This window comes from Cyanobium sp. FACHB-13342 (assembly GCF_014697415.1).
Taxonomy (GTDB): domain Bacteria; phylum Cyanobacteriota; class Cyanobacteriia; order PCC-6307; family Cyanobiaceae; genus Cyanobium_A.
On record NZ_JACJRT010000001.1, the window covers coordinates 107,503 to 162,995 of the forward strand.

The 55,493-nt window shown below is 68.3% G+C and carries 57 protein-coding genes (1 of these 57 running past the window's edge); 27 read left to right on the forward strand and 30 right to left on the reverse strand.

Going from position 1 to position 55,493, the window contains the following annotated elements:
- The 3 genes in view from H6G16_RS00635 to H6G16_RS00645 are tightly spaced (at most 59 nt apart) and all read right to left on the reverse strand, a layout consistent with a single transcriptional unit that may run on beyond the window.
- Nucleotides 1–823 carry the 5' portion of a long-chain acyl-[acyl-carrier-protein] reductase gene (locus tag H6G16_RS00635; protein ID WP_190388392.1) on the reverse strand. It extends 248 nt beyond the left edge of the window, so the window shows 823 of its 1,071 coding nt (coding positions 1–823); it begins with the start codon at nt 821–823; its stop codon lies off the left edge, out of view.
- A 59-nt stretch (nt 824–882) separates the two neighbouring features.
- Nucleotides 883–1,602, reverse strand: coding sequence for an aldehyde oxygenase (deformylating) (locus H6G16_RS00640; RefSeq protein WP_190388393.1), 720 nt, complete (start codon nt 1,600–1,602; stop codon nt 883–885).
- A gap of 43 nt (nt 1,603–1,645) precedes the next feature.
- Nucleotides 1,646–2,464 (reverse strand): creatininase family protein, encoded by an 819-nt coding sequence (locus H6G16_RS00645; protein WP_190388394.1) that lies wholly within the window; start codon nt 2,462–2,464, stop codon nt 1,646–1,648.
- A gap of 49 nt (nt 2,465–2,513) precedes the next feature.
- On the opposite strand from H6G16_RS00645, the gene H6G16_RS00650 reads away from it, so the two are divergent.
- The 4 genes from H6G16_RS00650 to H6G16_RS00665 all read left to right on the forward strand — a co-directional run bounded on the left by H6G16_RS00650 (nt 2,514) and on the right by H6G16_RS00665 (nt 6,057).
- Nucleotides 2,514–3,794 carry a S1 RNA-binding domain-containing protein gene (locus H6G16_RS00650; protein ID WP_190388395.1) on the forward strand — a complete coding sequence of 427 codons (1,281 nt, stop codon included), beginning with the start codon at nt 2,514–2,516 and terminating at the stop codon, nt 3,792–3,794.
- Complete coding sequence (locus H6G16_RS00655) at nt 3,791–4,702, forward strand: Tab2 family RNA-binding protein (RefSeq protein WP_190388396.1); 912 nt, start codon at nt 3,791–3,793, stop codon at nt 4,700–4,702. Before H6G16_RS00650 ends, H6G16_RS00655 begins: the two co-directional genes overlap by 4 nt.
- 27 nt (nt 4,703–4,729) lie before the next feature.
- Nucleotides 4,730–5,545, forward strand: coding sequence for a peptidoglycan editing factor PgeF (gene pgeF / locus H6G16_RS00660; RefSeq protein WP_190388397.1), 816 nt, complete (start codon nt 4,730–4,732; stop codon nt 5,543–5,545).
- Between the two features lie 149 nt (nt 5,546–5,694).
- Nucleotides 5,695–6,057, forward strand: a complete 363-nt coding sequence (locus tag H6G16_RS00665) for an AbrB family transcriptional regulator (RefSeq protein WP_190388398.1) — start codon at nt 5,695–5,697, stop codon at nt 6,055–6,057.
- Here the strand turns inward: H6G16_RS00665 and H6G16_RS00670 are convergent.
- Nucleotides 5,996–7,699, reverse strand: a complete 1,704-nt coding sequence (locus H6G16_RS00670) for an FAD-dependent oxidoreductase (RefSeq protein ID WP_190388399.1) — start codon at nt 7,697–7,699, stop codon at nt 5,996–5,998. The two genes, H6G16_RS00665 and H6G16_RS00670, sit on opposite strands and share 62 nt — an antisense overlap.
- A 251-nt stretch (nt 7,700–7,950) precedes the next feature.
- On the opposite strand from H6G16_RS00670, the gene H6G16_RS00675 reads away from it, so the two are divergent.
- Nucleotides 7,951–9,015 carry a metallophosphoesterase gene (locus H6G16_RS00675; protein ID WP_190388400.1) on the forward strand — a complete coding sequence of 355 codons (1,065 nt, stop codon included), beginning with the start codon at nt 7,951–7,953 and terminating at the stop codon, nt 9,013–9,015.
- Here H6G16_RS00675 and ppsA read toward each other — a convergent pair.
- Nucleotides 9,012–11,462 carry a phosphoenolpyruvate synthase gene (ppsA, locus tag H6G16_RS00680; protein ID WP_190388401.1) on the reverse strand — a complete coding sequence of 817 codons (2,451 nt, stop codon included), beginning with the start codon at nt 11,460–11,462 and terminating at the stop codon, nt 9,012–9,014. The genes H6G16_RS00675 and ppsA overlap by 4 nt on opposite strands.
- A 146-nt stretch (nt 11,463–11,608) precedes the next feature.
- On the opposite strand from ppsA, the gene H6G16_RS00685 reads away from it, so the two are divergent.
- Entirely contained in the window at nt 11,609–12,049 is a 441-nt protein-coding gene (locus H6G16_RS00685) for a hypothetical protein (RefSeq protein ID WP_190388402.1), read from the forward strand.
- A 64-nt stretch (nt 12,050–12,113) separates the two neighbouring features.
- On the opposite strand, the gene H6G16_RS00690 is transcribed toward H6G16_RS00685, so the two are convergent.
- The 5 genes from H6G16_RS00690 to hemH form a co-directional block, all read right to left on the reverse strand.
- Entirely contained in the window at nt 12,114–12,320 is a 207-nt protein-coding gene (locus H6G16_RS00690) for a GIVxVP protein (protein WP_190388403.1), read from the reverse strand.
- Between the two features lie 22 nt (nt 12,321–12,342).
- Nucleotides 12,343–12,711, reverse strand: a complete 369-nt coding sequence (locus H6G16_RS00695) for a hypothetical protein (protein WP_190388404.1) — start codon at nt 12,709–12,711, stop codon at nt 12,343–12,345.
- Nucleotides 12,708–14,501 carry a biosynthetic-type acetolactate synthase large subunit gene (gene ilvB / locus H6G16_RS00700; RefSeq protein WP_347238745.1) on the reverse strand — a complete coding sequence of 598 codons (1,794 nt, stop codon included), beginning with the start codon at nt 14,499–14,501 and terminating at the stop codon, nt 12,708–12,710. The genes H6G16_RS00695 and ilvB overlap by 4 nt, the downstream gene beginning before the upstream one ends.
- A 122-nt stretch (nt 14,502–14,623) precedes the next feature.
- On the reverse strand, nt 14,624–15,166 hold the full coding sequence (locus tag H6G16_RS00705; RefSeq protein ID WP_242036064.1) for a M23 family metallopeptidase: 543 nt from the start codon (nt 15,164–15,166) through the stop codon (nt 14,624–14,626).
- Between the two features lie 28 nt (nt 15,167–15,194).
- The gene (gene hemH, locus H6G16_RS00710; RefSeq protein WP_190388406.1) at nt 15,195–16,370 is read right to left on the reverse strand and encodes a ferrochelatase; all 1,176 of its coding nucleotides are present in this window, start codon (nt 16,368–16,370) and stop codon (nt 15,195–15,197) included.
- 140 nt (nt 16,371–16,510) lie between these two features.
- Here hemH and H6G16_RS00715 point away from each other — a divergent pair, with 140 nt between their 5' ends.
- Entirely contained in the window at nt 16,511–17,722 is a 1,212-nt protein-coding gene (locus H6G16_RS00715; protein WP_190388465.1) for a site-specific integrase, read from the forward strand.
- Entirely contained in the window at nt 17,719–18,420 is a 702-nt protein-coding gene (gene cobO, locus H6G16_RS00720) for a cob(I)yrinic acid a,c-diamide adenosyltransferase (RefSeq protein WP_190388407.1), read from the forward strand. Before H6G16_RS00715 ends, cobO begins: the two co-directional genes overlap by 4 nt.
- Nucleotides 18,421–18,427: 7 nt before the next feature.
- Here the strand turns inward: cobO and H6G16_RS00725 are convergent, their stop codons facing one another.
- Entirely contained in the window at nt 18,428–18,616 is a 189-nt protein-coding gene (locus H6G16_RS00725; protein ID WP_190388408.1) for a hypothetical protein, read from the reverse strand.
- A gap of 83 nt (nt 18,617–18,699) precedes the next feature.
- On the opposite strand from H6G16_RS00725, the gene pyrH reads away from it, so the two are divergent.
- From pyrH to H6G16_RS00740, 3 genes are read left to right on the forward strand one after another with little or no spacing between them, the layout of a single operon-like run.
- Nucleotides 18,700–19,407, forward strand: a complete 708-nt coding sequence (pyrH, locus tag H6G16_RS00730) for a UMP kinase (protein ID WP_190388409.1) — start codon at nt 18,700–18,702, stop codon at nt 19,405–19,407.
- 7 nt (nt 19,408–19,414) lie between these two features.
- Nucleotides 19,415–19,954 (forward strand): ribosome recycling factor, encoded by a 540-nt coding sequence (gene frr, locus H6G16_RS00735; protein ID WP_190388410.1) that lies wholly within the window; start codon nt 19,415–19,417, stop codon nt 19,952–19,954.
- Nucleotides 19,951–21,117 (forward strand): geranylgeranyl reductase family protein, encoded by a 1,167-nt coding sequence (locus H6G16_RS00740; protein WP_190388411.1) that lies wholly within the window; start codon nt 19,951–19,953, stop codon nt 21,115–21,117. The genes frr and H6G16_RS00740 overlap by 4 nt, the downstream gene beginning before the upstream one ends.
- On the opposite strand, the gene H6G16_RS00745 is transcribed toward H6G16_RS00740, so the two are convergent.
- The 5 genes from H6G16_RS00745 to H6G16_RS00765 form a co-directional block, all read right to left on the reverse strand.
- Complete coding sequence (locus tag H6G16_RS00745) at nt 21,118–21,495, reverse strand: cyclic nucleotide-binding domain-containing protein (RefSeq protein WP_190388412.1); 378 nt, start codon at nt 21,493–21,495, stop codon at nt 21,118–21,120. It abuts the gene before it with no gap.
- 47 nt (nt 21,496–21,542) lie between these two features.
- Nucleotides 21,543–22,724 (reverse strand): transaldolase, encoded by a 1,182-nt coding sequence (locus H6G16_RS00750; RefSeq protein WP_190388413.1) that lies wholly within the window; start codon nt 22,722–22,724, stop codon nt 21,543–21,545.
- 144 nt (nt 22,725–22,868) lie between these two features.
- Nucleotides 22,869–24,686 (reverse strand): penicillin-binding protein 2, encoded by a 1,818-nt coding sequence (locus tag H6G16_RS00755; protein ID WP_190388414.1) that lies wholly within the window; start codon nt 24,684–24,686, stop codon nt 22,869–22,871.
- Nucleotides 24,686–25,135: a hypothetical protein gene (locus H6G16_RS00760; protein WP_190388415.1), complete on the reverse strand. Its 450-nt coding sequence runs from the start codon at nt 25,133–25,135 to the stop codon at nt 24,686–24,688. The genes H6G16_RS00755 and H6G16_RS00760 overlap by 1 nt, the downstream gene beginning before the upstream one ends.
- A gap of 139 nt (nt 25,136–25,274) precedes the next feature.
- Entirely contained in the window at nt 25,275–26,684 is a 1,410-nt protein-coding gene (locus tag H6G16_RS00765; protein ID WP_190388416.1) for a CPBP family intramembrane glutamic endopeptidase, read from the reverse strand.
- A gap of 77 nt (nt 26,685–26,761) precedes the next feature.
- Here H6G16_RS00765 and H6G16_RS00770 point away from each other — a divergent pair, with 77 nt between their 5' ends.
- Both H6G16_RS00770 and H6G16_RS00775 read left to right on the forward strand, forming a co-directional pair.
- Nucleotides 26,762–28,096: a histidine phosphatase family protein gene (locus H6G16_RS00770; protein WP_347238739.1), complete on the forward strand. Its 1,335-nt coding sequence runs from the start codon at nt 26,762–26,764 to the stop codon at nt 28,094–28,096.
- Entirely contained in the window at nt 28,086–29,372 is a 1,287-nt protein-coding gene (locus H6G16_RS00775; RefSeq protein ID WP_347238740.1) for a dihydroorotase, read from the forward strand. Before H6G16_RS00770 ends, H6G16_RS00775 begins: the two co-directional genes overlap by 11 nt.
- Here the strand turns inward: H6G16_RS00775 and lepB are convergent.
- Complete coding sequence (lepB, locus tag H6G16_RS00780) at nt 29,335–29,979, reverse strand: signal peptidase I (protein WP_190388467.1); 645 nt, start codon at nt 29,977–29,979, stop codon at nt 29,335–29,337. The two genes, H6G16_RS00775 and lepB, sit on opposite strands and share 38 nt — an antisense overlap.
- 198 nt (nt 29,980–30,177) lie before the next feature.
- On the opposite strand from lepB, the gene H6G16_RS00785 reads away from it, so the two are divergent.
- On the forward strand, nt 30,178–31,722 hold the full coding sequence (locus H6G16_RS00785) for a hypothetical protein (protein WP_190388418.1): 1,545 nt from the start codon (nt 30,178–30,180) through the stop codon (nt 31,720–31,722).
- Here the strand turns inward: H6G16_RS00785 and H6G16_RS00790 are convergent.
- Both H6G16_RS00790 and H6G16_RS00795 read right to left on the reverse strand, forming a co-directional pair.
- Complete coding sequence (locus H6G16_RS00790; protein WP_190388419.1) at nt 31,688–32,032, reverse strand: Spx/MgsR family RNA polymerase-binding regulatory protein; 345 nt, start codon at nt 32,030–32,032, stop codon at nt 31,688–31,690. The genes H6G16_RS00785 and H6G16_RS00790 overlap by 35 nt on opposite strands.
- A gap of 10 nt (nt 32,033–32,042) precedes the next feature.
- Nucleotides 32,043–32,405, reverse strand: a complete 363-nt coding sequence (locus tag H6G16_RS00795; RefSeq protein ID WP_190388420.1) for a 2Fe-2S iron-sulfur cluster-binding protein — start codon at nt 32,403–32,405, stop codon at nt 32,043–32,045.
- An 82-nt stretch (nt 32,406–32,487) separates the two neighbouring features.
- On the opposite strand from H6G16_RS00795, the gene H6G16_RS00800 reads away from it, so the two are divergent.
- Nucleotides 32,488–33,150 carry a class I SAM-dependent methyltransferase gene (locus H6G16_RS00800; RefSeq protein WP_190388421.1) on the forward strand — a complete coding sequence of 221 codons (663 nt, stop codon included), beginning with the start codon at nt 32,488–32,490 and terminating at the stop codon, nt 33,148–33,150.
- A 46-nt stretch (nt 33,151–33,196) separates the two neighbouring features.
- Here H6G16_RS00800 and H6G16_RS00805 read toward each other — a convergent pair whose 3' ends face one another.
- Together H6G16_RS00805 and H6G16_RS00810 are read right to left on the reverse strand one after the other, a co-directional pair.
- A complete protein-coding gene (locus H6G16_RS00805; RefSeq protein ID WP_190388422.1) occupies nt 33,197–33,712 on the reverse strand; it encodes an inorganic diphosphatase in 516 nt (171 codons plus the stop codon).
- A 370-nt stretch (nt 33,713–34,082) separates the two neighbouring features.
- Complete coding sequence (locus H6G16_RS00810) at nt 34,083–34,541, reverse strand: hypothetical protein (protein ID WP_242036065.1); 459 nt, start codon at nt 34,539–34,541, stop codon at nt 34,083–34,085.
- 189 nt (nt 34,542–34,730) lie between these two features.
- On the opposite strand from H6G16_RS00810, the gene H6G16_RS00815 reads away from it, so the two are divergent.
- The 4 genes from H6G16_RS00815 (at nt 34,731) to H6G16_RS00830 (ending at nt 39,452) form a co-directional block, all read left to right on the forward strand.
- Nucleotides 34,731–36,557 (forward strand): proline--tRNA ligase, encoded by a 1,827-nt coding sequence (locus tag H6G16_RS00815; RefSeq protein WP_190388423.1) that lies wholly within the window; start codon nt 34,731–34,733, stop codon nt 36,555–36,557.
- 56 nt (nt 36,558–36,613) lie between these two features.
- On the forward strand, nt 36,614–37,045 hold the full coding sequence (psb27, locus tag H6G16_RS00820; RefSeq protein ID WP_190388424.1) for a photosystem II protein Psb27: 432 nt from the start codon (nt 36,614–36,616) through the stop codon (nt 37,043–37,045).
- Between the two features lie 98 nt (nt 37,046–37,143).
- Complete coding sequence (locus H6G16_RS00825) at nt 37,144–38,463, forward strand: adenylosuccinate synthase (protein ID WP_190388425.1); 1,320 nt, start codon at nt 37,144–37,146, stop codon at nt 38,461–38,463.
- Nucleotides 38,463–39,452: an adenosine kinase gene (locus tag H6G16_RS00830; RefSeq protein ID WP_190388426.1), complete on the forward strand. Its 990-nt coding sequence runs from the start codon at nt 38,463–38,465 to the stop codon at nt 39,450–39,452. Before H6G16_RS00825 ends, H6G16_RS00830 begins: the two co-directional genes overlap by 1 nt.
- Here H6G16_RS00830 and cutA read toward each other — a convergent pair.
- Both cutA and H6G16_RS00840 read right to left on the reverse strand, forming a co-directional pair.
- The gene (cutA, locus tag H6G16_RS00835; protein ID WP_190388427.1) at nt 39,421–39,774 is read right to left on the reverse strand and encodes a divalent-cation tolerance protein CutA; all 354 of its coding nucleotides are present in this window, start codon (nt 39,772–39,774) and stop codon (nt 39,421–39,423) included. The two genes, H6G16_RS00830 and cutA, sit on opposite strands and share 32 nt — an antisense overlap.
- Nucleotides 39,775–39,805: 31 nt before the next feature.
- Nucleotides 39,806–40,597 carry a precorrin-6A/cobalt-precorrin-6A reductase gene (locus H6G16_RS00840; protein ID WP_190388428.1) on the reverse strand — a complete coding sequence of 264 codons (792 nt, stop codon included), beginning with the start codon at nt 40,595–40,597 and terminating at the stop codon, nt 39,806–39,808.
- A 47-nt stretch (nt 40,598–40,644) separates the two neighbouring features.
- Here H6G16_RS00840 and H6G16_RS00845 point away from each other — a divergent pair, with 47 nt between their 5' ends.
- A complete protein-coding gene (locus H6G16_RS00845; protein WP_190388429.1) occupies nt 40,645–41,154 on the forward strand; it encodes a single-stranded DNA-binding protein in 510 nt (169 codons plus the stop codon).
- Nucleotides 41,155–41,179: 25 nt separating this feature from the next.
- Here the strand turns inward: H6G16_RS00845 and H6G16_RS00850 are convergent, their stop codons facing one another.
- Entirely contained in the window at nt 41,180–41,410 is a 231-nt protein-coding gene (locus H6G16_RS00850) for a hypothetical protein (RefSeq protein ID WP_242036066.1), read from the reverse strand.
- A gap of 22 nt (nt 41,411–41,432) precedes the next feature.
- Here H6G16_RS00850 and H6G16_RS00855 point away from each other — a divergent pair, with 22 nt between their 5' ends.
- The 3 genes from H6G16_RS00855 to H6G16_RS00865 all read left to right on the forward strand — a co-directional run bounded on the left by H6G16_RS00855 (nt 41,433) and on the right by H6G16_RS00865 (nt 44,039).
- On the forward strand, nt 41,433–41,981 hold the full coding sequence (locus H6G16_RS00855) for a DUF2854 domain-containing protein (RefSeq protein WP_190388430.1): 549 nt from the start codon (nt 41,433–41,435) through the stop codon (nt 41,979–41,981).
- A 68-nt stretch (nt 41,982–42,049) separates the two neighbouring features.
- Entirely contained in the window at nt 42,050–42,928 is an 879-nt protein-coding gene (gene argB / locus H6G16_RS00860) for an acetylglutamate kinase (RefSeq protein ID WP_190388470.1), read from the forward strand.
- Nucleotides 42,921–44,039 carry a DUF3153 domain-containing protein gene (locus H6G16_RS00865; RefSeq protein ID WP_190388431.1) on the forward strand — a complete coding sequence of 373 codons (1,119 nt, stop codon included), beginning with the start codon at nt 42,921–42,923 and terminating at the stop codon, nt 44,037–44,039. The genes argB and H6G16_RS00865 overlap by 8 nt, the downstream gene beginning before the upstream one ends.
- 12 nt (nt 44,040–44,051) lie before the next feature.
- Here the strand turns inward: H6G16_RS00865 and priA are convergent, their stop codons facing one another.
- Nucleotides 44,052–46,283 (reverse strand): primosomal protein N', encoded by a 2,232-nt coding sequence (priA, locus tag H6G16_RS00870; RefSeq protein ID WP_199289045.1) that lies wholly within the window; start codon nt 46,281–46,283, stop codon nt 44,052–44,054.
- Between the two features lie 468 nt (nt 46,284–46,751).
- Between priA and rpoD the strand changes: the two genes are divergently transcribed.
- The 4 genes from rpoD to H6G16_RS00890 all read left to right on the forward strand — a co-directional run bounded on the left by rpoD (nt 46,752) and on the right by H6G16_RS00890 (nt 51,507).
- Nucleotides 46,752–48,101 (forward strand): RNA polymerase sigma factor RpoD, encoded by a 1,350-nt coding sequence (rpoD, locus tag H6G16_RS00875; protein ID WP_190388433.1) that lies wholly within the window; start codon nt 46,752–46,754, stop codon nt 48,099–48,101.
- Nucleotides 48,102–48,497, forward strand: a complete 396-nt coding sequence (locus H6G16_RS00880) for a DUF1824 family protein (RefSeq protein ID WP_190388434.1) — start codon at nt 48,102–48,104, stop codon at nt 48,495–48,497.
- A 72-nt stretch (nt 48,498–48,569) separates the two neighbouring features.
- On the forward strand, nt 48,570–49,520 hold the full coding sequence (gene hemC, locus H6G16_RS00885) for a hydroxymethylbilane synthase (protein ID WP_190388435.1): 951 nt from the start codon (nt 48,570–48,572) through the stop codon (nt 49,518–49,520).
- The gene (locus H6G16_RS00890) at nt 49,495–51,507 is read left to right on the forward strand and encodes a chloride channel protein (protein ID WP_242036067.1); all 2,013 of its coding nucleotides are present in this window, start codon (nt 49,495–49,497) and stop codon (nt 51,505–51,507) included. Before hemC ends, H6G16_RS00890 begins: the two co-directional genes overlap by 26 nt.
- Here H6G16_RS00890 and H6G16_RS00895 read toward each other — a convergent pair.
- The 5 genes from H6G16_RS00895 to H6G16_RS00915 form a co-directional block, all read right to left on the reverse strand.
- On the reverse strand, nt 51,492–51,665 hold the full coding sequence (locus H6G16_RS00895; RefSeq protein ID WP_190388436.1) for a hypothetical protein: 174 nt from the start codon (nt 51,663–51,665) through the stop codon (nt 51,492–51,494). The genes H6G16_RS00890 and H6G16_RS00895 overlap by 16 nt on opposite strands.
- Nucleotides 51,666–51,797: 132 nt before the next feature.
- Nucleotides 51,798–52,352: a L,D-transpeptidase gene (locus H6G16_RS00900; RefSeq protein ID WP_347238741.1), complete on the reverse strand. Its 555-nt coding sequence runs from the start codon at nt 52,350–52,352 to the stop codon at nt 51,798–51,800.
- Nucleotides 52,353–52,366: 14 nt separating this feature from the next.
- Complete coding sequence (locus H6G16_RS00905) at nt 52,367–52,954, reverse strand: inorganic diphosphatase (protein ID WP_190388437.1); 588 nt, start codon at nt 52,952–52,954, stop codon at nt 52,367–52,369.
- A 33-nt stretch (nt 52,955–52,987) separates the two neighbouring features.
- Nucleotides 52,988–54,520, reverse strand: coding sequence for a carboxypeptidase M32 (locus H6G16_RS00910; RefSeq protein ID WP_190388438.1), 1,533 nt, complete (start codon nt 54,518–54,520; stop codon nt 52,988–52,990).
- A 552-nt stretch (nt 54,521–55,072) separates the two neighbouring features.
- Nucleotides 55,073–55,411 (reverse strand): metalloregulator ArsR/SmtB family transcription factor, encoded by a 339-nt coding sequence (locus H6G16_RS00915; protein ID WP_190388439.1) that lies wholly within the window; start codon nt 55,409–55,411, stop codon nt 55,073–55,075.
- Between the last annotated feature and the right edge of the window lie 82 nt (nt 55,412–55,493).

Genomic DNA, 55,493 nt, shown 5'->3' on the forward strand with positions numbered 1-55,493 from the left:
GCCAGGTGATGTCGCTGAAGAATTCAACGATTCCTCCTTTCAGCACATGGATTCCCTCCCCATTGGCCTTGCTGTCGAGGTTTTTGGGATAGCCGCCATCAATCATCAGGCAGGGCGACTTGAGGTTCGCGGCATCGATGGTCAGGGTCTGGGGCAGGCTGGCCACCCAGACCACCACGTCGGCTTCCGGCAGGGCTTCGTCCAGGCTCAGGATGCGACCACCGCCCAACTCCTGCTGCAGATCCAGGAGTGGTTGGGGCTGGCGAGCCACCAACAACAGCTCCTTCACGCCGGTGCGCTGACTCAACCAGCGGCACACCGCACTGCCAATGTCTCCGGTTGCTCCCACCACCGCCACCCGGGCCTGGGCCAGGTCGATGCCGAGCAGGGGCGCATTGGTTTCCACTTGCCGACAGATCACCCAGGCGGTGTGGGTGTTGCCGGTGGTGAACCGCTCCCATTGGAGGGTTGTGGAGCGGATTTGCTGCTCTTTGAGCAGGTTGAAGTTTTCAAAAATGATCGAGGTGAAGCCCCCTAGAGCCGTGATGTCGATGCCATTTTTCTGGGCCAGCTCCATGGCGCTGAGCACTTTGCGCCGGGCCGTTTTGAACCGGCTGAGCATCTCCGGCACAAAACAGGAATCGATGTAGGCCCCTTCGATCGTCTTGCCCGTGGCGCTCGTCACCTGCAGACGCTCCACCAACTGGGGAGGGGCACTGCACCACACATCGAGGTCGCCGTCAGCAAACTCCTCGAACCCGAGGGTGCGGGCCTTGGCGCGGGCCTCCTCAAAGCTTGTGGAGTGACCGATCAGGCCGAACATGGGCAACCCCAGAGGATGTCGCGGACGCTACATCCTGCCACGTCTGGTCTGGCCAATCCTCAACCAACCAGGGCGGCTGCCGCCATCTTGGCAATCTCCCGGGAGGTGAGTCCCACTTCCATCAGGGCTTCCTGGTACGAGGTGAGGAAATCGGCCATCAGGTCCTCTTCGTCCATGTGCAGCACGGCCGCATCGCCGGCCACCTGCTCGAGCATCTTGCGCACCAGGGGCAGGTTGTCGCGGTTGGCCTGCTCGAGCTCCTCACGGCAGGTGTCCAGGTTGGCCTTGAGCCACTCCTGGCCGTAGTTGAGGTGGGTGTACTCGTCCTTGACCACTCCCTCGGTGATCTTGCGGGCGAAGGGATCGGCGACAGGGATATAGATGTGGTAGGCCGAAATCGCAAAGGCCTCAATCAGAATGGCCTGAATCAACAGGCAGGTGGTCACCTTGCCCTCCGCCAGAGCCTTCTGGAAGTTGCCGTGCAGGGGGGCGAAGAATTCCTTGGCGAAGGGCATGTCGGCGGTGACACCGAGGTTGTTGGCGCAAGCCGTGAAGCCCTTCATGTGCTTCAGCTCCATGCGGGCCAACTTGGCGAGCTCCTCGGCTTGGTCCGGAATCAGGGTGCCGATGGAGATGTAGTTGTCGTGCGCTTCCTGCTCGCCCTCGATCACGATGGCGTTGATGCGGCTGTAGGCGTCCTTGTAGGCGTCGGTGCTGAAGTCGGGCAGCTGGTCGGCGGCAAAGGCCTCGGACACTGCTGGGGAAGCAAGGGTTGCCATGGCTACCGCGCGGTTGGATCAGATCAGACGACTGTAACCACCCTCAGCTGGGATCTGGCCCCTGGCCGGACACCAGGTCAGAAGCCGGCCACGAACTGCGCAGCAGGGCATCCAGCCGCTGCCGCCAACCCTCCACCAACCGCTCAAACAACTGGGCCCCGAGGGCAGCAGAGGCGCCTCCGGCATCGCCGATCACCCCAGAGCGGCTGAGGTCCTGGGTGAGCCAGGCCAGAGGGGCTTGGCCCTCCAGGCTCCACCCCTGGGGAATGGGGGCGCCCAGATGGCCATCGCGGGGACGCTCTGGGCCCACCAGTTCAGGGGCCAGATGCAGCATCAGGCTCGTTTCCGCCAAACCGGCATGGAGCCCAGCGGAACGCTCCGGCTCAGGGATCAGGGCGGCGACGCCCTCAGGGCCACTCCAGAGGAAGCAGGGCAGCACGGCCAGCTCCGGGCGCTCGGAGCGGAGTTGGCGTGCCGCGGTCTGCAACAGCGCGATCTGGCCCCCATGGGCGTTGAACAGCACGAGACGCTGGAAACCGGCGGCAGCCAGCTCATGGCCGACGCCCACCAGCTGGTTGATCAGCAGCTCGGGGGGAAGGCTGAGGGTGCCGCTGAAGCCGCGGTGTTCGGGAGAGAAGCCGATGCTCTGAAGCGGCAGCCGCAACACCGGCAACGCGGCATCCAGCCGGGCCAACACCGCATCCAGCACCCGCTCGGCAAAGAGCGCGTCGGTGCCCAGCGGCAGGTGGGGCCCGTGCTGCTCCACCGCCCCCCAGGGCCAAACCACCGTGCTGCCAGGTCGGGCCGCGAGCTGCTCGACCTGGGGCCAGGCCAGCTGCTGCAAGTGGCGCGAGTGCTCCATCACGTCAGAACTGATCCCTACAGTGTGGAGCTCTCAGCCCCCAGTGGAGATGGCCGGTACCGGCAGCCAACCGCCTTCGTCTGCGTCCTCCCGGCCCGTGCCCCCCGGTGCCGCCAGACCCCAGCCGGTGGCGCCCCTGCGCAAGCCTCCCCAGGTGCTGATGATCCGCAAGGACGAGCCCACCCCGGCTCCTCCTGTCGAGTCGGCCGAGCCCCCCGTGGCGGCCTCGGCCCCCCAGGCGCCCAGCCCGGCGGCGGCAGCCCCGGTTCCCACGCCTGCACGCACCCCTGAGCGCAGCGACGACGAGCTCTTTGAGATGGGGTCCATGGAGGGCCTCACCATGGCCGACCTGCTGGGCCCGGACCCGGGCCGCCAGCGTCCGGCCAAGGCCGTCACTCCCGCCGCGTCCCAAGCCGTTGCGGCCCCGGCACGCAGCGTTGACGATTTCGATTTCGACGAAGAGGCTTTCCTGGCTGCCCTGGACGACCACGAACCCCATGGCACCACCGGGGAAGTGGTGCGGGGCACGGTGATTGGCCTGGAGAGCGACGGCATCTATGTCGACATCGGCGGCAAGGCCCCCGGCTTCATGCCCAAAAAGGAATGCGGCCTCGGGGTGATCACCAACCTCAAAGAGCGCTTCCCCAAGGGCCTCGAGGTGGAAGTGCTGGTGACCCGGGAGCAGAACGCCGACGGCATGGTCACCATCAGCGCCCGCGCCCTCGCCCTGCGCCAAAGCTGGGAGAAGGTGCGGCAGCTGGAGAAGGAGGGCAAGGTGGTGCAGGTGAAAGTGAATGGCTTCAACCGCGGCGGCATCACCTGCGATCTGGAAGGGCTGCGCGGCTTCATTCCCCGCTCCCAGCTCCAGGAGGGAGACAACCACGAGGCCCTGGTGGGCAAAACCCTTGGCGCAGCCTTCCTGGAGGTGAATCCCGAAACCAGAAAGCTGGTGCTCTCCGAGAAGAAAGCCGCCACCGCGGCCCTGTTCCAAAACCTGGAGGTGGGCCAGCTGGTGGAGGGGCAGGTGGTGTCGATCAAGCCCTATGGCCTGTTCATCGATCTGGGCGGCGTCAGCGGCCTGCTCCACCAGTCCGCGATTACCGGCGGCCAACTGCGCGATCTGCGCGAGGTGTTCGGCCAGGGCGACCGGGTGCAGGCGCTGATCACCGAGCTGGATCCGGGCCGGGGGCGCATTGCCCTCAACACGGCCCTGCTGGAGGGCCAGCCCGGCGAACTGCTGATCGATCGCGACAAGGTGATGGCCGAAGCCGCCGACCGGGCCAACCGGGCCCGCTCCGTGCTGCGTCAACAGGAGCAACAGGCCGGATGAGCGAGGCCCCTGCTGCCGCGGTGAGCCTCACCACCCCACCGGACTGGGAGCTCGACTACTACTCCCGGCCGATTCTCGAGCCCGACGGCAAGAAGCGTTGGGAACTGCTGATCTGCTCCACCCCGCAGGTCCCGGCCCATGGGGAGGAGCCAGTCCCCTCCTTTCGCTGGGTGATGCCCTGCCCGGCCTCAAGCGTCAATTCCATCTGGCTGCGGGAGGCCCTGGAGCAAGCCCTGGAGGCCGCCGCTGGACAGGGCTTCGGCCCTCCACGGCGGCTGCGCTGCTGGCGCGCCTCGATGCGCACCATGGTGCAGCGGGCGGCGGAGGGGCTGGGCCTGGAACTGGTTCCCAGCCGCCGCACCTACGCCCTGGTGAGCTGGCTGCAGGAGCGGGAGCGGGAGGTGTACCCCCAGGAGCCTGGCTACCTGGCCGGCCCCCTGGCTCCCCCGCCCCAGCCGATCCGCCCCATCGCCGTGCCCCTGCCGGAGGCGGCCCGGGGCGACAGTTGGGCCTGGGCCACCCTGCCCCTCGAGGCCCTGGCAGGGGCTCCGGAGTGGGAGCTGGGCTTTGCCGGCCTGGTGCCCCTGCCGCCGGGTCTGCCCCCCCAGGTGCCGGTGCCGGGGATTCGTCTGTTCAGCTCCGCCCGGGCCCTGGCCCTGGCGGGCTGGCTGGCCGGTCTCGAGCCCGTGCGCCTGGAGATCAGCGGCCAACAGCTGGTGCTGGAAGCCGGCCTCGAAGACCGCTGGCTACTGAGCGATCTGCCCGCCGATGAGGCCGGTGCCGCGGCGGCGGCCTTCGCCGCAGCCCGCGATCAGGCTGGAGGCCTGCAATTCCTGGCGGTCCAAGCCCGCGAAGACGACCAGCGCTTCGAGGGGTTCTGGCTGCTGCGCGACCTCCCTGACGCCTGAACCCAGCCAGCCCCTGGCTCCCCACCCATGGCCGAAGCGCTCGATCCGCCCTTTGACCGGCCCGACCGGGACTTCAACAGCCTGCCGGGCTGGACCTGGGTGGGCACCTACGGCGGCTACTACCTGCAGTGCGATCTGCTGCAGGGGTTTGAGCACGGGTTTTTCACCCGCCAATGGCAGGGGCGGGGGCCGGACGTGCTGGCGGGCTACGTGAGCGCGGGGATCAGCGTCCACCGGCTGCGCCAGGTGCACAGTGCCCAGGTCCTGCCAGCCAGCCAGGCCACGGCCGACCCCTGGCCAGAGGCGGACGGCCTGGTGAGCGATGCGGGGGGCCAAAGCCTCTGGGCCTGCGGAGCCGACTGCACCCCGGTACTGGTCGCCGATCCGGTGTACGGCCGCGTGGCGGCCTGCCATGCGGGCTGGCGCGGGGTGGCCGGCGGCATTCTGGGCGCGGCCATTCAACAGCTGGAAGCCGGGGGCAGTCACCGGAGCGACCTGCTTGTGGCCCTCGGCCCAGCCATTGGTGGATCCCGCTACCAGGTGGAGCGTGCTGTGAGCGAGCAGGTGGCACGCTCCCTGGCGCCCAGTGCCGATCCGGGTCAACTGCCCGCCCTGCTGGAGGACCTTCGCCAGTGTGGGGCTCTGCTGGATGATCCGGATCCCGCTCGGGACCGCCTGGACATCCGGGCCGCGGCCAGGCGCCAACTGGAGGTCCTGGGGCTCCAGACGGATCGCATCGCGACCTGTCCGCTCTGCACGGCCGAGGAGTCGCTGCTGTTTCACTCCTGGCGACGCGATCAGGTGAAGGCCGTGCAATGGAGCGGCATCGTGTCCCAGGCTTGATTATTGGGCCGTCCGTTGGCCTTGATGGGCCGCACGCGAGAGGGGGGATTTGACTGAAAACGCAATTCATCCCGCATCCGATTCCCGACCCTTGCTTGCAGCGGCACCCATCACTGAGCGATAATGCGAATGTTGCATAAATCTCATCCATGCTCACAGGCGCTGACCTCCTCGCAAAGGTCAAAGAACTCGGGGATGTGAGCAAGTCCGATCTCGTGCGAGCTTGCGGATACGTCTCACACAAAAAAGATGGCTCAGAGCGCCTCAACTTCACGGCCTTCTATGAAGCCCTGCTGAATGCCAAAGGTGTGGATTTCGGCAGCACGGCCAAAACGGGCAAAGGCGGCCGCAAGCTCAGCTTCAACACCAAGGTGCAATTCAACGGCAACCTGATGGTGGGCAAGGCCTACACCGCCATGCTCGACCTCAAGCCCGGTGATGAGTTTGAGATCAAGCTGGGGCGCAAGCAGATCCGCCTGGTTCCCCTGGGGGCTGAGGACGAGGAGGAGTGATCGCCAGAGCTACCTGCTCGGCGACCTTGATGCCATCAATCGCCGCCGAGAGGATCCCTCCCGCATAACCGGCCCCCTCCCCAGCCGGATACAACCCTGGTGTGTTGCAGCACTCCAGGGTTGTGCCGTCTCTGGGCAAGCGCACGGGCGATGAGGTGCGGGTCTCGACGCCAGTGAGCAAGGCGTCATCCATCAGAAACCCGGGGATGCGACGGGCGAAAGCCGGCAACGCTTCGCGGATGGCCGTCAGCGCAAACTCCGGCAAGCAGTCGTCCAATGCCCCGAACTGCACCCCTGGCTGGTATGAAGGCTCCACGCCCTGGACCGCCCCGATGCTGGGCCGGTGGGCCAGGAAATCCCCTACCCGTTGGGCCGGCGCCCGATAGCTGGATCCACCGGCGGCAAAGGCCCGCGCTTCCCAATGGCGCTGGAAGGCCACGCCGGCCAGCGGGTCCTCCGGTCCCTCGCCGTAGGGCAGCAGGTCGGCCAGTTCCACGGTGACGACGATGCCGCTGTTGGCGTTGCGCTCATTGCGGGTGTGCTGACTCATGCCATTGGTCACCACATGTCCCTCCTCGGAGGTGGCTCCCACCACCAGCCCTCCAGGACACATGCAGAAGCTGTACACGCTGCGCCCCGCGCTGGCCGGCTCTTTGCAGTGGTGCACCAGCTTGTACTCGGCCGGACCCAGGCGGGGATGGCCGGCGGCCCCTCCCCAGCGGGCCCGGTCAATCAGGTTCTGGGGGTGTTCGATGCGCAGACCCACCGCAAAGGGCTTGGGCTGCATCGCCACACCGCTGGCCTTGAGCATGGCGAAGCTGTCGCGGGCGCTGTGGCCCAGGGCCAGCACCACCTGACGGGCGGCAATCCTCTCCCCCCCAGCCAGCCACAGGCCCTGCACGGAGCGATCCTCCCCCGCCAGCTCCAGGCCCTCCACCCTGGCGCCAAACCGCACCTCCCCGCCGAGAGCTTCGATGCGCCGGCGCAGGCCGCGCACCACCGTGGCCAACTTGTAGGTGCCGATGTGGGGATGGTGCAGGGTGAGGATCTCGGGATTGGCCCCCGCCGCCACCAACTCCTCCAGCACCTTGCGCACGTAGGGCTTGGCCTCGCTCACCTGGCTATAGAGCTTGCCGTCAGAGAAGGTGCCGGCTCCGCCCTCGCCGAACTGGGCATTGGATTCGGGATCGAAAGCCCGGGTGCCCTTCCAGAAACCGAAGGTGTCGGCGGTGCGCTCCCGGATGGCCTTGCCGCGCTCCAACAACAGGGGGCGGAAGCCCATCTGGGCCAGGAGCAGGGCGGCAAAGTAGCCACAGGGTCCAGCCCCCACCACCACTGGACGCTGAACAGGACCCGAGGCGATGGCGACCGGGTGGTAGGTGGTATCGGGGCTCGGTCGCAGATGGGGATCGCCGGCGAAGCGTTTGAGTAGGCGTGCCTCAGCCCGGGCATCCAGGGCCAGGTCCAGATCCAGGCTGTAGACCAGCGCAATTGCCTGGGGCTTGCGGGCATCGACACTGCGTTTGACCAGCCGCAGGCCCTGCAGCTGCTGGGGCTCCAGCCGTAGTCGCCGGCACACCGCAGCCTTGAGATCGGCGTCGCTGTGGTCGAGGGGCAGCTTCAGTTCGCTCAGCCGCAGCACAGCCCACTCCTGCCGGAGCCCTTGCGGCGATGGATCCAATTCATGGCGTTATTCCAGCAGTCGCTGGGCCAGCCAACCGGAAATCGCCAGAGACTGCCAGGGTGGATGCTGCTGCACTGCCGGTTCGATGGGGATCAGCCACTGCCCCCTCTGCGTTGCCCTGGCGGTGATGTGTGTGCTGCGGGCCACGGCCCATGGCACCCTGCTGTGGAAACTGGCCCGTTAGGCGGCCTCGCCCGCGCCACCCTGCCATGGATCCGAGGTTCGGAGTCACCCTCAGCCGCCGGGGCTTTCTCAGCCTGGCCGGCCTGGCCCTGGGAACCTGGGCCCTCACCCCGGGGCCATCCCGCGCCTCCGGCATCAAGCTGCCCCGCCGCGGCGACCTGCGCCTAGTGGCCATCAGCGATCTCAACAGCAGCTACGGCTCCACCAGCTACCTGCCGGAGGTGCTGCGGGCGGTGGAACTGATCCCCAGCTGGAAACCCGACCTGGTGCTCTGCGGCGGCGACATGGTGGCGGGCCAGAAGCTGGGACTGAGCCGGGTGCACCTCAGTGCGATGTGGGCCTCCTTCCACCGCCAGCTGCTCGCCCCCCTGGAGCGGGCCGGGCTGCCGGTGGCCATCACCATGGGCAACCACGACGCCTCATCGGCCCGCTCCGGCGGGCGCTACACCTTCGAGCTCGACCGCCAGGAGGCGGAGCGTTACTGGCGCGGGCAGCAGGACGCCCTGGGGCTGCAGTTCGTGGATGCCACCGGGTTCCCCTTCGCCTACAGCGTGCGCCAGCACGACCTGTTCCTGCTGGTGTGGGATGCCTCCTCCGCCACGGTGCCCGCCGAGCAGGTGGCCTGGGCGGAACAGCAACTGCGCAGTCCGCAGGCCCGCTCCGCCCGGATGCGGCTGGTCTTGGGCCACCTGCCCCTGCTGGCGGTGGGCCAGGGCCGGGACACCCCTGGCAACGTGTTGCAACACAGCGAAGCCCTGCGCCAGCTGCTGGAGCGCACCGGGGCCCACGCGTACATCAGTGGCCATCACCACGCCTACTTCCCCGGTCGGGTGGGGCAACTGGATCTGTTGAACCTCGGGGCCCTGGGCAGTGGCCCCCGCCGCCGCCTGCAGGACAGCACCCCACCGGTGCAGACCCTCACCCTGATCGACGCCTTCTGGCCCCAGGGCGAGGGGGCCACCGAGGGCAGCTCGGCGGGCCGCACGGTGTACACGACTTACAACATGACCAGCTTGCAGCCGATCAGCAGCCAGCAGTTGCCAGCCCAGATCCGCCCCAGCCAGGGCCCCCCGCTGCGCCGGATCGGTTAAGGGAGCAACCCAGGCGCGCAGCCCAGACTGGCTTCGATCCGGGCCACCTCCAGGCGGGTGGCGATCAGGGCATCGGGGTTGAGGCTGATCGAATCGATGCCCTCCTCCACCAGAAAGCGGGCGAAATCGGGATAGTCGCTGGGGGCCTGGCCACAGATGCCGATCTTGCGGCCGCAGCGGTGGGCCGTCTGGATCGCCAGCCGGATCATGGCCTTCACGGTGGGATGGCGCTCGTCGAACAGGTCGGCCACCAACGCGGAATCCCGATCCAGGCCCAGGGTGAGCTGGGTGAGGTCGTTGGAGCCGATCGAAAAGCCATCGAAGCGCTCGGCAAACGCCTCGGCCCCGACCACATTGCTGGGCAGCTCGCACATCACATACACCTCCAAGCCGTTCTCGCCGCGCACCAGGCCGGATCGGGCCATTTCCGCCAGCACCCGGTCCCCCTCCTCCGGGGTGCGGCAGAAGGGCACCATCGGGATCACGTTGGTGAGGCCCATCCGGTCGCGCACCCGCCGGAACGCGTGGCATTCCAGGGCAAAGGCCTCGCGGAAATCGGGGGCGTAGTACCGCGATGCCCCCCGCCAGCCAATCATCGGGTTTTCCTCGCTGGGCTCGAAGGCGCCACCGCCGAGCAGGCGGGCATATTCGTTGCTCTTGAAATCCGAGAAGCGCAGGATCACCGGCCTGGGATAAAAGGCCGCCGCAATGCGGGCCATGCCCTGGGCCAACAGGTCCACGTAGTACTCCGCCGGACTGGCATGGCCCGCTGTCAGCCGATTGATCTCCTGGCGTTGTCCGGGGTCGGCGACCCGCTCCGGCCGGAGCAGGGCCATGGGATGCACCTTGATGTGGTTGGCGATGATGAACTCCAGCCGGGCCAGTCCCACCCCGTCGCAGGGGATGGCGGCCAGCTTGAAGGCCTCCTCCGGATTGCCCACATTCATCAGGATCCGGGTGCGGGTGGTGGGCAGGTCGCCGATGGCCTGCTCCGTCACCGAAAACGGCAACGTGCCCCGGTAGACCCGGCCCACATCGCCCTCGCAGCAGCTGATCGTGATGGCATCGCCGTCCTGGATGCGGCGGGTGGCCTCCCCGGTGCCGACGATGGCGGTGAGGCCCATCTCCCGGGCAATGATCGCCGCGTGGCAGGTCCGCCCCCCCTGGTCGGTCACCACACCGCTGGCCCGCTTGAGGATCGGCTCCCAATCGGGATCGGTGCGCTCGGTGATCAGCAGATCGCCACTCTCGAACCGCTCGATTTCGTCGGGATGGCGAATCACCCGGGCCACGCCACTGCTCACGGAGGCGCCGATGGCGCGGCCACTCACCAGGAGCTCCGCCTGGTTGGGCTCCAGGTGCCAGCTGCGCAGCATGGCCTGCTGCTGCCGCGACTGCACCGTTTCGGGGCGGGCCTGGAGGATGAACAGCTCGCCGCTGAGGCCGTCCTTGGCCCACTCGATGTCCATCGGCGTGGGCTGGCCTCGCCGGGCGCTGTAGTGGCGCTCGATCCGGCAGGCCCAGCGCGCCAGGGTGAGGCAGTCGTCGTCGCTGAGGGCAAAGCGCTCGCGCTCGGCCTGGGGCACCGGCTCGTTGTGCACCGGAGCGCCGCCAGCCCCCTCCCCACCTGAAGGCCCAGCTCCGTAAACCATCCGGATCGCCTTGCTGCCCAGCCGCTTGCTGAGGATCGGCGCGAAGCCCTGCTCCAAGGTGGGCTTGAAGATCAGCACCTCATCGGGATTGACCGCCCCCTGCACCACGTTCTCGCCCAGGCCGTAGGCGGCGGTGAGCAGCACCGCATCCCGGAAGCCGGTTTCGGTGTCGATGCTGAACATCACGCCGGCGCAGGCTCGATCCGAGCGCACCATGCGCTGCACCCCGATCGAGAGGGCCACCTCGAGGTGATCGAAACCGTTCAGTTGGCGGTAGGAGATGGCCCGGTCGGTGAACAGGGAGGCGTAGCAGCGCCGGCAGGCCTCCAGCAGGGCCTCCTCCCCCTCGATGTGCAGGAAGGTTTCCTGCTGGCCGGCAAAGCTGGCATCGGGGAGGTCTTCAGCGGTGGCGCTGGAGCGCACGGCAACGGCCGGCAACGTGCCGTCGGGGGCGGCGAGCTGCCGATAGGCCGCCAGGATCGCCTCGGTGAGATCGAGGGGAAGGGTCGCCTCCAGCACCAGCGTGCGGGCGGCCTTCCCGGCGGCCTGCAGGGCAACGAGATCGTCCGCATCCAAGGCCCCCAGCAGCGCCCGGAGAGGGCCGATCAAGCCATTGGTGTGCAGCAGGTGGCGGTAGGCGGCGGCGGTGGTGGCAAAGCCGCCCGGTACCCGCACGCCCTCGCTGGCGAGCTCGCGAATCATCTCGCCGAGGGAGGCGTTCTTCCCGCCCACATCGGCGATCGCCTCGATGCCCACCGCAGCGAAGGGCACCACCAGGGTTTCCGCAGACAGCATCGGACCAGGGCAGCCAACTTGACTTTGGCCCCGTTCGGCGCCGTTGGGGCAACTGTGAAGCCAGCGCAGCCGGCCGCTCACCCCCTGTCGCGGGCCCGGCTCGGGTGCCACAGTGGGGCGAGCCTTTTCGTCGTCGAACGGTTTCCGTGTCTCGTTCTCCCCTGGCCTGGATCGCAGCCTCCGCCCTTGGCACGACAGCCCTGTTGCTGGGTGCTCCAGCCCTGGCCCAGTCCGGAGCCGCTGCCGCAGCGGCGGCCAAGCCCGCCTCCCTCGAGACGATGAATGACATGGCCCTGGCCGCCGCCGTCAGCGTCTGTGAGCTGGCGGTGGAGCAAAAGGTGCCGGTCCAGAACGCGGTCATCTCCAATGCCAAGGCCATCACCTATGTGGTGACCGCAGCCCACGGGGGGCAGATTGCCGGAGCCGGAAAACTGGAAGCCTCCCAGATCGTCAACGGCACGATTGTGCAGATTGTGGGCCGGGTGAAGCAGGGTTGCTATCCCAAAATCACGGCAGCCGACAAGAAATTCGTCGACGAGGTGATCGCCCAGTTCACCGCCCAGGCCAAACAACAGCAGAAGAAGTAACCCCATCGATCCAATCAGCGGTCGACAGGGAGGTTCGGCCCACTCCAAGCCAAGCCAATCGCGATCAGTCCTGATCCGGGTTCTCCGGGACGCTCTCGGGGAGCAACTGGGCCAGCAGGCCTGCGGCCATCAGCACGCCCCCCAGGGTCAGGGCCAATCCCTTGTTGCTGGCAGCGGGTCCGTCACTCCAGACACCGGCCGCCAGGAAGGCTCCCCCCAGCAACAGGGATGGCACCAGCACGATGCCCTTGGCAGTGCGGTTCAGGCTCACGGGCTCTCAGACAACAGGGGGATCAGGCGCCGACCCTGGCACAGTCGCCGGGGGCGGTGAGGTCAGTTTGGGCCAGACCAGCGGCGATCAGGCCGGCGCCCAGGTCGTCAGCCGCGCCAATCTTTTGAACCCGCGCCAACAGCACCCCCTGGTTCTGGCCCATGGGACGCAGGTTGACCCGGCTGTGGCGCGGCACCGCCTGACGCAACCAGGCCAGGGCCTGATCCTGCTGGGCCTCCGGCACGGCAATACAGGCCAGTTCGACGGTGTAGCTGCGGTTCTGATCCCCCAGCTGGAGCAGGGTGGCACCGCGCACCTGCAGCACTTCAGCGGCAGCCGCGACGCCGGGGCACCACAGCAGAACGGCCAGGACAGCCGCGAACCACCTCAAAGCTTGGCGCCACAGCTGGGGCAGAAGAGGTGGGCGCTTTCGGTGGTGCTGCCGCAGGCGTGGCAATGGCGACTGGTGTCGATGGCCAGTTCAGGGTGGCTGGGCAGGCCCACCATCTGGGCATTGCTGGCACCCGGCGGCACCATCGGGTAGCAGTTTTCGTTGCGGCGCACCTTCACATCAATGAAGGCGGGTCCGGGATGGTCGAGGGCCTCCTGAAGCTGCTGGCGCAGGGTGGATCGCTCTTCGATGCACACCCCCCGAACCCCAAACGCCTCGGCCAGGGCAGCGAAATCAGGCATGCCGCCCGTCATCTCCGAGGCGGAATAGCGCTCGCCGTAGAAACTTTCCTGCCACTGGCGCACCATGCCCTGCCAGCCGTTGTTGAGCACCACCACCTTCACCGGCAGGTTGTACTGGCTGAGGGTGCCCAGCTCCTGGATGTTCATCAGGATGCTGGCGTCGCCGGCGACGCAGATCACCTGTTCGCCAGGGAAGGCGGTCTGCACGCCCATGGCGGCGGGCATGCCGAAGCCCATCGTGCCCAGGCCAGCCGAACTGATCCAGCGGCGGGGGCCGTTGTGGAGGAACTGGGCCGCCCACATCTGATGCTGCCCCACATCGGTGGTGTAGAAGGCATCGGGAGCCAGCTCCCGCAGGGCCACAACCACCTCCTGGGGGGCGATTTCCCCTTCCGGTGCCGGCACCACCAGGGGATAGTGCTGCTTCCAGGTGTCGATGCGCTGCAACCAGGCCTCGGTGCGACCCTCCGAGTTGTCCTGGGCCGACGCGGCCAGCAGGGCCTCGAGGGCAGCCTGCACATCGGCCACGAGCGCCACATCCGGCAGGCGCGTCTTGCCCATCTCGGCCGCATCGATGTCGATGTGGATCACCTGGGCCCGGGGGGCGAAGCCATCCAGGCGGCCCGTGACCCGGTCGTCGAAGCGGGCACCGGCGGCGATCAGCAGATCGCATTCGGTGACGGCGAAATTGGCATAGGCGGTGCCGTGCATGCCGAGCATGCCCACCGACTGGGGATGTTTCTCATCGAAGGCCCCTTTGCCCATCAAGGTGGTGGTGACAGGCAGCCGGAAGCGCTCCGCCAATTGCTTCACCGCGGCGTGGGCCCCGCTGCTGATGGCACCACCGCCCACGTAGAGGAGCGGACGCCGCGCCTGACGGATCAGGGCCAGGGCAGCCGCCACCGCAGCGGGATCCGGACTGACCGGCAGCTTGAAACCGGCAGGGATGGCCGTGCCTGGGGCCACCGGGGTGTAGTCAAATTCCTCCAGCCCCACATCCTTGGGCACGTCGATCAACACCGGGCCCGGGCGGCCACTGGCGGCAATCAGGAAGGCCTCGGCCACGATCCGACCGATGTCGCGGGGATCGCGCACCACCCAGGAGTGTTTCACGATCGGCAGGGTGATGCCGAAGATGTCGGTTTCCTGGAAGGCGTCGGTGCCGATCGCCGCCCGGGGCACCTGACCGGTGATCACCACCATGGGCACCGAATCCATCTGGGCGGTGGCGATGCCGGTCACCAGGTTGGTGGCGCCGGGGCCGGAGGTGCCGAAGCACACGCCCACCTGGCCGGTGGCCCGGGCGTAGGCATCGGCCGCATGGGTGCCGCCCTGCTCGTGGCGCACCAGGATGTGCTTGAGCCAGCCGCGGGACTCCGCCTTGTGCAGCTCGTCGTAAATGGGCAGGATCGCCCCGCCGGGGTAGCCAAAAATGTGCTTCACCCCATGGCGGTGGAGCGCGTCCATCAGGGCGTATCCACCGTTCACCCGTTGGGGTGCGGTGCCGTCAGCGGCGGAGCCGGCGCCACTCGAGGTGGCCGGGGCGGACAGGGCCGCAGGTGTGAGGGGCGTCAGCGTCACGGCTGCGACAGGCCAATCACCTTGGCTGGTTAACGGACTACGGCAACCCTAGGTGCCGGTGGGGCTTTTGGCGCGGTGCCGCGGGCCGCTTGTTGGCGCCGGCCGGCGGCCATGGCCCGCAGAATCTGGGCCGGATCCAGCCAGCGGCCGCCATGGCGCATGCCCCAGTGCAGATGGGGCCCGGTGGTGCGGCCGCTCATGCCCACATGGCCGATCAGTTGGCCGGTCCGCAGGCGCTGGCCCTGGCGCAGCAGCACCGGGCCACTGCTGTAGATCCCTCCGGCTGCAGAGCCCGAGAGGTGGCAATAGATGTGCTCGTAGTTGCCGGAGCGGATCACCAGACCGACGCCACAGGCGCCGTCATGGATCACGTCCTGCACCACCCCGGCCCACCAGTTCCGGATGGGCGAGCCCATGGGGGCGGCGATGTCGAGACCGTAGTGGGGCTCCACCCGTCCCCAGGGCCCGGTGCGGGTGCCGAAGTGGCTGGTGTAGGCCTGAAAGGTCGTCACCGGGAAGACCCCCATCTGCCAGCGGCTCTGGGCGACCGCCGAGGAGCTGGACAGCTGCAAGGCCGCCAGTCCAGCCAGCCCCCAGCGTTTAAAGCAGGCCCAGCGCATGGAGCGGTCCCCGTCCGCTGATCAGCTCCAGCAGGAAAGCGGAAAAACCCACCATCGCCAAGCGCCCGTTCCAAACCTCGGAGCTGTTGTTCCAGCCCCAGGCCCACTTGTCCTGGGGATAGAGCTTCACCTTGGTGGGCAACTCCGCCGCCTGATCGAGGTTCACCTCCGGTCCCTCCAGGGCATGCTGCACCAGGTCGGCCAGGCCGTGGATGAAGGCGGGGGTGGTGTCCAGAGCCGGAACCCGGCGGAAATTGATGATGCCAGCTTCGGTGGCAATTTCCCGGTATTCGATGTCGATTTCTTCGAGCGTTTCGATGTGCTCGCTGACGAAACTGATCGGCACCACCACCAGATCGGTCACGCCCGCCGCCCCCAGCTCCTGCAGGGCGTCGTCGGTGTAGGGCTTGAGCCACTCCACCGGCCCCACCCGACTCTGGTAGGCCAGGGTGAAGGGGTTGGGATGGCCGAGATCGCGCTCCAGCCGCTCCATGATCAGGCGCGCGCAGGCTTCGATCTCCTGCTGATAGGGATCACCGGCCTCCTCCACATAGCTCTTGGGCACGCCATGGGCGCTGAAGAACACATGGGCCGTGGCCGGTTCAGGACAAGCCTGGATCTCCTTGGCGATCAGGCCGGCCATGGCGCCGATGTAGCCGGGATCGTCGTAGTAACTGCGGATGCAGCGGATCGGCAAGCGTGAAAAGCCGGTGTCGGCCTGACGCAGGCGCTGCAGCTCGCGGAAGCTCGAACCGCTGGTGCTGATCGAGAAGTGGGGATAGAGGGGCAGCACCACCACCGCATCCACCCCGTCGGCCTTGATGTCGGCCACGGCCGATTCGGTGAACGGATGCCAGTAGCGCATGGCCACGTAGCTGGTGGCCTCGATCCCCCGGGACCGCAGTTCGCTCTGCAGTTCACGGGCCTGCTGCTCGGTGATCCGGCGCAGCGGCGAACCACCGCCAATCGAGCGATAGGCCTCCTGGGATTTTCCGGCCCGCAGGCTGCTGATCAGCCAGGCCAGGGGCTTCTGCAGGGCCGGATTGGGCAGCCGGATGATCTCCGGATCGGAAAACAGGTTGTAGAGAAACGGACCGACGTCCTGGATCCGCTCGGGCCCCCCGAGGTTCAGCAGCAGCACGCCAACCTTGGCCATGCCTTCGTTCCGTGCAGCTCAGGGAGAGCAGGAGCGTAACGCTGCCACCTCGCCTCTAGCGGCATCGGCCCAGGATCGATAAGGTCGGGCCCTGTGCAAAGCCCATGGCAAGCGGAGCTGGGGAGCCCGATCTGGAGGGAATGGCGGAGCCGGTCAGCCCGCAGACCATCCAGGCCCGCCTGGCCCAGGAGAACGGCCAACTGGCGGCGGCTGGAATTGCGCTGCGGCTGGAGCTACGCGGCCAGCGGCTGGGGCTGCGCGGCCCCCTGCCCTGCCGGCGGGGATCCGGGGGCCATCGGGTCCAACGCATCAGCCTGGGGCTGAATGCCGATGGGGCCGGGGTGGACCGGGCCAGGGAGCGGCTCAAGGAGGTGGTGCGCCAGTTGCAGCAGGGACGGTTCGACTGGTCGGAGTGGGGCCGCCGCAGCCCGGCCGTTCCCCGGCGGATGGCCAGCCCCCCCGCGGATCCCCTGGGGTTGGCGAGCTTCCAAACCGCCTTCTTCGCCGACCCCCGTCGGCGCCGCAACCCAGCCGGCTGCCGCACCACCTGGACCGGCGCCTACCGCCCCTACCTGCGGCGGCTGGCGGCGATGGCCCAGGAGCGGGGGCAACCGATGGGGCTCCCCCTGCTGGACGCTGTGTTGGAGAGCTACCCCCCCACCAGCCGCGGGCGCCAGCAATGCGGCATCGCCCTGGCCGCCCTGGCCCGCCACTTGGGTGAACCCCTCCCCGACGACTGGAGCGTTCGGGCGGCGGGCTACGGCCTGCACGCCGCCCAGTTCAGGCGCCTGCCCGGCGATCCCCAGATCCTCGCCCTGGTGGAGCAGATCCCCAACCCGGCCTGGCGGCTGGCCTACGGCCTGATGGCCACCTACGGCCTGCGCAACCACGAGGTGTTTTTCTGCGACCTGTCCGCCCTGGCCCCCGGCGGCGACCGGGTGATCCGGGTGCTGCCCACCAGCAAGACGGGCGAACACCAGGTGTGGCCCTTCCAGCCGGAATGGGTGGACCACTTTGGCCTGGAGCAGCTGGGTGCCCTCCAGCCCCCCCTGCCGCCGGTGACCACCGACCTGCGCCGCACCACCCTGCAGCAGGTGGGCCGGCGGGTGGCCGAGCAGTTTCGCCGCTACGCCCTGCCGATCACGCCCTACGACCTGCGCCATGCCTGGGCCGTGCGCACCATTCACATCGGGCTGCCCGACACGGTGGCGGCGCGGATGATGGGCCACTCAGTGGCGATCCACACCCGCACCTACCACCACTGGATCACCCGCCGGGACCAGCAACAGGCCGTGGATGCGGCCCTCTCGCGCCGCCGCCAGAGTGGGGACCCTGCCCTAGCCGTCCCGTGAGCCAGCCCCCAGCCGATCCCTCCGAAGCCCCAGCGGCGGCCACAGCCCTGGATGCGGTGGCCGCCGAACTCGGCCCCGGCGGTGACCTGGCCCCGGAGGGGGATGCCGATGGCTACCGCCGCCGCATGGCCCGGCGCAAGGAGGTCCAGCAGCAGCGGGTGGGCGAACGCAATCTGGAAAAGGGCCTGGTGCTGGTGTTCACCGGCGACGGCAAGGGCAAAACCACCGCCGCCCTCGGGCTGGTGCTGCGCACCCTGGGCCACGGCGACGCGGTGGCGGTGGTGCAGTTCATCAAGGGGGGCTGGCAGCCCGGCGAAGCCAAGGCCCTAGACCTCTTTGGCGATGCCCTGGCGTGGCATGCCCTCGGCGAAGGCTTCACCTGGGAAACCCAGGACCGGGAGCGGGATCGGGCCCTGGTCCAGGCCGCCTGGGAGCAATCCTGTCGCTATCTGGCGGACCCTAGCCGCAAGCTGGTGGTGCTTGACGAGGTGAACGTGGCCCTCAAGCTCGGCTATCTCGCCCTGGAGCAGGTGCTCGAGGGCCTGGCCCTGCGTCCCGAGCTCACCCATGTGGCCCTCACCGGCCGCGGGGCACCGCCGGGCCTGGTGGAGCGGGCCGACCTGGTGACCGAGATGAAACTGGTGCGCCACCCCTTCCGGGAACAGGGGGTGAAGGCCCAGCGGGGCATCGAGTTCTAGGCCCCGTTCAGCCCAGGTCGTCCTGGAGCTGGGCCAGGGCGCTCACCAGCACGGTGAGACCCGTCACCAGCACCGCCCGGTGCACATCGGGTTGGCGCCAGATGGCCGGATCCTGGCTGGCCCTCTCCAGGGCCGAGAGCGTCAGCCGGGCCATGACGCTGGTCGGCCTGGGGGTGCCGGAGGGGAGCTGGGGCATGGCACGCTCGCTTTGGGGCAGTGAAGCGGCGGGGAAGGCAGGACGCAAGGCCGTTGCTACGGTGCGGCAAATCAATGGGGTCGATGGGTTACAAGCGCGTGCTCCTCAAGCTCAGCGGCGAAGCGCTGATGGGTGAGCAGGGCTATGGCATCGATCCGGCGATCGTGCAGTCGATTGCCGCTGACGTGGCGGCCTGCGTCGCGGCCGGCACCGAAATGGCGATCGTGGTGGGCGGCGGCAACATCTTCCGGGGCCTCAAGGGCTCGGCCGCCGGGATGGACCGGGCCACGGCCGACTACGTCGGCATGCTCGCCACCGTGATGAACGCCATCACCCTCCAGGACGGCCTCGAACGGGCCGGGGTGCCCACCCGGGTGCAGAGCGCCATCTCCATGCAGGAGGTGGCTGAGCCCTACATCCGCCGCCGGGCCATCCGCCACATGGAGAAGGGACGGGTGGTGATCTTTGCCGCCGGCACGGGCAACCCCTTCTTCACCACCGACACCACGGCCGCCCTGCGGGCGGCGGAGATCGGCGCCGACGTGGTGCTCAAGGCCACCAAGGTGGACGGGGTGTACGACAAGGACCCCAACAAAGACCCCAGCGCCGTGCGCTACGACAGCCTCTCCTTCCTGGAGGTGCTGAGTTCGGAGCTTGAGGTGATGGACGGCACGGCCATTGCCCTCTGCAAGGACAACGCCATTCCGATCGTGGTGTTTGATCTGTTCGGCGCCGGCAACATCGGCCGTGCCGTGGCCGGCCAGCCCATCGGTACCCGCATTCACCCCTGACCCCGCCATGGATTTGGACGCCAGCATGCGCAAGTCGTTGGACGCAACCCAGCGCACCTTCAACACCATCCGCACGGGTCGGGCCAACCCCTCCCTGCTCGACAAGCTGACGGTGGAGTACTACGGCGCCGACACCCCGCTCAAGTCGCTGGCCACCCTCTCCGTTCCCGACTCCCAGACCATTCAGATCCAGCCCTTCGACACCGGTTCGATGGCCTTGATCGAGAAGGCCATCGCCATGAGCGACCTGGGCCTCACACCGAACAACGACGGCAAGGTGATCCGGATCAACATCCCACCCCTCACCGAAGATCGGCGCAAGGAGCTCTGCAAACTCGCCGCCAAGTACGCCGAGGAAGGCAAGGTGGCCCTGCGCAACGTGCGGCGCGACGCCATCGACCGGGTGAAGAAGCAGGAAAAGGACGGCGAGCTCTCGGAGGACCAGAGCCGCGATGAGCAGGACAAGGTGCAGAAGCTGACGGACAAGTACATCGCCGAACTCGAGAAGCTTCTGGCCGAGAAGGAAGCCGACATCCTCAAGGTGTGAGCCACTCCGCCAGCGGGCACCCCGATGTGATCGTCGTGGGGGCCGGCGCGGCCGGCGCCACCGCCACCTTCCATCTGGCCCATCAGGGCCGCAGCGTGCTGCTGCTCGATCAGGGCCCCTTCCCCCGGGCCAAACCCTGTGGGGGGGGGATGGCCGCCTCCATGCAGGCCCTGTTTCCCTTCGATCTGAGCCCGGCCGTGGATGCGGTGATCGAGCGGGTGCGGTTCACCTGGTGCCTGGGCGATCCGGTCACGGCCGAGCTGCCGGGGGATGCACCGTTCTGGATCGTGCGCCGTTCCGTGCTCGATGCCTACCTGGTGGAGCAGGCCAGGGCAGCCGGTGCCGACGTCCAGGTGGGGGTGTGCGTGCAGGCGCTGCGCCGCAGCGGCGATCGCTGGCAGCTGCTCTGCCGCGGTTCGGGTGGCGAGACCCTGGACTTTGAGGCGCGGGCCGTGGTGGTGGCCGATGGCTCCGGCTCCGAGCTGGCCGGCCGCCATGGCCTGGGGCCTGCCCGCCCCCGCTTCGCCGACACGGTGTCGGTGGAAGTGGACTGTGGGGTAGCGGAGCCCAGCACCGCCCGCTTTGAATTCGGCCTGGTGCGCCATGGCTTCTGCTGGGCCTTTCCCCGCCAGGGGGGCTACAGCATCGGCGTGGGCACCTTCATCGGCCGCGATCCGGCTGATGCCGACGCGGTGCTGACCCAACTGCTGCCCAGCCTGGGCCTGCCGCCGGATGCGGGCGACCGGCGCAGCGGCCAACTGCGCATCTGGGATGGCCACCATCCCCTCCATGGCCAGGGAGACAACAACGGCCTGGTGGTCGTGGGGGATGCGGCCTCCCTGTGCGATCCCTTCCTGGCCGAGGGGATCCGGCCCGCCCTGATCAGCGGCTGCCGGGCCGCCGAGGCCCTGGGGCCCTGGCTGGACGGGGATCCCACGGCCCTGGCGACCTATTCGCGTCGCATGCGGCAGGACTGGGGCGAGTCGATGGCCTGGGGCAAACGGATGGCCCAGGTGTTCTACCGGGTGCCCCGGGTGGGCTACCAACTCGGCATCAAACGCCCCACTGCGCCCCAGCGAATCGCCCAGATCCTCTCGGGGGAGATGGGCTACGGCGACATCGCCCAGCGGGTGATCCGACGGCTGCTGTTCCAGCGCCGCTAGCTAACTCCTGGTGCAGTCCTTGAGCTGGCGCAGCCGCTGATCAATCGATCCCAGCAGCTCAATGGCAAACATCGGCGACTCCTGCACCGCAAAGAGGAATTTCTCGCGGTTCATCACCAGCAGCTTGCAGGGGGTCAGGGCCCGGGCGTTGCCGTAGCGGCGGTGCTCGTTGGTGACCAGCGCCCCGGCCCCAAAGACATCACCCGCATTGATCTGCTCATGGCCCTGGTCTCCGTTCCAGCTGAGCTGAACGGACCCCTCCAACAGGCCGAACATGCAATCCCCCGACTCCCCCGAAGAAAAAATGAGCGCACCGGGTTCAACCGTCACCACCTCCCCTTTGCTGGCCAGGGCGCGCATGGTGTCGAGGGCGTTCACGGGGCGACAGTTGGGGGGTCAGATGCCGCCAGTGTGCCTGAAGCCGGTTAAGGCTGGCCCGTGCCCGCACCCACCAAGGCGGCACCCAGACCACCCTTGATGTCCTCAGGGGCCAGGCGGCCATCCTTGTCGGTGTCGAGGGCATCGAACACCGCATCGCTGCCAAGCCACTCCTCACGGGTGATGCAGCCGTCGCCATCGAGGTCGTTGAGCAGGAAGATTTCGTGCACGGCATGGCTGAAGGCGGCACCGCCCTCGAGCTCGGCGAGGCGATGGGCCAACTGGGCTTCGAGGGTTTCGATCGCCTTGCAAAAACCCCGGATGCCCTCGTCGAGCTTTTCGGTGGCCATGGGGTCGGAGGCCAGCATCTGGCGGAAGTGGGCCTCGTCGAGATGGATCTGGGCTTCCGTGGGAGCGGGATCGAAGGCATTCAGCTTGCGCTCCAGTTCCCCTTCGGTGTGGCGCAACTGATCCAAGAGGGCCGGGGAAATGGTGAGCAGGTCGCAGCCCGCCAACTCGATGATCTCCTCGATGTTGCGGAAGCTGGCCCCCATCACCTCGGTCTTGTAGCCGTAGGTCTTGAAGTAATTGAAGATCTGGGTCACCGAAATCACGCCGGGATCCTCGGGTCCGGGATAGGCGTCACGGCCGGTGCTCTTTTTGTACCAATCGAGAATGCGCCCCACAAACGGGGAAATCAGCGTGACCCCCGCTTCGGCACAGGCCACCGCCTGGGCAAAGCCAAACAACAGGGTGAGGTTGCAGTGGATGCCTTCGCGCTCCAGCTGCTCGGCGGCCCGGATGCCTTCCCAGGTGGAAGCCACCTTGATCAGCACCCGGTCGTTGCTGATGCCGGCCTGGTTGTAGAGCCCGATCAGCTTGCGGGCCTTGCTGATGGTGGCCTCGGTGTCGTAGCTCAGCCGCGCATCGACTTCCGTGGACACCCGCCCCGGCACGATCTTGAGAATCTCCTTGCCGAAGGTGACGCAGATCTCATCGAGGGCTTCCCGCACCACCGCATCGGCACCGGCATCCACGCCCATCACCTGACGCGACTCCTGCAGGGAGCGATCGATCAGGTTTTGGTACGCGGGAATTTGGGCCGCCGCCAGGATCAGCGACGGGTTCGTGGTGGCATCGCGGGGCGTGAACTGCTTGATCGCATCAATGTCACCGGTGTCGGACACCACCACGGTCATGGCGGCGAGTTGATCGAGCAGGTTGGCCATGGGCAGGAGGCGGGCGGCAGGAGGGTCGGGATGGCTGACGCACAGCCCTGATTGGCGTCACGCTAGCCAGCGTTTCCGGGCTCACCTAGAGGGAAATGGCGATCCTTGAGGGAACGGCAACAGGCAGGAGCCCGCAGGCCGAACTCAGGCCGGGGGCTTGGCGACCGGTTTCGGGGCGGCCGTGGGTCCGGAGGGAGGAATGCGCTCGAGCACCAGCAGGGCATCGATGATCTGCCTGGCCACGGGGGCGGCCACCGTGGAGCCGTAGGTGTTGCCCCCCTTGGGCTCATCCACCACCACCAGCACCACATAGCGGGGGTCGTCGATGGGCAAGTGGCCCACAAAACTCGTGATCAGCGCTCCTGGGATGTACACACCGCGCTCGGCCTTCTGGGCGGTGCCGGTCTTGCCCCCGATGCGGTAGCCGGGAATCTTCATGCCCAGGCCGCTGCTGTTCTCCACCACCGACTCCATCCAGCCCATCACCGTGCGGGTGACGGTGGGGTCCAGCAGCCGCAAGCCTCCGCGGGCCGGGGAGCTGGCCAGGGCATCGCCCGAGCGCAGGCCCCGGGTGATGTGGGGACTCACCAACCAGCCCCCATTGGCCAGCATGGCGTGCAGCTGCAGCAGCTTCAGGGGAGTGAGGGAGAACCCCTGGCCGAAGGCGGCCACGGCCGGTTCGATGGCCTGGCTGGTGAAGGCTTTGCGGGACTTGAGTTCCCCGGCCACCGCTCCAGGCAGATCGGTGTCGGGGGTGCCATCGATGCCCAGGGTGTGCAACCAGTGCCAGAAGCGATCCCGCTTCACCTGGGACATGGCCTGCACCATGCCGACGTTGCTCGACACCTGCAGCACGGTGGGGAAATCAATCAGACCGTTGGCCCGCTTGTCATGGTTGAAGATCGGCCAGCCGCCGATGGTGAGCTGGCCGGTATCGGACACCCGGCCATTGGCCTGAATGGCCTTTTCCTGCAGGGCCAGGGCCAGGTTGATCGGCTTGAAGGTCGAGCCCGGCTCGTAGAGGTCCTGCACCGACCATTCCCGGAACAGCCCGGGATTGAACTTCCAGAATTGGTTGGGGTCGTAGGTGGGGGTGGAGGCAAGCGCCAGCATCTCGCCGTTGCGCACATCCATCACCAGGGCCGCGCCGCGCTTGGCGTTCCACGTCTTCACCTGCTTCACCAGGGCCTGCTGGGCCACCTGCTGCAGGCGGGCATCCAGCGTCAGCTGCAGACGCAGGTCGTCGCCATAGAGCGAACCGGCCGTCAGGCCGGCAGGCAGGGGGGTGCCATCGGCGCCCCGACGCATCTGCAGGGCCGTTTCCTGGCGCTTGAGGTCGCTATCGCGGCTCTGCTCCAGGCCGGCCTGGGGCACGCGCTCCAGGTTGAGGAAGCCCACCACGTTGGCGAACAGCGGGCCCTGGGGATAGATCCGGTGGGGATAGGCCTCCAGGTCGAGGCCGCTGATGCCGAGCTGACGAACCCGTTCAGCCGTTTCAGGATCGAGATCGGTGCGCAGCTTCACGCCGCTGCGACGGCCCGCCATGGTCTGGAGCAGCACCGGCTTGGGCAGCGCCAGCACGGCCGCTAACTTGCCGGCCACCTCATCGGCACTGCGGACCTTCTGGGGGTCATCGCCCGGGAAGTTGAAGTAGCGGGGGTGGGCCCAGAGGGTGAAGCGCTGCTCGTCGAGGGCCACCAGGCGGCCATTGCGATCAACGATCGTGCGGCGCTTGCCGATCGGCTTGGTGGTCTGGGTCTGGATGGCGTGGGCCCGGTTCTGGAGATTGGTGGCATCCACCACCTGCAGCCAGGCCAACCGACAGGCCAACCCCACCAAGCCCGCACAGAGCAGGCCGTACACCGCCAGCAGCCTCCCAGTCGGCACCGGCTGGATCGCCACCACCCGTTGCTGGCTCTCTTTCCGGCCGCGTGTCGGTCCCCGTTGACGGCTCGGCGTCATCAGTAGCCCGAGCGGATCTGGCGCAACTGGATGCTGCCCAGCAAGGGCAGGCCAGACGCCGTGGCAGCGGACCTGGGGCTGGGGAGATAGATCAGCTTTTCGCTGCTGGTGGGTACCAACCAACCCGGCCGCTTCACCGCCCCCAGGTGGTGTTGCTCCAGCAAGGCCGACGATTCCTGCAACTTGTGCTCGAGCACCTGGGCGGCCTCCATCTGCTGGTAGCTCACCCCCCACTGGTTTTGCCAGTGGAGGGTGAGCGCACTCAGGGCCAGCATGCACACACCAAGTCCGGCCAGGGTTCCGTCAGTGGCGCGGTGCAGGCTGGTGATCCAGGGGGCGCGGCGCTCCAACTTGCGTCCCGAAAGGGAGCCTTGGATCAATTCCAGGGTGCGTCGCTGAACGCGCTTGCCGGCAGGCCCTGCCCCGCTGGCCATGGGGGACCTGGTCATGCCCCAGCGGGGGCGAGGCGCCGCAGGAAGGGGACCGCCGGGAGCCTGCCGTGGAGATGGGGAGGCAACCAAGGGGAGGGGCCGAGCACTGCGCGATTGAACCACCCCCGGTGCGGCCCAGCAAGGGTGCTGGGCCCTCTCAACCGGCCAGGAGCAACAGGTTGGCGAAGGTGAGACCGTTCCAGAGACCGTGCATCAGCACGCTGGCGCCAAGGCGCCCGCTCTGCAGCCGCAGCCAACCCAGGCCCAGGCCCAGAACGAACAGGGGTGGCAACTCCCCCAGGCTGAGGTGGGCGATGCCGAACACCAGGGCACTGATCGTCACGGCGGCCACACCGCCCCAACGCTGGGCGAGCACGGGCAGCAACACGCCGCGGAACAGGGTTTCCTCAAACAGGGGCGCCAGCACCACAGCCGTAACGGCAAAACACAGCAGGGCGAGGGGGTTGGCACTGGTGAGCACAAGCTCCAGCAGGGGGTTGCTGCCGCCCGGATCGCCCACCAGCCGCTCCAGCAGCCAACCCACCAGGGCCACCACGGGCAGCACCATCAGCACCTGGGCCACGGCCCGGCGCAGGGCACTGCCCAGGGGCAGCCAATGCCACTGGAGCCAGCCGCCCACCGGAGCGGAGCCATGGGGCCGCAGCTGGCCCCACAACAGCGCCAGGGGAACGGCCATCAGGCCCAGATAGAGCCCCATCACCAGCAGCCCTTGCTGCAGGGCCGGCTGGGCAGCCAGGGGACTCAGCACCCCCTGCAGCAGGGGGGCCAGCAGCAGGGGCATCACCAGCTCGCCGAGCACCACGAAGCCCCCGGCAATGAGCAGGGTGGCTTCCGCCAGATTCAGAGGTGGGCCCACCAGGGGGGAGGCGGCCGGCGCCTTGCCGCGCCAGCGCAGCCACAACTGGCGCAGCAGCAGTGCCGTGCCGAGCACGAGCAGCAGCACGGGCGCCACGGCCGTACCCAGCAGGCGCCCCACCGCAGCCCGCTGAGCAGGGAGATCGGCGCAGCTGTCGGGGGGGCCGCCCAGGGCCTGGCAGACCAACTGGCGACTGAGGGGCGACGCCTGCCAACCCTCCAGCAGCTCTCCCGTCTCAAAGTCGGTCCTTCGGGCGTCCTGGCCCCTGCCGGGGAGCAGGGCCTGCACCAAGGCGCGTTGGCTGGGGGGCACCTGCTGACCCAGCTGCTGCAGCCGTTGGGTGGCTTCAGCGATCTGGCCCGCCTGACGCTCCAGCAGGGCCAATTGCAGCTCGAGCTGGGGAGCCGGAGGCACCGGAGAATCGTCGAGCTGCTTGCGCAACGCCCGACGCAGGGCATCGAGGGGCTGCTCCCCCGCCAGGCTGGACCGGAGGCTGGCGGGCAGGGCCGGAGCGGCCAGGGCCGTCAGCTCGAGCTGGCGCAGCTCCAGGGCATTGCCCACCGACGGGCGCTGCAGGCTGTCCACCAGGCCGTTGAGCCACAGCAGGGCACTGAGCGCGAGGCTGAGCAGGGCCAGTCCGGTGGTCCAACCCGCGCTCTGGCGGGGTTGTGGCGGGGGACTGACGTTCAACCGCAGGCCCTCCGGGGCGCTTAGGAATGGGGATTCTGGCCCCTCCCATACGATGGGCGGCGAGCAGCCTCCAGCCCGTGCCCCTTCGGATTGTGTTGGTGCGCCATGGGCTGAGCAGCTTCAACGTGGAGCATCGGATCCAGGGCCGCGACGATCTCTCCAGCCTCACGGACATCGGTCAAACCCAGGCCCGCACCACCGGAACAGCCCTGCAAGACCTCACCTTTGCAGCGGCCTACAGCTCCCCCCTAGGGCGGGCTGCCGAAACCGCCCGACTGCTCCTGGAAGCCCAGGGCCAGGGCCTGGACGCCCAGCTCGATGGGGGGCTGCTGGAGATTGACCTGGAACCCTGGAGCGGGCTACTGCGCCGCGAGCTGAAGGACCAGTTCAGCGCCCAGGAGCGCCAGTGGCGCCAAGCACCCGAACTGCTGGAGCTGCAGCGGGCCAATGGCAGCACCTACCGCCCCCTGGAGGAGCTCATGGTTCAGGCCAAGGAGTTTCGCCAACGGCTGCTGGGTCGCCATGCTGCCGCCCTGGCGGACGACCAAGCAGCCCCCCAGACCGTGCTGGTGGTCGGCCACAACGCCATCCTGCGCTGCCTGCTGCTGGCCCTGCTGGATCTGCCGCTCAGCGGATTCCGCCGGCTGCGGGTCGACAACTGCAGCATCTCGGTGCTCAACCTCACCTCCAGTGGTGTCCAGGTGGAGTCGCTGAATGGGCTGGCCCACCTGGGGGATCCCCTGCCCGCCAAAGGAAACGGGGCGCGCCTACTGCTGGTCCGCCATGGCGAAACCGACTGGAACCGGGAAGGCCGCTTCCAGGGCCAGATCGACATTCCCCTCAATGCCACCGGCCGCTCCCAGGCCGAGGCCGCCGGCCGGTTCCTCGCCCCGGTGACGATTCACCGCGCCTACACCAGCTGCATGGCCCGGCCCCGCCAGACCGCTGAGGCGATCCTGGCGGCCCACCCCGGCGTGCCGCTCACCAGCAGCAGCGGCCTGGTGGAGATCGGCCATGGGCTCTGGGAGGGACGGCTCGAACAGGAGATCGCCGAGGGGTGGCCAGAATTGCTGGCCGACTGGAAACGGGCTCCGGAGACGGTGCAGATGCCCGAAGGGGAAAACCTTCAGCAGGTCTGGAACCGCTCCCTTACAACCTGGCAACGCATCGCCGCCGGCCTGGACCCCGACGAAACGGCCCTGGTGGTGGCCCATGACGCCGTCAACAAAACCATCCTCTGCGGCCTGCTGGGACTGGGCCCCGCTGACATCTGGGCCATCAAGCAGGGCAATGGCGGGGTGACCGTGATCGACTATCCCGACGGTGCCGAGGGCCGGCCGGTGGTGGCCGCCATGAACCTCACCCAGCATCTTGGGGGCGTGTTGGATCGCACCGCAGCGGGTGCCCTCTGAAATCTTGATCCGCCCCCTCTGGCTTCACCAGGTGCAGCTGCTGGCTGGTCCAGGCCAGGCGATGGTTACGGGCGATGCCCTGATCGACACCGATGGCGCCCTGCTGGCCTGGGGGGAGGAGGCCACCCGGCAAGCGGCCAGCCTCGAACTCAGCCCCACGTCCGCCGAGGGCTGGCTGCTGGCACCGTCCCTGGTGGATCCCCACAGCGTGCTGGAGCAGCCGCTGGGGGGACGGGCCGAGGATCTCGACAGCCTGGCCGCCGCGGCCGCCGCGGGGGGCTACGGCACGGTGGGGCTACTGCCCTGGGCCACGCCGTGGCGAGACAGGCCCGAGCGCTTGGGCCTGCGCTGGCCCGCCCCGATGGCGCTGGCCCTCTGGGGCAGCTTCAGCCAGGAGGGGGCCGATCAGGAGCTGGCTGCCCACCGGGACCAACTGGACGCCGGAGCCATCGGCCTGGCCTGCTCCGACCAAACCCCACCCCTGGCCCTGTTGGAGCGCGGCCTGCTCCTGGCCGAAATGGGCTCCCAGCCGGTGCTGGTGGCCCCTCGTGACGCCAGTCTCACCGGCGGCGGCTTCGTGCGCGAAAGCGTGGAGGCCCTGCGGGCCGGCTGGCCGCCCGATCCCGTGTTGAGCGAGACCCTGCCGCTGCAGGGCCTGCTCACCCTGGCCGAGCTCCGTCCGGCCGTGAAGCTCGTGCTGATGAACCTCTCCACCGCCGCCGGCACGGCGCTGGTGCGGCAGGCCCGGCGACGCCCCCAGGCCACCGTGGGCTGGTGGCACCTGCTGGCCGACAGCGGCAACCTTGATCCCACCGCCGAAGGCTGGCGGCTGCGGCCCTCCCTGGGGTCTCCCGAGGATCGCGAAGGCCTGATCCTCGGCCTGGCCGAGGGGGTGATCACGGCGGTGGCGGTGCACCACCTGCCCCTCGATGCGGAAGAGCAGCTGCTCCCCCTCGACCAGCGCCGACCCGGTCTCGCGGGCCACCACGGCCTGGTGCTGCCCCTGCTCTGGCAGGAGCTGGTGCAGGCTCGCGGCTGGCCGGTGGAGCGGCTCTGGCAGGCCCTGAGCTGGGGAGGCTCCGAGCTGCTGGGACGGGGTCCAGAACAGCTCAGCCCAGGATCCCGCCGCTGGCTGCTGTTCGATCCCCACCATGCCTGGACCTGGGAGCCGGAACAATCCCCCTCCCAGGCGGCCAACCACCCCCTCGCCGGTCAGACGATTCGCGGCGGCGTGCGGGCTAGCGGCCTACTGCCGGCGACGCAGTGGAGGCTGTGACGCCCAGGGCTCCTGTCTGGTTGAAGGGGTAAAAGCGCCAGAAGGCCCGGCCGATGATTTCGCGCTGGGGCAGGAAGGCCCCCCCCGGCCAGAAGCGACCATCCCAGCTGTTGGCCCGGTTGTCGCCGAGCACCAAGACATGGCCAGGGGGCACCAGGGCGTTGAGGGTGCGGCAGGGGCCCATCCCCTGGCTGTCGACGGGGCAGTGGTTCTGCACGTAGGGCTCGGGCAACCTGCGCCCGTTGATAAAGACATGGCCCCTGGGATCCACGCTCACCCGTTCCCCGGGGAGGGCCACCACCCGCTTGATGTAGGCGTCGCAGGCGGGATTGGCGATGCCCGGCAGGCTGCCCAGCAGGGGCAGGTTCACCACCAGACAGCGCAGGGGATTGGGGCTGGCACCGGCCGAGAGCACCGGATCGAAATGGTGGGGGGAGTGGAACACCACGATTTCGCCCCGACGGGGGGCACGCTGGCGATAGCTGAGCTTCTCCACCAGCAGCCGGTCCTGCAGCTGCAGCCCTGGGAGCATCGAGCCCGACGGGATGTAGCGGGCCTCCACCAAATACTGGCGAATGCCCAGGGCCACCGCCAGGGTGATCAGCACGCTCCGCCAAAAGGCCCAGGGTCCGTCCTGGGCCGCGGCATGGGCTGCGGGCCCCGGGGGCTCCTGCCCGTTCAGCGGGCCGTTGAGCTCAGGATTCTTCGGACTGTTTTCGTGGCTCAAGATTTCTGATCTCCCCAGGTTCAGGCTCGCCTGGCCAGACACGGCAGATTAGGCACCGATCCCCCCTCGCCAAGGCCCATGGCGCGCCCCCGCTGGCAAGCCCCCTCCGCTGATGCCTCGGGCCGATGGGTGCGCGGCTGGGACCGCTTCGTGGCGATCTGGGCCAGCCTCAATCTGGTGTGGGTGGCCTTCGACCTCACCTACGTGCCGCTGCGCACCTTCTGGCTGCAGCGCAACCTCTACCCGATTCCCTCCGTCCCCCTGGTGGTGCCCCTCACGGTGCTCCCGGATGTGACGCCGTTGATGGATCCGATCAAGGGGATCGAACCCCATCGGGAAACCCAGGCCTACCTGCAACAGTTCCAGCGCTTGGATGCGGCCCTGCAACAGCTGCCGACCGGCCAGGCCCCCCAGGCTGGACAGGTGGCACTGCTCAACCGCCAGGCCCAGCTCACGGCCCAGCTGATCGACAGCAATCCGTTCCTCTCCTCCGGGGCATCGGGCACCCTCGAGAAGATCAAAAACCGCCTGCGCCAGCGAGCCGACCGGGATTCGGCACGCCAGGCCTCGGGCCTGCTGCTGAGTCCGGCCTGGATCCAGGCCGAGGGGTGGAGTCGGGAACGGCGCTTCTGGAACGACCAGATCCTGCCGCTGGTGGCCACCAATTACTGGCGATCCATCGATGAGAACGGCCGCCCCACCGACCATTTCTGGCGGATCGACCTGCTGCTATTCCAGGGCGTCTTCGCCCTGGACATCCTGCTGCGCCTGATCCGGCTGCGACGCCGGCTGCCGGGTCTGAGCTGGGGGGATGCCCTGCTGAGGCGCTGGAGCGACCTGCCCCTGCTGCTGCCCTTTTGGCGCTGGTTACGTCTGGTACCGGTGCTGGAACGTCTGCAGACCTCTGGCCTGGTCAACTTTGAGCCCCTGCGGGCCGTGGTGAGCCGGGGCGTCGTGGCCCTGCTGGCCGTGGAGCTGTTCGAGGTTCTCTCGCTGCAAATCCTCGATGGCACCCAGGGGTTGATCCGCTCGCGGCGCTGGCCCCAGCGGCTGCGGGCCCTGCGCAGCCACCAGAGTGTGGCCAGCAGCAGCGACGAGCGGGAACTGGTGGAGCTGGTGCGCATCTGGGCACCCCTGTTGCTCAGCCAGGTGGCCCCCAGGCTGGCCCCGGAGCTGCAGGGGTTGCTGGGCTACAGCCTGCGCCAGAGCCTCGACCGCACCGTGGTGCCTCCCCCCCTGCGCCAGCTGCAACCCCTGCTCCAGGTGGAAAGTGGCATCAGCCGCCAGCTGGCCTCGGGGATGGTCGACAGCCTGCTGGAACTCTCCCGCAGCACGGGCAACCGCCTCTCCCGTCGCGACGATGTGCAGTTGGATCTGCTGCAGCGGTTCATCGACCGCTTCTGGGAAGAACTGGCGGCGGCCCTGGAAAGGGGCCCCGCCCTGGAGCGCTCCCAGGAGTTGCTCTGCGCCCTGATCGATGGGGCCAAGGGCACCTATGTCAGCCAGATCAACCGGGCCGGCATCGAGGCCCTGATCCAGGAGCTCGACCAGCTGATCACCGCTCCCAGCCGGGAGGACGAAGAAGGCCTCAGCCGAGAAGCTCCAACCACTCCGGCTCCTTGAAACCCGTGACGATGCGGCCGTCATCGGTCACCAGGAAGGGCCGTTTGATCAATTTGCCGTCGGCTGCCAGCGCCGCCAGGGCGGCCCGGTCATCCAGGGCCTGGACGGCTGAGGCACCGAGGGCCCGGTAGCTCTGGCCGCTGGTGTTGAACAGGCGCTGGCGGCCAAGCTGGGCCAGGGCCTGTTCGAGTTCGGCGGTGCTGGGGGGCTGTTGGGTGATGTCGATCACCTCGACAGCCAACTGACGGGTCCCCAGCCAGGCGAGGGCCTTGCGGCAGGTGCTGCAGCGGGAATAGCTGTAAAGCTTCATCCAGCTGGAACTATTTGCGGCCGACCAGGGCCTTGAGGGCGCCCACCAGGCTGTTGGAGCCCTTGCCCACGGCATTGGTGGGGCGGGTGCGCACCGTGACGTCGCCGTTGACGCTGGTGCGGCAGCTGAGGCGGAAGTTGGCGGGGCGGTCGGCCAGATACACCTCCTCGACGTCGCTGCGGGGCGAGAGGTTCTGCATGCCCTCCACAACCTCCATCACGCAGGTGCCGCACTGGCCCAGGCCACCGCAGTTGTTGACGTTGTTGAGGCCCTTGTAGGGGTTGATGCCCGCATCCAGTGCGGCCTTGCGCAGATTGGCCCCCTCGATGCAACCGACCTGCTGGCCTTCCTGTTCAAAACGGATGGTGGGCACGGTCGAGCGGGGGCAAAGTGCGCCGCCCAACTTAAGCCACGCCCGTCCCAATGCCTAGCATCGGGCCCTTCGACCTCAAGCCTTGTCCGCGTCCCACGGCTACGACCTGATCGTGCAGCAGCTGATTCCGGGCTACGCCAGCCTGGCGCGTCTGGCGGTGGCCCTGCTGTCGGTGTCGCCCCTGGCCTGCCGACCGGGGGCGGCGGTGCTGGTGGCAGGTTGCGGCACCGGGGCGGAACTGGTGGAGGCCAGAGCCCAGCGCCCCGACTGGCAACTCACCGCCATCGATCCCTCAGCCGAGATGCTGGCCGCCGCGCAGCAGCGGATGGGCAGCGAGGGCATCCGCTGGCACCAAAGCACCGTGGAAGCGCTCCAGGCGGATGCCTGCTTCGCCGGAGCCCTCTCCGTGCTGGTGCTGCAATCCCTGGCCGATGACGGCAGCAAACTGGCGTTTCTCACGGCCCTGGCCCGCAGCCTGGAGCCCGGCGGCCAGCTCGTGCTTGTGGATCTGATGGCCCCGGAACGGTCGCCCCTGCAGCACCAGGTGGAGGCCGCCTGGCTGGCCTTCCAACGGGCCAGCGGTCTCCAGGCCGATCCCCAGGCCCTCGAACCCCTGACCCAGGGACTCCATCCGATTGGCGAAGCCCGTCTCACCGCCCTGGTCAACGCGGCCGGGTTCACGGACCCGGCACGGATTTTTCAAGCCCTGGGCTATGAGGGCTTTCTGCTGCAACGGCGGCCCTGAAACAGGGCGGCTCTGAAACAACAGCGGCCCCGTACCAGGGAGAACCTCAGAGGCCGCGGGCCGACGCGATGCAGCGCTCCAGCAGCTCCGGCACCGCCTCCACATCCAACCAGCCGGCGATCTCGGTGACCCGGCCCTCAAGATTTTTGTAGGTGCGGAAAAATTCCGCCACCTCCTCCAGCTGATTCGGCGCGATCTGACGGATCGAGTGGATGTCTTTGTGCCGAAAGCCTGCCTCGGGAACACACAGCAATTTGCCGTCGTGGGCTCCGCAGTCGACCATGTCCAGAATGCCGATAGGTCGGGCCCGGATCAGACAACCGGCAAAGGTGGGCTCCTCCATGATCACCATGGCATCGAGGGGAGCGCCGTCTTCGGCGAGGGTATTGGGCACAAAGCCGTAGTCGAACGGGTAACGCACCGAGGAGTGCAGCACCCGATCCAGGGCCATCACCCCGGCCTGCTGGTTGTACTCGTATTTATTGCGGCTGCCGGCGGGGATTTCCACCACCAGGTTCACCAGCCCAGGCTCCGGGGAGGCCGGCAGATGGCGCAGATCCATCGAAGCTGGGCGAGGGATGGGGAACGGGTCGTCCTGTCACCACCGTGGCGAGGGGAACGATGACGGTCATCAGGGCAATCAGGCTGCCCAGGAGCAGGGGAAGGGCTTCGGGCCCCGGACTGTAGGGATCATCGGCACCATCGCCCTGCTGATCCTGCCCAGGCCCGTCCAGATCCGGACTGGGGGCTGGGCCACTGGCGAACCCGGTGGCAATGGAATGGGGCTGGGATTCTCGGGGAACGTCATCCATGGGGACGTGGGGGGTGCGGGCACCCGGACCACAACAGACAGGTCAAAGGACGTAGATCAATTCTGGCACCTGCAGCGATCGCCAGGCCGAACTGGGCAGCCATGGCCGGCGCACCCCCTCTCAGGCGGCGGGACGGGCCCCCTGCTGATCACGCCGGATGCTCAGATCGGCGGGACGGCCATCGAGATGGTCAAGCCGCGAACGGATGACCCGCAGCTCCTCGAGGATGGCCCCCAAGAGTTGCTGGGTGGCGGTGGAGGGGGAATTGAGCACCTCCACGGTGACTTCCTTGATCCGCAACACGTCGCGGGCGAATCGAGCCACCTCGTTGGGGTGGAACATCAGCGGATCCTTCTGATCGCTGCGGTATTCCGGATTGAGCTTGCGGGGATTGAACGGGGGATTGAGATTGCGCGGATCGGTGTTGGTGTAGCGATACACCGAAGCCCTCGATCGATTCAGCGCCTTCTGCACCTCATCAATGCCAATCAGCCCTTCGCTGGCTTCAGAAGCGGCTTCGGCCTCGGCCGCCTTCTCACCTGAAGTCAGGTCCGACCCGAGCAGGGCGCCTGAAGCCATCCCCAAAGTGTTGCCCAATGCATTGACAGAGCTGGGCTGGGGGGACATGAGACAGCTCTTGGACCGGTGGGATCGAGGCCAGACCATAGCAGCTGTTCTGGGGGCCAGCAGCAGCAATGGCCACCCTGGAGATTGCGCCCCTCAGGAGGGGGCGGTGATAGGTTCCGCGATCCCCTGAAATCCCTGGCCATGCGCGTCTCCCGCCTGATGCTGGTGACGCTCCGCGATGACCCAGCGGAGGCGGAAATCCCCTCCCACAAGTTGCTGTTGCGCGCCGGCTACATCCGTCGGGTCGCCTCCGGGATCTACGCCTACCTCCCCTTGATGTGGCGGGTGCTCCAAAAGGTGTCCCGGGTGGTGCGCGAAGAAATGGACCACACCGGAGCCCTCGAGACCCTGCTCCCCCAGCTGCAACCTGCGGAGCTGTGGCAACGCAGCGGCCGCTGGGCTGGCTACACGGCCGGGGAGGGAATCATGTTTCACCTCAAAGACCGTCAGGGCCGCGAGCTGGGCCTGGGGCCGACCCATGAAGAAGTGATCACGGCTCTGGCCGCCGACCTGCTGCGTTCCTACCGGCAATTGCCTGTGAATCTCTATCAGATTCAGGGCAAATTCCGCGATGAGATCCGCCCCCGTTTCGGGCTGATGCGGGGCCGGGAATTCATCATGAAAGATGCCTATTCCTTTCATGCCGACGAGGCCTCTCTGCGCGAGACCTACGCGGCAATGGACGGGGCCTACCGGCGCATCTTTGCCCGCTGCGGCCTGCGGGCCGTGGCCGTGGAAGCCGACAGCGGCGCCATCGGCGGCTCCGCCAGCCAGGAATTCATGGTAACCGCCGCGGCCGGGGAAGATCTGATTTTGGCCAGTGCCGATGGCCGCTACGCCGCCAACCAGGAGCGCGCCGTCTCCCAGGCCCCGGAGCCGGTGGCCCTGCCGGATGGAGTCCGCGCAGCTGGGCAGGGTGCCCCCCTCTCCACACCGAAGCAAACCAGCATCGAAGCCCTCTGTGAGGCCCATGGCTTCCACCCCACCCAAACGGTGAAGGTGCTGCTGTTGTTGGCCCGCTTCGAAGACGGCAACCAACAACCCCTGCTGATCAGCCTGCGGGGCGACCAGCAGCTCAACGCGGTGAAACTGGCCAATGCGGTCACGGCCCGGTGCTCGGCGGCCCACGGTGCCCTGCTGGACATCGCCCCCCTCAGCGCCGAGGCGGCCACCAAGGAGGGCCTGGGCCCCATCCCCTTCGGATTCATGGGGCCCCATCTGGGCGACGCCGTGCTGGAGGGGGCCCGCAACTGGGCCCCGACCTTCCTGCGACTCGCCGACCCCACCGCCACCGACCTGGACGCCTTCGTCTGCGGAGGCAACGCGGTTGACACCCACCTGGTGGGAGCCGCCTGGGGAGGGCTCTGCCCCTCTCCCGAGAGCCTGGATCTACGGGCTGCCCAGCCGGGGGATCGCTGCCAGCACGACCCCAGCCAGCGGCTGGAAGCCAGCCGGGGCATCGAAGTGGGGCACATCTTCCAGCTCGGCCGTAAATACTCGGAAGCGCTCGAAGCCCGATTCACCAACGAGGCCGGTGTCGAGGAAGCCCTCTGGATGGGCTGCTACGGCATCGGTGTGTCCCGCCTGGCCCAGGCAGCGGTGGAGCAGCACCACGACGACCACGGCATCTGCTGGCCGGTGTCGATCGCCCCCTTTGAGGTGATCGTGGTGGTGGCCAATGGGGCCGAAAGCGACCAACTCAGCCTTGGCGAACGCACCTACAACGAGCTGCAGGACGCCGGCGTGGACGTACTGCTGGACGACCGCGCGGAACGGGCCGGGGTGAAATTCAAGGATGCGGACCTGATCGGCATCCCCTGGCGGGTGGTGGTCGGCCGGGGCGCCGCGGCAGGCCTGGTGGAACTGGTGGAGCGCTCCACGGGCCACAAACAGGAGCTGCCCGCCAGCAACCTGCTTGCGGCCCTGCTGCCCAGCCTCCAGACCCAGCGACGGGGCCTGGAGATCTGAAGTCTTCTGGCCCCTCCAGAGGCGGCTTCTAGGATTGGATCACTTGCAAAGTCCCCATGGCCGCTGTGCTCACCACCATCAGCCAGCGGCTGAGGCTTCTCTCCCGGCTGGCCATCGCCCTGGTGCTCTGCCTAAGCCTGGCCTTGACCGCCTGCAGCTCCAGTGCCGGCGGCCTGACGGGAAATTATGTCGAGGACACCGTGGCCGTGGCCGACAGCCTGCTGGCCACCCTTGCCCTGGGCGCTGACGATCCCGGCCGCAGCGAGGCCGAAACCCAGGCCCGCTCCTTGATCAACGGCTACATGGCACGCTACCGGCCCCGCAGCACCGTGAATGGCCTGGGATCCTTCACCACCATGCAGACCGCGCTCAACTCCCTGGCCGGTCACTACACCAACTATCCCAATCGGCCGGTACCCGACGCCCTGAAGGAGCGCATCAGCAAGGAACTCAAAAAAGCTGAAACCAACGTCGTCCGCGGCGCTTGACCCCTACGCCCCCCGCCGGGGCCGCCCGTTCACTTTGACGAACGGCCCCCTGATCTGAGAGGCTCACGCGTTGTGCTCAGAAGCGGCTGCGGGCCGCTGTGTCCTTGGCCAACGTTGTCGTCATCGGTGCGCAGTGGGGTGACGAGGGGAAGGGCAAGATCACCGATCTGCTGAGCCGCTCCGCCGACGTGGTGGTGCGCTACCAGGGCGGGGTCAATGCCGGTCACACCATCGTGGTGGACAACAAGGTGCTCAAGCTGCACCTGATCCCCTCCGGCATCCTCTATCCCGACACCGTCTGTCTGATTGGCTCGGGCACGGTGGTGGATCCCAAGGTGATGCTGGGCGAGCTGGACATGCTCGCGGAGAACGGCATCGCCGTGGATGGCCTGCAGCTGGCCTCCACCGCCCACGTGACCATGCCCTACCACCGCCTGCTGGATCAGGCGATGGAGCAGCGCCGCGGCGACCGCCGCATCGGCACCACCGGCCGGGGCATCGGCCCCACCTATGCCGACAAATCCGAGCGCAACGGCATTCGCATCCTCGACATCCTCGATGAAGGCCGCCTGCGTGATCGCCTGGCCGGGGTGCTGGCGGAGAAGAACGAGATTCTCACCAAGCTCTACGGCCTCGACCCCCTCGATTTCGAGGGGGTGGTGGCCCAGTACGTCGGCTACGGCCAGCGGCTCGCCCCCCATGTGGTGGATTGCACCCGGGCCATTCACCAGGCCGCCCGCGCCCGTAAGAACATTCTGTTCGAGGGTGCCCAGGGCACCCTGCTCGACCTGGACCACGGCACCTATCCCTACGTCACCTCCTCCAACCCGGTGAGTGGCGGAGCCTGCATCGGCGCTGGCGTGGGCCCCACCCTGATCGACCGGGTGATTGGCGTCGCCAAGGCCTACACCACCCGCGTGGGGGAAGGCCCCTTCCCCACCGAACTCGAAGGCAGCCTCAACGACCACCTCTGCGACCGCGGTGGGGAATTCGGCACCACCACCGGTCGACGCCGCCGCTGCGGCTGGTTCGACGGGGTGATCGGTCGCTATGCCGTCGAAGTGAATGGCCTCGATTGCCTGGCCATCACCAAGCTCGACGTGCTTGACGAGCTCGATGAGATCCAGGTGTGCGTCGCCTACGAACTCGACGGCGAGCGCATCGAATACTTCCCCAGCAGTTCCGAAGACTTCGCCCGCTGCCGGCCGATCTTCGAAACCCTGCCCGGTTGGCAGACGTCCACCGCCGACTGCCGCAGCCTCGAGGAGCTGCCGGCCACGGCCATGAGCTATCTGCGCTTCCTGGCCGACCTGATGGAAGTGCCGATCGCCATCGTCTCCCTGGGCGCTAACCGCGACCAGACCATCGTGGTGGAAGACCCCATCCACGGTCCCAAACGAGCCCTGCTGAGCGTCTGATGACCAAGACCTTCGACGTTGTCGGCATCGGCAACGCCATCGTGGATGTGCTGGTGCAGGCCGATGACGACCTGCTCGACAACTTCGAACTCACCAAGGGCACCATGGCCCTGGTGGATGAACAGCAGGCCGAGACCCTCTATGCCCGCGTGGGGCCAGGCCTGGAAACCTCCGGCGGCTCAGCGGCCAACACCCTGGCCGGTGTGGCCCAACTGGGGGGCCGGGCCGGCTTCATCGGCCGAGTGCGCAACGACCAACTCGGCGGCATCTTTGCCCACGACATTCGCTCGGTTGGCGCTCGTTTTGAGACACCCGCGGCCACGGAAGGGCCCTCCACCGCCCGCTGCCTGATCCTGGTGACCCCCGATGCCCAGCGCACGATGTGCACCTACCTGGGCGCTTCGGTGGGGCTGGATCCGGCCGATCTCGATCTGGAGATGGTGGCCCAGGCCAAACTTCTCTACCTGGAGGGCTACCTCTGGGACAGCGACGACGCCAAAGCGGCCTTCATCGCCGCGGCCGAAGTGGCCCGCGCCCATGGCGGCGAGGTCGCCCTGAGCCTGTCCGATGCCTTCTGCGTGGAGCGCCACCGCGACAGCTTCCAGGAGCTGGTGGATGGCCACGTGGACATCCTCTTCGCCAACGAGATGGAGATCACCGCTCTCTACAAGGCCAACAGCTTTGAGGAGGCCGCCGACCAGGTGCGGGGACGCTGCCAGGTGGCGGCCCTCACCCGCAGTGAGCTGGGCTCCGTGATCCTCAACGGCGCGGCCAGCCACACCATCGAGCCCTTCAGGCTCGGGCCCCTCGTGGACACCACCGGCGCGGGTGATCTTTACGCCGCCGGCTTCCTGCACGCCTACACCCAGGGCCAGGATCTCGAGGCCTGTGGCCGACTCGGCTCCCTCTGCGCCGGCCAGGTGGTGACCCAGCTGGGGCCCCGTCCCCAGGGATCCCTCAAGGAGCTGGTGGCCCAGCATCTGGGCTGAGGCTCTCCGTGAGCCACTGGCCATAGCCCCCGGCGGTGAACGCTATCCAGTGGATCCACTCGGGGGTCTGATAGCTGTGCAGGTCCAGCAAGGCTTCGCGCAGGGGCTCCAGCTGCTCGGGGCTGGTTTTCAACAACAGCTGCACCTCCTCCTCCGCCGTGACCCCTCCCTGCCAGCGGTAGTGGGACTGCACCGGCAGCAGGCTGGCGCAGGCCACCAACCGGCGCTCCAGCAGCGTCGCCGCCAGGGCGCGGGCCAGATCAGGACTGGCTTCCGTGGTGAGCACCAGCGCAATGGACTGGGCCGGGGGGGATGGGGGCATGGGCCGCGTGGAAGACAGGGCCATGGTGAGGTCAGAGCCCCGGTGGTGGAAGCAGGGCATCCAGGACCTCCAACAGGGCCCCCTGGGCGAGGAGCTCCGAGCCCTCGGGCTCAGGGGGTCGGGCCAGCAGAATCAGCCGCAGCCCCTCGCGGCTGCACAGGTGCCGCCAGAGCCGCTCGGTAGCTCCCCCCGACTGGCGCGCTAGCACGGTGCCGATCCGCCAGCGACGCAGCAGGGCCCCCTCCACCGCCAGGCCTGCACCAGGGCGCAGGCAGGCCACCCGCTCGGGGGACAGGCCAGCCGCCATCGCCTGTTGGAGGGCGTGGGCACGCGGCAGCAGCCTGGCGTGGTGCCGGGCCCCAGGGCTGCAGGCCACGGCCTGGCCCAACTGGCGAGCGCCGATGGCCAGCAGCAGGGACTCGCCCTGGAGGGGGAGGCCACGGAGCTCCTTGAGCTCGGGGAGAAGGGTGGCCGGGCCCTCCGGAATGGGCCGCTGCAGGCGCAGCAGCCGTTGCCCGCGGCGCCTGCAGACCGCGGCGAGCTGGTGGCTCACCTGGCGGGCAAAGGGATGGCTGGCATCCACCACCACCCCATAGGGCCGCCCAGCGGCAGCGGCCCTGGCCAGTTCGGCCTCCACACCGGCTTCGTCCCCCAGGGCGCCGACATGGATGGCCAGCCCCGGATGGGACCGGTAGGCCTGGGCCGCGGACGGACTGACCACACTCACGGTGAGCTGCCAGCCCCGCTGGAGCAGCTGGGCGGCCAGCTCTGGCCCCTCCCCCGTGCCGGAAACCAGCCACAGCCGCGGACAGTCCTGGTGCATTTCAGGTCGGTGCATCAGGATGGGGCCCCACCCATGGTTACCGGGGAGTGAATCACTGTCTGATTGAGGTCGAGGTGCTGGAAGCGCCCCAGGTGCGCTACACCCAGGACAACCAGACGCCGGTGGCGGAGATGGCCGTCCAGTTCGACGGCCTGCGGCCCGACGACCCCCCGTCCCAGCTCAAGGTGGTGGGCTGGGGCAATCTGGCCCAGGAGCTGCAGAGCCGGGTGCAGGTGGGTCAGCGGCTGATGCTCGAAGGGCGGCTGCGCATGAACACCGTGACCCGTCAAGATGGGGTCAAGGAAAAGCGTGCCGAATTCACCCTGGCACGACTCCATCCCCTCGGCAGCAGCGGGGCAGCCCCGGCCATGGCGCCTTCCCCTGCCGTTCCCCAGCCCCAGGCCAGTGCCGCCCCGGTGCGCCGGGCGCCAGGCCCCTCCGCGGCGGCCCCGAGCCCAGCGGCCGCCCCAGCCCCGCAGGCGGCCAGCCAGCCCCCCACCTGGAACACCTCGCCGCTGGTGCCGGATCTGCCTGAGGACGACGACATCCCCTTCTGAAGCCTCGGCCGGGTGGGGTGCCCGATCAGTCCGCCGTGGGGCGGCTGGCCTGGTGCTCACTCACCTGGTCGAGCAACTGGCCCAGTTCCCGCTCGAGAGCGGCCAGATCCAGGCGCCACTCGGGCCAACGGCCGGCATCGATCTGGCGCAGCAGCCAGAGCCGGTCGGCCCGCAGGGTCTCGATCAGCTCACTGGTGGTGGGCTCGGTCGCCGTCGTGGTGGGCTCGGTCCCCATCGTGCTGGTCTCAGTCGCCATGGGGATACAGGAAGATGGCTGAATGCAAGCCATTCTCTCCCCCGGCAGCCTCGTCACGATTGCTGGAGCCGTGCTCACGGTGGTCGGTTCGATCGCCTATGCCACCGACAGTCCCAACCTGAGCCTGCCGACGATTTTCTACGGCATTCCCATCTTCCTGGGCGGCCTGGCCCTGAAATCCTCGGAACTCCCCCCTCCCCAGCGCCTGACGCCGGCCGCCCGCTTCAAGGCCCTGCGGGATCTGCCCGAGAGCGAACCCCTGCGCAAGCTGTTGGCCGACGTCGATCGCTGGCGCTACGGCCAGAAAGCCCACCTGGAGAGCTCCCTCGAAGTGCTCAAGCTCTGGGACGAGGAGGCCCCGCCCCAGCTCCTCACCATCGAGGAACTCGACTGTGACGGCCGCTACGGCCTCAAACTCTGTTTTCGCTGCGAAGGGGTTCCCCTGGAGCGTTGGCAGGCGCAGGCGGAACGGCTCGGACGGTTCTTCGGACCCGGGCTGACGGCCGACATCCAGCCCGGCCGCCGCGACGAATTCAGCCTGGCCCTGGTTCCCCAGCCCGCAGCGAGCTAACACCAGGCTGACGGCGTTGCCGCATCGCACCGCGTCCCACTCCCCGCGCCCCCAGCCCCGAACCCTTGATCAGCAATCAGGACACCCTGAGGGTGTCGGTCCTCAGTGAGGCCCTCCCCTACATCCAACGCTTCGCCGGCCGCCGGGTGGTGGTCAAGTACGGCGGTGCGGCCATGGTCAACGCCGATCTGAGGGACGCCGTTTACCGCGATCTGGCCCTGCTGGCCTCCGTCGGCGTTCAGCCGGTTGTGGTGCATGGCGGCGGCCCGGAGATCAATGACTGGCTCACCCGCCTCAACATCGAGCCGGCCTTCCGCAACGGACTGCGGGTGACCACCCCGGAGACCATGGATGTGGTCGAAATGGTGCTGGTGGGCCGGGTCAACAAGCAGATCGTCAACGGCCTCCATCGGGTCGGGGGGCGGGCCGTGGGCCTCTGCGGCAGCGATGGCTCGCTGGTGCGGGCCCGCACCTACGCCGAAGGGGCCAATGGGCTGGTGGGGGAGGTGGCGGCGGTGGACCCCTCCGTGCTGTTTCCGCTGCTCGACGCGGGCTACATCCCGGTGATTTCCAGCGTGGCCGCCGATGAGGAGGGGCAGGCGCACAACATCAATGCCGACACGGTGGCCGGGGAACTGGCGGCGGCCCTCCAGGCGGAAAAGCTGATCCTGCTGACCGATACGGCCGGAATCCTGCGGGACCGCCACGATCCGGCTTCCCTGATTCGGCAACTCAGCCTGGCCCAGGCCCGGGACCTGATCCGCGACGGCGTGGTGGAAGGCGGCATGACCCCAAAGACGGAGTGCTGCATCCGGGCGCTGGCACAAGGCGTGGCCGCGGCCCACATCGTCGACGGCCGGGTGCCCCATGCCCTGTTGCTGGAGGTGTTCACCGACGCGGGCATCGGCACGATGGTGGTGGGAAGCCAGCGCAACTGCCATGCCTGATGCGCAGCTGGCGCAGGCCCGCGACCTGCTGGAGCGGGGCGACTACGGCCGGGTGGTGCGGTTGCTCGAGCCCCTGACCCGCGAGCATCCCCCTGCCACCCAGACCGGAGCAGAGATCCAGCTGCTGCTGGCCACGGCCTGGATGGGTCAGGGGGACCCGGCGCGGGCCATGGTGTGCTGTCGCCTGATCAAGCGCTGCCGGGACGCAACCCTGCGGGCCCAGGCCGAGGATCTGATCACGGTGCTGGAAGCGCCGGCCCTGGAACGGCCCCGGGAGTGGTCGATCACCCTGCCGGATCTGGGGACGGCCGAGGCCATGGGCGGCCAGATGCAGCAGCTTGCCCGCCAGCGGCGCCGGTCCAACAAGCCACCGCCGCCGCCGCCACCGCCGGTGGGGCCGACCCAGGCCCCGATCGGATTTGCCGTGCTGGCGATCGTGCTGCTGCTGCTCACCGTGCTGCTCGGTGGCTGCATGGAGGTGCGCACCGAGTTGTCGTTCCAGGGGCCGGGGCGACTGCAGATCGCCCACACCCTGGTGAGCCCTGGCCCCCAGCCCAGCCCCTGGCAGCGCCAGTTCAGCCAGAGCCTGCAGGCCCAGGGCTTCCACCGCAGCCCAGATCCCGCCTCCCTGCCCCAGGGGGGCGTCGCCCAACGGCTGGCCAGCCCGGTGCTGGCGGCTCCCAGGGCCCTGGCGCTGTTGACGGCCAATCTGGAGGAAGCGGCCCGGCTCGGTGGCTTCAGCCTGCCCACCCCGACCCTTCAACTCGACGAGCGGAACTGGCTGGTGGGGGTGTGGCAGACCCTGGAGCTGGGGGTGGATCTGCGGGAGATCGCCCCCCTGCCCGGGGTGGGCGCCAGCGTTGCACTCACCCCCGTCCGGCCATCGGCCGTGGAGCAGGCCTCCCCGGAGGTTGCCACCCCGGTCCCCGGCCAAGCTGGCCTGGTCTGGCCCCTGCGCTTCGGAGCACGCAACAGCCTGCGGCTGCACTGTTGGCGCTGGAGCAGCCTCGGGCTGGGGGGTCTGCTGATCGCTGCAGCCCTCACCCTGGTGCTGGCCCTGGAGCGGCTGCGCCGGCTGCTGGGCTTCGGCCTGCCAGAACTGCCGGCCTGAACGAATCGCCCCTTAAAGGGTGAGGGGATCGGGGTCGATCGCCAGCCCCACGCCCGGCGGCAAGCCCTGGCGCAGCACGGCCTCGCTGGGCAGGGGCAGGCCACCGGAACCGGATGGATCCGCCGGACCATGCAACAACAGCTGCCAGCGACTCTTGCCCGCCACCCGGGCCACCGGGGCTGGGGCCGGTCCGATCAGCAGCCAGCCGGCAACCTCCACCCCCGAGCGAATCCGTTCGGCCAGCACCGCCGCCGCCGTGGCGGTGCCGCTGGCACTGGGGCCGCTCAGGCGCAGCAGGCAGGCCCGGCTGAAGGGCACGAGCGCAGCCTGACGGCGCAGCTGGATCTCCTCAGCCAGGAACTGCTCGTAGCGGCCGTCCACCAGATGGCGAATGACGGGGTGGTCTGGGCTGTAGGTCTGCACCAGCACTTCGCCGGGCCGCTCGCCCCGACCGGCCCGGCCCGCCAGCTGCAACAACAACTGCAGGCACTGCTCGGAGGAGCGCAGATCCGGGCGATGCAACAGCCCATCCGCCGCCAACACGGCCGCCAGGGTGACCCGGGGCAGGTCCATGCCTTTGGCGAGCATCTGGGTGCCCACCAGCACGTCCGCCTCCCCCTGGGCAAAGCGCTCCAGCAGGCGGCGATGGCCATCCCGCCCCCGGGTGGTGTCGCGGTCAAAGCGCAGCAACCGCAGCCCCTCCAGCTCGGCGGCCAGCTGTTCCATCACCCTTTGGGTGCCGGCGCCAAAGGGCTTGAAGGCGGTGGAGCCGCAGTGGCCGCAGCGATCACCCACCTCGGCACGGTGGTCACACCAGTGGCAACGCAACCACTCCTGGCCGCCCTTGGAGCGATGCACGGTGAGGGCCACATCGCAATGGGGGCAGAGCACCGCCTCCCCACAGCTGCGGCAGCTCAGGAAGGCCCGGTAGCCGCGGCGGGGCACCAGCACCACGGCCTGCTCGCCCTTCTCCTGCAGCTGCTCCAACCGGCCCATCAGGGCCCGGCTGAGCAGGCGACGGTGCCCGTCGGCCAGCTCATGGCGCATGTCAATCACCCGCACGGCCGGCAGGGGCCGGGCACCGATCCGCTCCGGCAGCCGCAACAGGCGGGTGGAGGCGGAGGCTCCCTGGCAAGCCAACCAGCTCTCGAGCGATGGGGTAGCACTGCCCAGCACGAGGCGGGCTCCGCTGCTGCGGGCCCGCAGCCGGGCCACGTCGCGGGCGTGGTAGCAGGGCATGGGGCTGTCCTGCTTGTAGGAGGTGTCGTGCTCCTCATCGAGCACGATCAAGCCCAGCCGCGCCATCGGCAGGAAGATGGCCGAGCGGGTGCCCACCACCACCACCGGCCCCGGCTCGAGGCAACGGCGCCAGGTGGCGACCCGGGCCCCCTCGGAGAGGCCGCTGTGGAATTCCAGCACCCGCTCCCCAAAGCGCTCACGGGCCCGGTCCAGCAGCTGGGGGATCAGTCCGATCTCCGGAGTGAGCAGCAGGGAGCCATGGCCGGCCGCCAGGGCCTGGGCCACAGCCCGCAGGTACACCTCGGTTTTGCCGGCGCCCGTGACCCCCCAGAGCAGGAACGCCGCTCCGGGTTCCGCCGCGCCCAGGGCCTGCACCGCCGTGGCCTGGGCATCACTGAGGGCGGGCCAGCACGGGCCATCCAGGCCAGGCTGGGGCAGCTCGTGCAAAGCCCCCTGCCGGCGCCGCACCAGCCCCTTGTCCTCCAATCCCTTCAGCACCGCACGGCTGAAACCGCCGACGCCGCAGAGGTCCCGTAGGGGAACCGGGGCGGTTTGCCGTTCCAGATGGTCCAGCAACTGCTGCTGCCGGGGGGGGAGGGACGTCCCGGGCCGGGAGGCCGCGCTGGGCTCCACCAGCCAGATCGGCCGACTGCCGCGGCGGGCGGACTGGGTGCGCTGGCCGAGCCATCCTGGCGGCAGGGCGCTTTTGAGGGTTTTAAAGAGGCTCGTGTGGCACATCGCGGCCACCTCCTCCAGCAACGCCCGCCACTGGGCATCCACAGCTGCGCGCTGCCAGACCCCGTGGATCGGCTGGATGGTCTTGCCGCTGAGACTGGCCGGGAGCTGATCAAGTCCGCCCACCACAAGGCCTGAGTGGGGCCGTCCCTGCAGCCGCACGCGCACCAAATCGCCGATCCCGGCTGGGGTCTCAGGATCATTGGCGTAGGTGAAGACCTGCCCCTCCCGGCCGGCCTCCAGCCAGATCTCGATCCAGGGGCTGGTCAAGCTTGCAAAGGTCACGGCCCATTCTTAGGATGTGACTGTTGGGCAGTCCAATGGCTGCCGTCGGAACCTTGCAGAGTTCCGTCCAGCGGGAAGACCTGAAGAGAGACCTTGGGAGCCTGCCTCCCACCATTCGGCCTCCCGGTCTGCGACCACCCCTGACAGCACTGCCTTAGCCAACCCATCCCGGCTTCCGCCTCCGACCTTTCTTTTTGCTGGGTCGTCACCAGACGTGAGCTTCCGTCGACCCAGCCGTCGACTCCCCCTCTGGCTACAGACCCAGGCCGCTCAGACCCAGACCACTCAGGCCCAGTCCACTCAGACCAGTCCGAATCGTCCCGTTCGTTTCCCCTTCCGTCCACGCGCCCTGAGGCCCGTTCCCATCCGGCACGCTCCCCGCTGAGCCACGCCCCCTGAGGCACCCCCAGAGCCCATCCCCGTTTGCGCTCCGCTTCTCCATTCCCGTATCCCATGAGCCCCACCGCAGCCCAGCCGAAAGCAAGCCCGGAAATTCTGTTGGTGGCCACGGCGGCCGGTGAGGAGGTGGCCGTGAAGGCCAAGGCCAAGAAGGCTCCCCCGAAAGCCAAGACCGCTGCATCCAAGGGCACCGCAGCCAAGGCCGCGGCACCGAAATCCACCGCCGACAAGGGCTCTGGGGTCAAGGCGGCCAAAGCCAAGCCTGCGCCGAAAGCCAAGGCAGCAACCAAAGCCAAGCCCGCTGCCCACGATGGGATGGCCCCTGGGGATCCAGCGGCAGCTGTGGCAACCGATCTCGCCAGCGCAGCCCTAGACCAGGCAGACGAAGCCGACAAGCCAGACAAGGACGAAAAGGCCGCCAAAGCCCTCGCCAGCATCAAGGTGGGGCCAAAGGGCGTCTACACCGAAGATTCGATCCGCGTCTATCTCCAGGAGATCGGTCGGATTCGCCTGCTGCGGCCCGACGAGGAAATCGAGCTGGCCCGCAAGATCGCCGACCTGCTGCAGCTCGAGGAGCTCGCCACCCAATTTGAGGCGGACCACGGCCACCACCCCGACAACAAGGAGTGGGCGGCCCTGGTCGACATGCCCCTGATCAAGTTCCGCCGGCGCCTGATGCTCGGCCGCCGGGCCAAGGAAAAGATGGTGCAGTCGAACCTGCGTCTGGTGGTGTCGATCGCCAAGAAATACATGAACCGGGGCCTGAGCTTCCAGGATCTGATCCAGGAAGGCTCCCTCGGCCTGATTCGTGCCGCCGAGAAGTTCGACCACGAGAAGGGCTACAAGTTCTCCACCTACGCCACCTGGTGGATCCGCCAGGCGATCACCCGCGCCATCGCCGACCAATCGCGCACCATTCGCCTGCCGGTGCACCTCTACGAGACCATCTCGCGCATCAAGAAAACCACCAAGACCCTCTCCCAGGAGTTCGGCCGCAAGCCCACCGAGGAGGAGATCGCCGAATCGATGGAGATGACCATCGAGAAGCTGCGCTTTATCGCCAAGAGCGCCCAGCTGCCCATCTCCCTGGAAACCCCGATCGGCAAGGAAGAGGATTCCCGCCTCGGCGACTTCATCGAAGCGGACATCGAGAACCCGGAGCAGGACGTGGCGAAGAACCTGCTGCGCGAAGACCTCGAAGGGGTGCTGGCCACCCTCAGCCCCCGCGAGCGCGATGTGCTGCGGCTGCGTTACGGCCTCGATGACGGCCGCATGAAAACGTTGGAGGAGATCGGCCAGATCTTCGATGTGACCCGGGAGCGCATCCGCCAGATCGAGGCCAAGGCCCTGCGCAAGCTGCGCCACCCCAACCGCAATGGGGTGCTCAAGGAGTACATCAAGTAAGTGGCCAGCTTGCAGGAGCTGCGCGGTCTCAGGACCGCGCCGGAGCTCGATGGCGACCAGCGCGGCCAGCTCATGCTCGAGTTGGAGCCGCGCCTCGCTGGCTGCGCGTGGTTCACCATCGGGATCATGGCCCCCTCCTCGGCAGGGGCGATCACCGCCCTGCGGGCCACGGAAGCCCGGCTCCACTGGAGCGCCCTGGAGGCATCTCCCGCCGCCGAGATCCCGTCCCCCCAAGGGGCGGGCCCCGTGTTCCTGAAGGGCAACCAATCGACGGGACAGTTCAGCCTGCGCCAGGAGGACGGCCTGGGAACTGGAATCCTGATCACCGGCCACGCCCCGGCCAACCCGGACGCCGAAGACACCTGGGGGCCCCTGCCCCTGGATTTCTTCAGCTGATCACGGTCTGGACTGAAGCCGCCGGAACGGTGAAGGCCACTCCTTAGGCTGGTCGGCTGTTATCTGGCACCGATGGCCAACCCCCTGCGCATCGCCTCCCGCCGCAGCCAGCTGGCCATGGTGCAGACCCACTGGGTGCGCGATGAGCTGGCCAAGGCCCACGCGGGCCTGGAGATCAGAATCGAGGCCATGGCCACCCAGGGCGACAAGATCCTGGATGTGGCCCTGGCCAAGATCGGGGACAAGGGTCTGTTCACGAAGGAGCTGGAGGCCCAGATGTTGGTCAACCAGGCCGACATCGCCGTCCACAGCCTCAAGGACCTGCCCACCAACCTCCCCGAAGGCCTGATGTTGGGCTGCATCACTGAGCGGGAGGATCCCGCCGATGCCCTCGTGGTGCACGCCAAGCACCAGGACAAAACGCTGGCCACCCTGCCCGCTGGTGCCGTGGTGGGCACCAGCTCCCTGCGCCGCCTGGCCCAGCTGCGCCATCACTTCCCCCACCTGGTGTTCAAGGATGTGCGGGGCAACGTGATCACCCGGCTGGAGAAACTCGATGCCGGCGAGTACGACTGCCTGATCCTGGCGGCGGCCGGCCTGGGCCGGCTGGGACTCGGGGATCGCATTCACGAGCTGATCGACCCCTCCATTTCGCTCCATGCCGTGGGCCAGGGGGCCCTCGGCATCGAGTGCCGCGCGGGCGATGCCACGGTGCTGGAGCAGATCAAGGTGCTCGAACACACCCCCACGGCGCGGCGCTGCCTGGCGGAGCGGGCCTTCCTGCGGGAACTGGAGGGTGGTTGCCAGGTGCCCATCGGTGTCAACACCCGCTTCGAGGGGGACACCCTGGTGCTCACGGGCATGGTGGCCAGCCTGGATGGTCTGCGCCTGATTCGGGACGAGGCCCGCGGTCCCCAGGAGGATCCGGAAGCCATCGGTATCGCCCTGGCCCATAGCTTGAAGGCCCAAGGTGCAGGAGAGATCCTGGAGGAGATCTTTGCAACGGTCCGGCCTGAAGCCTGAAACCAGCCCCGACCCCGCTGAAGAGCAGGTCCCGGGTCCCGACGGCGAGGCGCGTGCCCTGCCTTACCAATGGAATCTGTTGGCCTGGGCCGCCCTCGTCGGGGTGGCCACGGGCCTGGCGGTGGTGGGATTCCATGAGTTGCTGGGCTTCATCAATAACGGACTGTTCGGCCCGTTTGTGGAGGGACTGCTGGCCGTGGGTCGCAATCCGCTGCCGGAGCTGCCCCCAGAGCTGCCGCCCCTGCCACCGGATACGGGCACGCCCCTGAAGGCTCTCCTGCAGGTGGGGCTTGGCGGTTTGGGCTTTCTGCCCCCCCCGCCGGCAGCCCCGGAACCGCCGCCCCTGCCCGTTTCCACCCTGCCCGACTGGATCAGCCTCTGGCCCGTGGTGGTGGTGCCGACCCTGGGGGGCCTGGCCGTGGGGCTGCTGCGGCGCTACGGCGGCGAGTTGGGCCCCGGGCTGCCGAGCCTGATGGCCATGGCCGACGGAGCCGTGCCCGCCAGCCCGCGCCTGCCCCTGCAGCGCCTGCTGGGGGCCTCCCTCAGCCTCGGCAGCGGAGCTTCCCTGGGCCCCGAGGGACCCAGCGTCGAGAGCGGCGGCAACATCGGCCTCTGGACCGCCCTGCGGGGCGGGCTGTCGCCCCAGAGCCAGAAAGCCCTGGTGGCCGCGGGGGTAGCCGCAGGCCTGGCCGCGGGCTTCAAAGCCCCGATTGCCGGTGTGTTTTTTGCCTTTGAGGGCAGCTTCAGTGCGATCCAGGGCCGCCCCAGCCTGCGGGCCGTGCTGGTGGCGGCCGTGGCCTCCTCCCTGGTGACCCAACTGCTGCTGGGCGACACTCCGATCCTGCGACTGCCCGCCTATGAGGTGCGCTCGCCACTGGAGTTGCCCCTGTACCTGGGTCTGGGGTTGGTGGCCAGCCTGATGTCGTGGGCGCTGGTGAGCCTGCTGGCGGCCGGCCGCAGCGAACGCCTGCAAACCTGGTTGGCCCAACTGCCCCCGGGCTTGCCCACGGCCCTGGGAGGCGCCTGCGTGGGCCTGATGGCCCTTGGCTTTCCCCAGGTGCTGGGCGTGGGCTACGACACGATTGAAGCCTTGTTGGGGAGTGACGGCGGCGTCCCCCTGTTCACGTTGCTGGCCCTGCTGGGAGTGAAACTGCTGGCCACCGGCATCAGCAACGCCACCGGCTTTGTGGGCGGCGGCTTCGCCCCCTCCCTGTTTCTGGGGGCGGTGCTGGGTAACTGCTACGGCCAGTTGCTCGGGGACAGCGGCCTGCACCTGCCGGTGGCCGAGCCCCCGGCCTACGCCATGGTGGGCATGGCCGCCGTTCTGGCCGGTAGCGCCCGGGCCCCCCTCACAGCGCTATTGCTGCTGTTTGAACTCACCCGCGACATCCGCATCGTGCTTCCCCTGATGGCCGCCGCCGGTCTGAGTGCCGCCCTGGTGGAGCGCTGGCAGGGGCTGGCGGATCCGGGTCTGCTGGGCCCCGATCCCCTTGAAGAGCAGCGGCGGCGCCAACTGGCGGCCCTGCCGGTGGCCGACGCCTTCGAACCCGAGGCCCCCCTGGTGCTGCCCGCATCCCTACCGGCCGACCAGGCCCTGCGCCAGCTGGTGGAGGCCCACAGCCACTGCCTGGTGGTGGCGGATGGCAGCTGGGTGGTGGGGCTGGTCACCCTGCCGGATCTGCAGCGGGCCCTCAGTGCCGAACCGCGACACGGTGCGGACGGGACGGCTGTGATGCCGAGCCTGATTGCCTGTCGCCGCGGGGATCTGGTGTGGCTGCCGCTGGGCGCCCATCTCGCCCAACTGGAGGATCAACTCACCCCCAACGGCCTGCGCCAGGTGCCGGTGTTCGACGTGCCGGCCACAACCGCGGCCGCCCTACCCCACGGCCTCCCCAATCCCGGCCTGCCGGTGGCGTCCCTGCAGGGCATGGCTACCCGTGACGGCATGGCACGGGCCCTGGCCCGCCAGCTTCACCGCTGGGGCTGAAGTTGGGCTGACAGGGCCTCAGCCGCGGGGTCGACCGCACTCAGCCGGGCCAGGATTCTCTCCAGATCGAGGGCCGACAGTTCCCCATCACTGGCCCACTTGAGCGTTGTGCTGATCTGGGGTTCGGCGGATTGGCGGGATGGGGAAGCCGGAGACATGAACGGGGACCTGAAGAGGCCCTCGGCCCCAGTGAAGGCCAACAAAGTACCGGTGAATCGGCCCGTTTCCGTGTTACTGGCAGCGATCTCCTGAATGTTTTCAGATGGGGCCGCAGCCCCCGAGGCCGCCGCTTAACGCTGAACGATCACCGGGGTGCCGACATCGACCAGGTCGAACAACTTGCGCACGTGCTCATGGAGCATCCGCACGCAGCCATTGGTGACGGCTGCCCGGGAGGTCACCGTCCAGGCCCAGGCCGAGGGGGTCCCATGGATCCCGTACTGGTTGGGACCGCTCTTTTGGAAGCCCATCCAGCGATCGCCCAGGGGCCCATTGGGGCCCACGGTGGCGTTGATCTTGCCGCTCTTGGTGCTCTGGTACTTGGGATTGACCACCTTGTTCTGGACCGTGAAGCGACCCACGGGGGTGGGGGTGCTGGGGTCCCCAATCGCCACGGGCCAGCTGCCGATGACCTTGCCATTGTCCCGCAGGCTGATGGTGCGCTTGCCCAGCTGCAGCAGGATTTCGCGGGTGTTCCCCTGGGCAGCGGGAGCCGCCGGAGCCTGCACAGGCTGGGGAACTGCGGGCTGGAGAGGTGCTGACTGGGCAAGCACCGCCTGGGCCAGAACGGGGCCTGCGGCCAGCATCGTGGCCGCCAGCCAGAAGGGGAGACGCGAGGCGTTCACGGTTGGCTCCGGGCTCAGTTGACCAACTTGGCGTCGATGACGTGCAGATAGCGCCGCTCGCACTCCTTGATGATCCGCACGGCCTCGGCGGGCTCCAGGAAGCCGTTCACCTTGCAGGTGCCGGGCTTCTTGAGGTCCTTGTAGTGCTCCCAGTAGTACTGGGTTTCCTTCACCCACTGGGGGCCCAACTGGGTGTAGCTGGTGATGTGGTCCATGCGCTTGTCATCGGCCAGCACGGCGATCACCTTGTCGTCCACCTCGCCGCCATCGTCGAAGGTCATGATGCCAATGATGCGGGCCTCCACCAGGGAGCCGGACACCAGGGGTTCGGTCACGCCCACGATCTCGATGTCGAGGGGATCGCCATCCTCGTCCCAGGTGCGGGGAATGCAGCCGTAGGCAAAGGGGTAGGCCAGGGAGGAATAGCCCACCCGGTCGAGCTTGAGGTGGCCGGTCTCGGTGATCAGTTCGTATTTGTTGATCGTCATGGAGTTGAGCTCCACGATGGCGTTCAGACGCAGCTCGGCTTCATCGGCAAAGGCCGGCAGCACGTGCAGCAGGTTGAGCATCGTGCGGCTGGGGGCGTGGTCGATGTTCGCCATGGGCGCTGCTGGGCAACGGAATTGGGCGGCATCCTAAGGAGCCGTCTGCAGACGCTCCAGCTTGTCGCGTAGATAACGAAGGAAGGGGGCGGCGCTGAGGGGTTCCCCACTCACCTGCCGCACCAGATCTTCGGCATTGACGCTGCGGCCGTGGGGATAGACCCGTTGGCTCAGCCACTGGCGCAGCCTGGGCTCCTCCCCAGCGGCAATGGCCGTTTCGATCGCGCCGCTGCCCCCCAGCTCCCGCTCCATGGCTTCCGCCAACTGGGCGCTGATCAGGTGGCCGAGGGCATAGGAGGGGAAGTAGCCAAACAGGCCCTCGGCCCAGTGGATGTCCTGAAGGCACCCCTCAGAGTCCGTCGCCGGCTGGATGCCAAGCAGGTCGTGCATCCGCTGATTCCACTGTTGCGGCAACTCCTCCACCGGCATCTCCTGCTCCAGCAGGGCCAACTCCAGCTCAAAGCGCAGCACGATGTGGAGGCCGTAGCTGAGTTCATCGGCCTCCACCCGGATCAGGCCAGGCTGAAGGGGATTGAGCGCGCGCCAGAAACCAACGGGCCCGTCCCACGGATCGCCGGCCGGCCCGGGGCAAAAACGGCCATGCCAGCGTTCGGCAAAGGCCCGGCTGCGGGCCACGCGGCACTCCCAGAACAGTGACTGCGACTCATGCACGCCCATGGAGGTGGCCTCCCCCAGGGGCCAGGGGAAGTAGTGGTCGCCGGTGCGGGGCAGACCCTGCTCATAGAGCGAATGGCCCCATTCGTGGGCCGTGGCCAAAAAGGCCGAGAGCGGCTGGCCCGGCACCACCCGGGTGGTAATGCGGAAGTCCTGCGGCCCCACGGTGCAGGAGAAGGGATGGGCGGAGCGGGCGCGCTGGCAGAGGGCCCCATCCCAGCCCCAGCTCTCGAGCAGGTCGGCGCAGAGCTGCTCCTGAAGGGCCTCGGGCAGATCCGCTGGGGCGGGCTCGGCCTGGCCGGTGCCGGCCACCTGCTCCAGCAGCGCCGGTAGCTCCGCCTTGAGGGGGGCAAACAGCTCCTCCAGGCGCACCTTGCTCACATCGGGCTCGAAGGGTTGGGCCAGGATTTCCCAGGTGCTGCGTTGCACCGGCTCGGCGGCTGCCAACTGGCTGGCCTGCTGGCGGCGCAGGGCAACCAGCTCCTGCAGGGCTGGGGCGAAGGCACGGAAGTCGTCGCGAGCTCGAGCGTCCTGCCAGACGGCATTGCCCCGGGACTGGGCCTTGGCCAGGGCAGCCACCAGATCGGGATCCAGGCACCGCTGGCGCTCCAGCTCCAGGCGCAGCAGCGCCAGGTTGCGGCGACGCTCAGGCGCCGCATCGGCACCGAGCTCGGCTTCCGCCGCTGCCACCAGATCGGCGTATTCGGCGCTGCACTGACGCGCATGCAGCTGGCCGGCCAGCAGGGCCAGCTGGTCCCCCCGCCAGGGAGCCCCAGCGGCCGGCATCACGGTGTTCTGGTCGTAGTAGAGGGCGCTGCTGATCGAGCCCAGCAGCCGCGTCTGGTGCAGGTGCTGATGAAGCTGGGCGAAGGCGGGTGCCGCGGCAGGCATGGGGGCATCAGGGCCAGTGGGGCCAGCATGGCGCGGGGAGGCAGGCCAGCACGGTGGTTCGGGAACAGGCCCATCCGGCAGGCCGCCACTACCCCCAAAGGACCGTAACTTGAAGTTGAGGGGAGGGCGGGTCCCAACCCGATCCTCACCCCCCAAAGAGTCCGGCCAGGGCTGTCCCTGAGCCGGTGTACAGAGCGGAGGTGCGCCCCAGATGCGTCAACCCAACGTGAACGTGATGGCGCGGCGCGAACGCCATCCCAAAGCCGCAGAGAGCCATAGGCCAGTTCTGATTCCCGCGTTCTCCAACCTTGGGCTGCACAGCCCGAGCTGAGATCACAGCCGAGAAGGTCAAGCCCCGAGCATCTCTTCTCCGAGACGTGATCCCCTTTCCTGTCCTGCCAGGCCCCAAGCAGGCCATGCGTGATCCACAGACACCCGACCCAATCCAGCCCCAGATGCCAAGGCCGTGATCCGCAACCGGTGCAAAGGCGCCCCCCACGGGGCGCCTTTTGAACGCTCCAGGGACGAGGCGAGGCCGGGGTGGTGGCGGGCTCAGAGCGACTGGAGCTGGGCAAGCTGGCTCTGGAGTCGCTGGCGCAGCCTGGTCTGCACGAGGGCACAGAGATCGTCGACCAGCTCCCCCTCCGCCCGCCAGATCGTGCGGACGCCCTCGCGGTCGCAGCACACCAGACCGGCCCTCTGCAGCTGACCCAACTGGCGGCTGATGTGGGACTGGGAAAACCCGGTGGCCGCGATCAGGGAGGCCACATCCCTGGGCCCCTGCCGGAGCTGACAGAGCAGCTGGAGCCGGGCCGGCTCACTGAGCAGCCGGAAGAACTGGCTGTACTCCTCCAGCAACTGGGGAGAGGGCAGGGAACCGGCGGCCGCCATTGCAACGCTTTATGACGCTACACGCATCATGCCGCCAGCCGGCCGGGCATGGCGAGCTCCGCCTTTATGCGGCTATCGTCAT

Excerpts from the sequence above, each read along its gene's own strand:
- H6G16_RS00640 (WP_190388393.1), bottom strand. The coding sequence starts at position 1,602 with ATGGCAACCCTTGCTTCCCCAGCAGTGTCCGAGGCCTTTGCCGCCGAC.
- H6G16_RS00645 (WP_190388394.1), bottom strand. The coding sequence starts at position 2,464 with ATGGAGCACTCGCGCCACTTGCAGCAGCTGGCCTGGCCCCAGGTCGAG.
- H6G16_RS00650 (WP_190388395.1), top strand. The coding sequence starts at position 2,514 with ATGGCCGGTACCGGCAGCCAACCGCCTTCGTCTGCGTCCTCCCGGCCC.
- H6G16_RS00655 (WP_190388396.1), top strand. The coding sequence starts at position 3,791 with ATGAGCGAGGCCCCTGCTGCCGCGGTGAGCCTCACCACCCCACCGGAC.
- pgeF (WP_190388397.1), top strand. The coding sequence starts at position 4,730 with ATGGCCGAAGCGCTCGATCCGCCCTTTGACCGGCCCGACCGGGACTTC.
- H6G16_RS00665 (WP_190388398.1), top strand. The coding sequence starts at position 5,695 with ATGCTCACAGGCGCTGACCTCCTCGCAAAGGTCAAAGAACTCGGGGAT.
- H6G16_RS00675 (WP_190388400.1), top strand. The coding sequence starts at position 7,951 with ATGGATCCGAGGTTCGGAGTCACCCTCAGCCGCCGGGGCTTTCTCAGC.
- ppsA (WP_190388401.1), bottom strand. The coding sequence starts at position 11,462 with ATGCTGTCTGCGGAAACCCTGGTGGTGCCCTTCGCTGCGGTGGGCATC.
- hemH (WP_190388406.1), bottom strand. The coding sequence starts at position 16,370 with ATGGCCAAGGTTGGCGTGCTGCTGCTGAACCTCGGGGGGCCCGAGCGG.
- H6G16_RS00715 (WP_190388465.1), top strand. The coding sequence starts at position 16,511 with ATGGCGGAGCCGGTCAGCCCGCAGACCATCCAGGCCCGCCTGGCCCAG.
- H6G16_RS00725 (WP_190388408.1), bottom strand. The coding sequence starts at position 18,616 with ATGCCCCAGCTCCCCTCCGGCACCCCCAGGCCGACCAGCGTCATGGCC.
- pyrH (WP_190388409.1), top strand. The coding sequence starts at position 18,700 with ATGGGTTACAAGCGCGTGCTCCTCAAGCTCAGCGGCGAAGCGCTGATG.
- frr (WP_190388410.1), top strand. The coding sequence starts at position 19,415 with ATGGATTTGGACGCCAGCATGCGCAAGTCGTTGGACGCAACCCAGCGC.
- H6G16_RS00750 (WP_190388413.1), bottom strand. The coding sequence starts at position 22,724 with ATGGCCAACCTGCTCGATCAACTCGCCGCCATGACCGTGGTGGTGTCC.
- H6G16_RS00755 (WP_190388414.1), bottom strand. The coding sequence starts at position 24,686 with ATGACGCCGAGCCGTCAACGGGGACCGACACGCGGCCGGAAAGAGAGC.
- H6G16_RS00760 (WP_190388415.1), bottom strand. The coding sequence starts at position 25,135 with ATGACCAGGTCCCCCATGGCCAGCGGGGCAGGGCCTGCCGGCAAGCGC.
- H6G16_RS00785 (WP_190388418.1), top strand. The coding sequence starts at position 30,178 with ATGGCGCGCCCCCGCTGGCAAGCCCCCTCCGCTGATGCCTCGGGCCGA.
- H6G16_RS00790 (WP_190388419.1), bottom strand. The coding sequence starts at position 32,032 with ATGAAGCTTTACAGCTATTCCCGCTGCAGCACCTGCCGCAAGGCCCTC.
- H6G16_RS00805 (WP_190388422.1), bottom strand. The coding sequence starts at position 33,712 with ATGGATCTGCGCCATCTGCCGGCCTCCCCGGAGCCTGGGCTGGTGAAC.
- H6G16_RS00810 (WP_242036065.1), bottom strand. The coding sequence starts at position 34,541 with ATGGCTTCAGGCGCCCTGCTCGGGTCGGACCTGACTTCAGGTGAGAAG.
- H6G16_RS00815 (WP_190388423.1), top strand. The coding sequence starts at position 34,731 with ATGCGCGTCTCCCGCCTGATGCTGGTGACGCTCCGCGATGACCCAGCG.
- psb27 (WP_190388424.1), top strand. The coding sequence starts at position 36,614 with ATGGCCGCTGTGCTCACCACCATCAGCCAGCGGCTGAGGCTTCTCTCC.
- H6G16_RS00830 (WP_190388426.1), top strand. The coding sequence starts at position 38,463 with ATGACCAAGACCTTCGACGTTGTCGGCATCGGCAACGCCATCGTGGAT.
- cutA (WP_190388427.1), bottom strand. The coding sequence starts at position 39,774 with ATGCCCCCATCCCCCCCGGCCCAGTCCATTGCGCTGGTGCTCACCACG.
- H6G16_RS00840 (WP_190388428.1), bottom strand. The coding sequence starts at position 40,597 with ATGCACCAGGACTGTCCGCGGCTGTGGCTGGTTTCCGGCACGGGGGAG.
- H6G16_RS00850 (WP_242036066.1), bottom strand. The coding sequence starts at position 41,410 with ATGGCGACTGAGACCAGCACGATGGGGACCGAGCCCACCACGACGGCG.
- H6G16_RS00855 (WP_190388430.1), top strand. The coding sequence starts at position 41,433 with ATGCAAGCCATTCTCTCCCCCGGCAGCCTCGTCACGATTGCTGGAGCC.
- H6G16_RS00865 (WP_190388431.1), top strand. The coding sequence starts at position 42,921 with ATGCCTGATGCGCAGCTGGCGCAGGCCCGCGACCTGCTGGAGCGGGGC.
- rpoD (WP_190388433.1), top strand. The coding sequence starts at position 46,752 with ATGAGCCCCACCGCAGCCCAGCCGAAAGCAAGCCCGGAAATTCTGTTG.
- hemC (WP_190388435.1), top strand. The coding sequence starts at position 48,570 with ATGGCCAACCCCCTGCGCATCGCCTCCCGCCGCAGCCAGCTGGCCATG.
- H6G16_RS00895 (WP_190388436.1), bottom strand. The coding sequence starts at position 51,665 with ATGTCTCCGGCTTCCCCATCCCGCCAATCCGCCGAACCCCAGATCAGC.
- H6G16_RS00905 (WP_190388437.1), bottom strand. The coding sequence starts at position 52,954 with ATGGCGAACATCGACCACGCCCCCAGCCGCACGATGCTCAACCTGCTG.
- H6G16_RS00910 (WP_190388438.1), bottom strand. The coding sequence starts at position 54,520 with ATGCCTGCCGCGGCACCCGCCTTCGCCCAGCTTCATCAGCACCTGCAC.
- H6G16_RS00915 (WP_190388439.1), bottom strand. The coding sequence starts at position 55,411 with ATGGCGGCCGCCGGTTCCCTGCCCTCTCCCCAGTTGCTGGAGGAGTAC.